Annotated in this window: 58 protein-coding genes (2 of these 58 only partly in view); 42 read left to right on the top strand and 16 right to left on the bottom strand. The window is 65.8% G+C overall.

Annotation, left to right across the window (positions count from 1 at the left end):
• The 15 genes from rpsN to rplQ form a co-directional block, all read left to right on the top strand.
• On the top strand, positions 1–178 hold the 3' portion of the coding sequence (gene rpsN, locus AruCF_RS28465) for a 30S ribosomal protein S14 (RefSeq protein ID WP_006227037.1). It extends 128 nt beyond the left edge of the window; only the last 178 of its 306 coding nucleotides appear in the window; its start codon lies beyond the left edge, outside the window; its stop codon occupies positions 176–178.
• Between the two features lie 10 nt (positions 179–188).
• Positions 189–584: a 30S ribosomal protein S8 gene (rpsH, locus tag AruCF_RS28460; RefSeq protein WP_006216525.1), complete on the top strand. Its 396-nt coding sequence runs from the start codon at positions 189–191 to the stop codon at positions 582–584.
• 12 nt (positions 585–596) lie between these two features.
• Complete coding sequence (gene rplF / locus AruCF_RS28455; RefSeq protein ID WP_049077235.1) at positions 597–1,130, top strand: 50S ribosomal protein L6; 534 nt, start codon at positions 597–599, stop codon at positions 1,128–1,130.
• A gap of 21 nt (positions 1,131–1,151) precedes the next feature.
• Positions 1,152–1,517, top strand: coding sequence for a 50S ribosomal protein L18 (gene rplR, locus AruCF_RS28450; protein WP_006389627.1), 366 nt, complete (start codon positions 1,152–1,154; stop codon positions 1,515–1,517).
• Positions 1,518–1,532: 15 nt separating this feature from the next.
• Positions 1,533–2,054: a 30S ribosomal protein S5 gene (gene rpsE / locus AruCF_RS28445; protein ID WP_006389628.1), complete on the top strand. Its 522-nt coding sequence runs from the start codon at positions 1,533–1,535 to the stop codon at positions 2,052–2,054.
• A 3-nt stretch (positions 2,055–2,057) separates the two neighbouring features.
• A complete protein-coding gene (gene rpmD, locus AruCF_RS28440; protein ID WP_006216520.1) occupies positions 2,058–2,243 on the top strand; it encodes a 50S ribosomal protein L30 in 186 nt (61 codons plus the stop codon).
• A gap of 9 nt (positions 2,244–2,252) precedes the next feature.
• Complete coding sequence (rplO, locus tag AruCF_RS28435; protein WP_020925824.1) at positions 2,253–2,693, top strand: 50S ribosomal protein L15; 441 nt, start codon at positions 2,253–2,255, stop codon at positions 2,691–2,693.
• Between the two features lie 14 nt (positions 2,694–2,707).
• On the top strand, positions 2,708–4,033 hold the full coding sequence (gene secY, locus AruCF_RS28430) for a preprotein translocase subunit SecY (RefSeq protein WP_006389630.1): 1,326 nt from the start codon (positions 2,708–2,710) through the stop codon (positions 4,031–4,033).
• Positions 4,034–4,040: 7 nt separating this feature from the next.
• The gene (gene infA / locus AruCF_RS28425) at positions 4,041–4,259 is read left to right on the top strand and encodes a translation initiation factor IF-1 (RefSeq protein WP_003806927.1); all 219 of its coding nucleotides are present in this window, start codon (positions 4,041–4,043) and stop codon (positions 4,257–4,259) included.
• Between the two features lie 34 nt (positions 4,260–4,293).
• Positions 4,294–4,407, top strand: coding sequence for a 50S ribosomal protein L36 (rpmJ, locus tag AruCF_RS28420; protein ID WP_003806928.1), 114 nt, complete (start codon positions 4,294–4,296; stop codon positions 4,405–4,407).
• A 43-nt stretch (positions 4,408–4,450) separates the two neighbouring features.
• On the top strand, positions 4,451–4,816 hold the full coding sequence (gene rpsM, locus AruCF_RS28415; protein WP_006389632.1) for a 30S ribosomal protein S13: 366 nt from the start codon (positions 4,451–4,453) through the stop codon (positions 4,814–4,816).
• 15 nt (positions 4,817–4,831) lie between these two features.
• On the top strand, positions 4,832–5,233 hold the full coding sequence (gene rpsK, locus AruCF_RS28410) for a 30S ribosomal protein S11 (RefSeq protein ID WP_006216516.1): 402 nt from the start codon (positions 4,832–4,834) through the stop codon (positions 5,231–5,233).
• An 11-nt stretch (positions 5,234–5,244) separates the two neighbouring features.
• Positions 5,245–5,868 carry a 30S ribosomal protein S4 gene (rpsD, locus tag AruCF_RS28405; protein ID WP_006389633.1) on the top strand — a complete coding sequence of 208 codons (624 nt, stop codon included), beginning with the start codon at positions 5,245–5,247 and terminating at the stop codon, positions 5,866–5,868.
• 213 nt (positions 5,869–6,081) lie between these two features.
• The gene (locus tag AruCF_RS28400) at positions 6,082–7,068 is read left to right on the top strand and encodes a DNA-directed RNA polymerase subunit alpha (protein ID WP_006216514.1); all 987 of its coding nucleotides are present in this window, start codon (positions 6,082–6,084) and stop codon (positions 7,066–7,068) included.
• 187 nt (positions 7,069–7,255) lie between these two features.
• A complete protein-coding gene (gene rplQ / locus AruCF_RS28395; protein WP_006389635.1) occupies positions 7,256–7,648 on the top strand; it encodes a 50S ribosomal protein L17 in 393 nt (130 codons plus the stop codon).
• A gap of 101 nt (positions 7,649–7,749) precedes the next feature.
• Here the strand turns inward: rplQ and AruCF_RS28390 are convergent, their stop codons facing one another.
• Complete coding sequence (locus AruCF_RS28390; RefSeq protein ID WP_049077232.1) at positions 7,750–8,187, bottom strand: HIT family protein; 438 nt, start codon at positions 8,185–8,187, stop codon at positions 7,750–7,752.
• Between the two features lie 119 nt (positions 8,188–8,306).
• Between AruCF_RS28390 and cutA the strand changes: the two genes are divergently transcribed.
• The 3 genes from cutA (at position 8,307) to AruCF_RS28375 (ending at position 11,523) form a co-directional block, all read left to right on the top strand.
• The gene (gene cutA, locus AruCF_RS28385; protein WP_049077230.1) at positions 8,307–8,654 is read left to right on the top strand and encodes a divalent-cation tolerance protein CutA; all 348 of its coding nucleotides are present in this window, start codon (positions 8,307–8,309) and stop codon (positions 8,652–8,654) included.
• Between the two features lie 32 nt (positions 8,655–8,686).
• Positions 8,687–10,528: a protein-disulfide reductase DsbD gene (gene dsbD / locus AruCF_RS28380; protein WP_049077228.1), complete on the top strand. Its 1,842-nt coding sequence runs from the start codon at positions 8,687–8,689 to the stop codon at positions 10,526–10,528.
• Positions 10,529–10,659: 131 nt separating this feature from the next.
• Positions 10,660–11,523, top strand: a complete 864-nt coding sequence (locus tag AruCF_RS28375; protein WP_049077226.1) for a DMT family transporter — start codon at positions 10,660–10,662, stop codon at positions 11,521–11,523.
• A 126-nt stretch (positions 11,524–11,649) separates the two neighbouring features.
• On the opposite strand, the gene hemB is transcribed toward AruCF_RS28375, so the two are convergent.
• A complete protein-coding gene (gene hemB, locus AruCF_RS28370; protein WP_049077224.1) occupies positions 11,650–12,666 on the bottom strand; it encodes a porphobilinogen synthase in 1,017 nt (338 codons plus the stop codon).
• A complete protein-coding gene (yihA, locus tag AruCF_RS28365) occupies positions 12,663–13,286 on the bottom strand; it encodes a ribosome biogenesis GTP-binding protein YihA/YsxC (protein ID WP_049077223.1) in 624 nt (207 codons plus the stop codon). Before yihA ends, hemB begins: the two co-directional genes overlap by 4 nt.
• Positions 13,287–13,541: 255 nt before the next feature.
• Here yihA and AruCF_RS28360 point away from each other — a divergent pair, with 255 nt between their 5' ends.
• The 3 genes from AruCF_RS28360 (at position 13,542) to ccsB (ending at position 17,794) form a co-directional block, all read left to right on the top strand.
• Positions 13,542–14,243: a c-type cytochrome gene (locus tag AruCF_RS28360; RefSeq protein WP_144419245.1), complete on the top strand. Its 702-nt coding sequence runs from the start codon at positions 13,542–13,544 to the stop codon at positions 14,241–14,243.
• Positions 14,244–14,360: 117 nt separating this feature from the next.
• On the top strand, positions 14,361–16,439 hold the full coding sequence (locus tag AruCF_RS28355; RefSeq protein ID WP_049077220.1) for a cytochrome c biogenesis protein ResB: 2,079 nt from the start codon (positions 14,361–14,363) through the stop codon (positions 16,437–16,439).
• A gap of 8 nt (positions 16,440–16,447) precedes the next feature.
• Complete coding sequence (gene ccsB, locus AruCF_RS28350; RefSeq protein WP_049077218.1) at positions 16,448–17,794, top strand: c-type cytochrome biogenesis protein CcsB; 1,347 nt, start codon at positions 16,448–16,450, stop codon at positions 17,792–17,794.
• Positions 17,795–17,859: 65 nt separating this feature from the next.
• On the opposite strand, the gene lysA is transcribed toward ccsB, so the two are convergent.
• Positions 17,860–19,152, bottom strand: a complete 1,293-nt coding sequence (lysA, locus tag AruCF_RS28345; protein WP_049077216.1) for a diaminopimelate decarboxylase — start codon at positions 19,150–19,152, stop codon at positions 17,860–17,862.
• On the bottom strand, positions 19,149–19,316 hold the full coding sequence (gene lptM / locus AruCF_RS28340; RefSeq protein WP_049078207.1) for an LPS translocon maturation chaperone LptM: 168 nt from the start codon (positions 19,314–19,316) through the stop codon (positions 19,149–19,151). The genes lysA and lptM overlap by 4 nt, the downstream gene beginning before the upstream one ends.
• A gap of 55 nt (positions 19,317–19,371) precedes the next feature.
• Here lptM and cyaY point away from each other — a divergent pair, with 55 nt between their 5' ends.
• Entirely contained in the window at positions 19,372–19,701 is a 330-nt protein-coding gene (gene cyaY, locus AruCF_RS28335; RefSeq protein ID WP_049077214.1) for an iron donor protein CyaY, read from the top strand.
• Positions 19,702–19,749: 48 nt separating this feature from the next.
• Here the strand turns inward: cyaY and AruCF_RS28330 are convergent, their stop codons facing one another.
• Positions 19,750–22,197, bottom strand: a complete 2,448-nt coding sequence (locus tag AruCF_RS28330) for a penicillin-binding protein 1A (protein WP_049077212.1) — start codon at positions 22,195–22,197, stop codon at positions 19,750–19,752.
• Between the two features lie 259 nt (positions 22,198–22,456).
• Here AruCF_RS28330 and AruCF_RS28325 point away from each other — a divergent pair, with 259 nt between their 5' ends.
• The 3 genes from AruCF_RS28325 to AruCF_RS28315 are packed head-to-tail and all read left to right on the top strand — an operon-like array spanning position 22,457 to position 25,181.
• On the top strand, positions 22,457–22,954 hold the full coding sequence (locus tag AruCF_RS28325) for a shikimate kinase (RefSeq protein ID WP_225856743.1): 498 nt from the start codon (positions 22,457–22,459) through the stop codon (positions 22,952–22,954).
• A complete protein-coding gene (gene aroB, locus AruCF_RS28320) occupies positions 22,951–24,027 on the top strand; it encodes a 3-dehydroquinate synthase (RefSeq protein WP_049077209.1) in 1,077 nt (358 codons plus the stop codon). Before AruCF_RS28325 ends, aroB begins: the two co-directional genes overlap by 4 nt.
• A 26-nt stretch (positions 24,028–24,053) precedes the next feature.
• Complete coding sequence (locus AruCF_RS28315) at positions 24,054–25,181, top strand: deoxyguanosinetriphosphate triphosphohydrolase (protein WP_049078205.1); 1,128 nt, start codon at positions 24,054–24,056, stop codon at positions 25,179–25,181.
• Positions 25,182–25,266: 85 nt separating this feature from the next.
• Here the strand turns inward: AruCF_RS28315 and AruCF_RS28310 are convergent, their stop codons facing one another.
• Both AruCF_RS28310 and uvrA read right to left on the bottom strand, forming a co-directional pair.
• On the bottom strand, positions 25,267–25,929 hold the full coding sequence (locus AruCF_RS28310; protein ID WP_049077207.1) for a glutathione S-transferase family protein: 663 nt from the start codon (positions 25,927–25,929) through the stop codon (positions 25,267–25,269).
• A gap of 42 nt (positions 25,930–25,971) precedes the next feature.
• Positions 25,972–28,827, bottom strand: coding sequence for an excinuclease ABC subunit UvrA (gene uvrA, locus AruCF_RS28305; protein ID WP_372363483.1), 2,856 nt, complete (start codon positions 28,825–28,827; stop codon positions 25,972–25,974).
• Positions 28,828–28,960: 133 nt separating this feature from the next.
• On the opposite strand from uvrA, the gene AruCF_RS28300 reads away from it, so the two are divergent.
• The 6 genes from AruCF_RS28300 to AruCF_RS28275 all read left to right on the top strand — a co-directional run bounded on the left by AruCF_RS28300 (position 28,961) and on the right by AruCF_RS28275 (position 33,865).
• Positions 28,961–30,145 carry an MFS transporter gene (locus AruCF_RS28300; RefSeq protein ID WP_049077204.1) on the top strand — a complete coding sequence of 395 codons (1,185 nt, stop codon included), beginning with the start codon at positions 28,961–28,963 and terminating at the stop codon, positions 30,143–30,145.
• Positions 30,146–30,427: 282 nt separating this feature from the next.
• Positions 30,428–30,949 carry a single-stranded DNA-binding protein gene (gene ssb / locus AruCF_RS28295; RefSeq protein ID WP_026382027.1) on the top strand — a complete coding sequence of 174 codons (522 nt, stop codon included), beginning with the start codon at positions 30,428–30,430 and terminating at the stop codon, positions 30,947–30,949.
• 528 nt (positions 30,950–31,477) lie between these two features.
• Entirely contained in the window at positions 31,478–32,206 is a 729-nt protein-coding gene (locus AruCF_RS28290) for a class I SAM-dependent methyltransferase (protein WP_049077203.1), read from the top strand.
• Positions 32,207–32,454: 248 nt separating this feature from the next.
• On the top strand, positions 32,455–32,760 hold the full coding sequence (locus AruCF_RS28285) for a DUF4148 domain-containing protein (RefSeq protein ID WP_049077201.1): 306 nt from the start codon (positions 32,455–32,457) through the stop codon (positions 32,758–32,760).
• A 77-nt stretch (positions 32,761–32,837) separates the two neighbouring features.
• Complete coding sequence (locus AruCF_RS28280; protein WP_049077199.1) at positions 32,838–33,143, top strand: DUF4148 domain-containing protein; 306 nt, start codon at positions 32,838–32,840, stop codon at positions 33,141–33,143.
• 131 nt (positions 33,144–33,274) lie between these two features.
• The gene (locus AruCF_RS28275; protein WP_049077196.1) at positions 33,275–33,865 is read left to right on the top strand and encodes a TetR/AcrR family transcriptional regulator; all 591 of its coding nucleotides are present in this window, start codon (positions 33,275–33,277) and stop codon (positions 33,863–33,865) included.
• Positions 33,866–33,996: 131 nt separating this feature from the next.
• Here the strand turns inward: AruCF_RS28275 and AruCF_RS28270 are convergent, their stop codons facing one another.
• From AruCF_RS28270 to AruCF_RS28260, 3 genes are all read right to left on the bottom strand, one after another.
• Positions 33,997–34,854: a cysteine hydrolase family protein gene (locus tag AruCF_RS28270; protein ID WP_063569769.1), complete on the bottom strand. Its 858-nt coding sequence runs from the start codon at positions 34,852–34,854 to the stop codon at positions 33,997–33,999.
• Positions 34,855–35,163: 309 nt separating this feature from the next.
• Positions 35,164–35,781 carry a TetR/AcrR family transcriptional regulator gene (locus AruCF_RS28265; protein ID WP_049078203.1) on the bottom strand — a complete coding sequence of 206 codons (618 nt, stop codon included), beginning with the start codon at positions 35,779–35,781 and terminating at the stop codon, positions 35,164–35,166.
• 123 nt (positions 35,782–35,904) lie between these two features.
• Positions 35,905–38,079 carry a malate synthase G gene (locus AruCF_RS28260; protein WP_049077192.1) on the bottom strand — a complete coding sequence of 725 codons (2,175 nt, stop codon included), beginning with the start codon at positions 38,077–38,079 and terminating at the stop codon, positions 35,905–35,907.
• Between the two features lie 236 nt (positions 38,080–38,315).
• On the opposite strand from AruCF_RS28260, the gene glcC reads away from it, so the two are divergent.
• Positions 38,316–39,074, top strand: a complete 759-nt coding sequence (glcC, locus tag AruCF_RS28255; protein ID WP_049077184.1) for a transcriptional regulator GlcC — start codon at positions 38,316–38,318, stop codon at positions 39,072–39,074.
• 2 nt (positions 39,075–39,076) lie between these two features.
• On the opposite strand, the gene AruCF_RS28250 is transcribed toward glcC, so the two are convergent.
• The 5 genes from AruCF_RS28250 to AruCF_RS28230 form a co-directional block, all read right to left on the bottom strand.
• Positions 39,077–40,195 carry a saccharopine dehydrogenase family protein gene (locus AruCF_RS28250; protein WP_049077182.1) on the bottom strand — a complete coding sequence of 373 codons (1,119 nt, stop codon included), beginning with the start codon at positions 40,193–40,195 and terminating at the stop codon, positions 39,077–39,079.
• 207 nt (positions 40,196–40,402) lie between these two features.
• On the bottom strand, positions 40,403–40,798 hold the full coding sequence (locus AruCF_RS28245; protein ID WP_080977534.1) for a DUF4148 domain-containing protein: 396 nt from the start codon (positions 40,796–40,798) through the stop codon (positions 40,403–40,405).
• Positions 40,799–41,191: 393 nt separating this feature from the next.
• On the bottom strand, positions 41,192–41,602 hold the full coding sequence (locus tag AruCF_RS28240) for a DUF1090 domain-containing protein (RefSeq protein WP_049077177.1): 411 nt from the start codon (positions 41,600–41,602) through the stop codon (positions 41,192–41,194).
• 71 nt (positions 41,603–41,673) lie between these two features.
• Positions 41,674–42,600: a 4-hydroxybenzoate octaprenyltransferase gene (gene ubiA / locus AruCF_RS28235; protein WP_049077174.1), complete on the bottom strand. Its 927-nt coding sequence runs from the start codon at positions 42,598–42,600 to the stop codon at positions 41,674–41,676.
• 100 nt (positions 42,601–42,700) lie between these two features.
• The gene (locus AruCF_RS28230) at positions 42,701–43,903 is read right to left on the bottom strand and encodes an aminotransferase-like domain-containing protein (protein WP_049077171.1); all 1,203 of its coding nucleotides are present in this window, start codon (positions 43,901–43,903) and stop codon (positions 42,701–42,703) included.
• A gap of 167 nt (positions 43,904–44,070) precedes the next feature.
• On the opposite strand from AruCF_RS28230, the gene AruCF_RS28225 reads away from it, so the two are divergent.
• From AruCF_RS28225 to aspS, 10 genes are all read left to right on the top strand, one after another.
• Positions 44,071–44,556, top strand: a complete 486-nt coding sequence (locus tag AruCF_RS28225; RefSeq protein WP_049077169.1) for a GAF domain-containing protein — start codon at positions 44,071–44,073, stop codon at positions 44,554–44,556.
• A gap of 308 nt (positions 44,557–44,864) precedes the next feature.
• A complete protein-coding gene (dapA, locus tag AruCF_RS28220) occupies positions 44,865–45,758 on the top strand; it encodes a 4-hydroxy-tetrahydrodipicolinate synthase (RefSeq protein ID WP_049077167.1) in 894 nt (297 codons plus the stop codon).
• Between the two features lie 124 nt (positions 45,759–45,882).
• Positions 45,883–46,659, top strand: a complete 777-nt coding sequence (locus tag AruCF_RS28215) for a sterol desaturase family protein (RefSeq protein ID WP_024070755.1) — start codon at positions 45,883–45,885, stop codon at positions 46,657–46,659.
• Complete coding sequence (locus AruCF_RS28210; RefSeq protein WP_059272856.1) at positions 46,643–47,551, top strand: fatty acid desaturase; 909 nt, start codon at positions 46,643–46,645, stop codon at positions 47,549–47,551. Before AruCF_RS28215 ends, AruCF_RS28210 begins: the two co-directional genes overlap by 17 nt.
• 35 nt (positions 47,552–47,586) lie before the next feature.
• Positions 47,587–49,518 carry a StlD/DarB family beta-ketosynthase gene (locus tag AruCF_RS28205; protein ID WP_049077162.1) on the top strand — a complete coding sequence of 644 codons (1,932 nt, stop codon included), beginning with the start codon at positions 47,587–47,589 and terminating at the stop codon, positions 49,516–49,518.
• A complete protein-coding gene (locus AruCF_RS28200; RefSeq protein ID WP_049077159.1) occupies positions 49,515–50,411 on the top strand; it encodes a DUF6999 family protein in 897 nt (298 codons plus the stop codon). The genes AruCF_RS28205 and AruCF_RS28200 overlap by 4 nt, the downstream gene beginning before the upstream one ends.
• Before the next feature lie 127 nt (positions 50,412–50,538).
• A complete protein-coding gene (locus AruCF_RS28195; protein WP_049077157.1) occupies positions 50,539–51,822 on the top strand; it encodes a putative Na+/H+ antiporter in 1,284 nt (427 codons plus the stop codon).
• A 257-nt stretch (positions 51,823–52,079) separates the two neighbouring features.
• On the top strand, positions 52,080–52,397 hold the full coding sequence (locus AruCF_RS28190) for an FmdB family zinc ribbon protein (RefSeq protein ID WP_049077155.1): 318 nt from the start codon (positions 52,080–52,082) through the stop codon (positions 52,395–52,397).
• A 17-nt stretch (positions 52,398–52,414) separates the two neighbouring features.
• Positions 52,415–53,077, top strand: a complete 663-nt coding sequence (locus AruCF_RS28185) for a DUF502 domain-containing protein (RefSeq protein WP_049077153.1) — start codon at positions 52,415–52,417, stop codon at positions 53,075–53,077.
• 40 nt (positions 53,078–53,117) lie between these two features.
• A protein-coding gene (gene aspS, locus AruCF_RS28180) for an aspartate--tRNA ligase (RefSeq protein ID WP_049077151.1) crosses the window boundary here: on the top strand, positions 53,118–54,854 show its 5' portion. The gene runs 51 nt beyond the window's last position; 1,737 of the gene's 1,788 nt are visible here — the first part of the coding sequence; the start codon lies at positions 53,118–53,120; its stop codon lies off the right edge, out of view.

Here is a 54,854-nt window from a genome sequence, read left to right as displayed (position 1 = left end):
AGCTCGGCTCAAGCTGCAACAGCTGCCGCGCAATGCCAACCCGACGCGTCAACGTAACCGTTGCGTGGTCACCGGTCGTCCGCGCGGTGTGTTCCGCAAGTTCGGCCTGACGCGCCACAAACTGCGTGAAATGGCGATGAAGGGTGAAATCCCCGGCATCACCAAGGCCAGCTGGTAGGAGAAAGAATATGAGCATGAGCGATCCCATCGCCGATATGCTGACCCGCATTCGCAATGCGCAGCAAGTGGACAAAGTTACGGTGAGCATGCCCTCCTCGAAGCTGAAGGCGGCCATTGCCGCCGTGCTGAAGGACGAAGGCTACATCGACAGCTTTGAAATCAAGGGCACCCAGGCCAAGCCTGAGCTCGAGATCACCCTGAAGTACTACGCTGGCCGTCCGGTTATCGAGCGCATCGAACGCGTTTCGCGCCCTGGTCTGCGTATCTACAAGGGCCGTACCAGCATTCCTCAGGTCATGAACGGCCTGGGCGTGGCTATCGTGTCGACCTCGCGCGGCGTCATGACCGACCGTAAGGCTCGCGCCAACGGCGTCGGCGGCGAAGTGCTGTGCTACGTGGCCTAAGGAGAAATTCGAATGTCACGTATCGCTAAGTATCCGGTCGACCTGCCCAAGGGTGTCGAAGCCGACATCAAGCAGGATCAGATCACCGTCAAGGGCCCGCTGGGTTCCCTGACCCAAGCCCTGACTGGCGACGTTACGGTTCAGTTGGACAACGGCAAGCTGACGTTTGTCGCCGCCAACGAAACCCGTCACGCCAACGCCATGTCGGGTACCGTGCGCGCGCTGGTGGCCAACATGGTCAACGGCGTGAGCAAGGGATTCGAGCGCAAGCTGAATCTGGTTGGCGTGGGTTACCGCGCCTCGATTCAAGGCGACGCCGTTAAGCTGCAGCTCGGTTTCTCGCACGACGTTTTGCACAAGTTGCCGGCCGGTATCAAGGCCGAATGCCCCACCCAGACGGAAATCGTCATCAAGGGCTCCAACAAGCAAGTCGTCGGTCAGGTGGCCGCTGAAATCCGCGCGTACCGCGAACCCGAACCCTACAAGGGCAAGGGCGTGCGTTACTCGGACGAACGCGTCGTCATCAAAGAAACCAAGAAGAAATAACGGCGCACGCAAGGACGAATCATGGACAAAAAAGTTTCCCGTTTGCGTCGTGCGGTTCCGACCCGCCGGAAGATCAACGAGCTGCGCGTTCATCGCCTCTCGGTTTTCCGCTCGAACCAGCACATCTACGCCAATATCATTTCGCCGGAAGGCGATCGCGTTCTGGTCAGCGCCTCGACGGTGGAAGCCGAAGTGCGCGCCCAGCTGGCTGGCCAGACCGGCCAAGGTGGCAACAAGGCCGCCGCTTCGCTGGTTGGCAAGCGCGTGGCTGAAAAGGCCAAGGCTGCCGGTATCGAACTGGTCGCTTTCGATCGCTCGGGCTTTCGTTACCATGGCCGCGTGAAAGCGCTGGCCGATGCCGCGCGTGAAGCCGGCCTGAAGTTCTAAGCGAGGATCTGTCAAATGGCTAAAGTACAAGGCAAGAACGCCGCGGAAAAAGAGAACGATGACGGCCTCCGCGAAAAGATGATCGCGGTCAACCGCGTGAGCAAAGTGGTCAAGGGTGGTCGCACCATGAGCTTTGCCGCGCTGACCGTGGTTGGCGATGGCGATGGCCGCGTCGGCATGGGCAAGGGCAAGGCGCGTGAAGTGCCGGTGTCGGTTCAGAAGGCTATGGAACAGGCCCGTCGCGGCATGTTCAAGGTGGCCCTGAAGAACGGCACGCTGCACCACACCGTGGTCGGCAAGCATGGCGCCGCCACCGTGCTGATTTCGCCCGCTGCTGAAGGTACCGGCGTCATCGCCGGCGGCCCGATGCGCGCTATTTTCGAAGTGATGGGTGTGCGTAATGTGGTTGCCAAGAGCCTGGGCTCGAGCAACCCCTACAACATGGTTCGCGCCACGTTGAATGGCCTGCGCGCCTCCCTGACCCCGGCGGATGTTGCTGCCAAGCGCGGCAAGACCGTCGAAGAGATCCTGGGGTAAATCATGGCTCAGAAGCAGATCAAAGTGACCCTCGTGCGCTCCGTGATCGGTACCAAGCAATCGCACCGTGACACGGTTCGCGGTCTGGGCTTGGGCCGTATCAACAGCAGCCGCGTGCTGGTCGATACGCCCGAGGTGCGTGGGATGATCCGTAAGGTGGATTATCTCGTTTCCGTCTCGGAAGCCTAAGGAATCACCATGTCGGATATGCAACTTAATACGCTGAAGCCCGCCGAGGGCAGCAAGCACGCCAAGCGCCGCGTCGGCCGTGGCATCGGTTCGGGTCTGGGTAAGACCGCCGGCCGTGGTCACAAGGGTCAGAAGTCGCGCTCGGGCGGTTTCCATAAGGTTGGCTTCGAAGGCGGTCAAATGCCGCTGCAGCGTCGCCTGCCCAAGCGTGGTTTCACCCCGCTCGGTCAGCACCTGTACGCCGAAGTCCGTCTGTCGGACCTGCAAGCCGTGCCCGTCGACGAAATCGACGTGCAAGTGCTGAAGGCGGCTGGCGTGATTGGCCAGGCGGTTCGTTACGCCAAGGTCATCAAGTCGGGTGAACTCTCGCGCAAGGTCGTGCTCAAGGGCATTACCGCGACGGCTGGCGCTCGCGCCGCCATCGAAGCCGCGGGCGGCTCGCTTGCTTGATCACGAGGTGACGAGTGGCTAACGCGCAGGCATTGGGTAAAACCGGAACGCGGTACGGCGACCTCAAGCGCCGCCTCGTGTTCCTGGTGCTCGCCCTGGTGGTTTACCGTTTGGGTACACACATCCCCGTTCCGGGTATCAACCCGGACGCGCTGGCGGACTTGTTCCGTCAGAACCAGGGCGGGATCCTGGGCCTGTTCAACATGTTCTCGGGCGGGGCGCTCTCGCGCTTCTCGATTTTTGCCCTGGGGATCATGCCGTACATTTCGGCATCCATCATCATGCAGTTGATGTCGGTGGTGGTGCCGTCGCTGGAAGCGCTCAAGAAAGAGGGCGAGGCCGGTCGTCGGAAGATTACCCAATACACCCGCTACGGCACGGTCGTGCTGGCGCTGGTGCAGGCAGTGGGCATTTCGGTTGCGCTTGAGTCCCAGCAGGGACTTGTGATCGATCCGGGCATGCTGTTTCGCTTCACGACCGTCGTGACCCTGGTCACCGGCACCATGTTCGTCATGTGGCTGGGTGAGCAGATCACGGAACGCGGTCTCGGCAACGGGATTTCCATCCTGATCTTCGCAGGTATCGTTGCGGGCCTGCCCGCGGCGCTGGCTGCACTGTTGGACCTGGTCCGCACCAACGCGATGTCCGTGCTGTCGGCACTGTTCATCGTGGCCCTGGTGGTGCTGGTTACCGCTTTTGTGGTGTTCGTGGAACGCGGACAGCGCAAGATCACGGTGAACTACGCCAAGCGTCAGGTCGGCAACAAGGTCTACGGTGGTCAAAGCTCGCACCTGCCGCTGAAGCTGAACATGGCCGGGGTGATTCCGCCGATCTTCGCGTCGTCGATCATCCTGTTCCCGGCCACGATCACGAGCTGGTTCTCCAGCAGTGAGAACATGCGCTGGCTTAGCGACCTGGCTGCGGCCCTGTCGCCTCGTCAACCGCTCTACATCACGCTGTATTCGGTCGCGATTATTTTCTTCTGCTTTTTCTACACGGCTCTGGTGTTCAACAGCCGCGAAACGGCGGACAACCTGAAGAAGAGTGGTGCGTTTGTTCCGGGCATCCGTCCGGGCGAACAGACGGCCCGCTACATCGACAAGATCCTGATGCGTCTGACGCTCGCAGGTGCCATCTACATCACGTTGGTATGCCTGTTGCCGGAATTCCTGGTGATGCGGTGGAACGTCCCCTTCTACTTCGGTGGTACGTCTCTGTTGATTATTGTGGTGGTGACGATGGATTTCATGGCGCAGGTCCAGGCCTACATGATGTCTCACCAGTACGACTCGTTGCTCAAGAAGGCTAACTTCAAGGGCGCGGGTTTGCCGATGCGGTAAGCAAAAGATGTCCAAGGACGACGTCATTCAGATGCAAGGCGAGGTTCTTGAGAACCTCCCGAACGCGACATTTCGCGTCAAGCTCGAAAACGGCCACGTGGTGTTGGGCCATATTTCCGGCAAGATGCGTATGCATTACATCCGGATCCTGCCGGGTGACAAGGTCACAGTGGAGCTCACGCCCTATGACCTGACGCGAGCCAGGATTGTTTTCCGCTCCAAGTGAGCGAAACCGGATTACGGAAAATTAGGAGTCAACCATGAAAGTAATGGCATCGGTTAAGCGGATCTGCCGCAACTGCAAAGTTATCAAACGTCACGGCGTGGTGCGCGTTATCTGCACCGACCCGCGTCACAAGCAGCGTCAAGGCTAACTCGGGTTAGCGACTACGCAACGGATTTATTCAAGGAACAGTCATGGCCCGTATTGCTGGCATTAACATTCCGCCGCATCAGCACGCCGAGATCGGCCTGACCGCCATTTTTGGCATCGGTCGTACGCGCGCTCGCAAGATCTGCGAAGCGGCTAACGTCCCGTTTGACAAAAAGGTCAAGGATCTGAGCGACGCTGAACTGGAACGCGTCCGCGAACACGTTGGTGTGTTCACGGTCGAAGGTGACCTGCGTCGTGAAGTGCAGCTCTCGATCAAGCGTTTGATCGACCTGGGAACCTACCGCGGCATGCGCCACAAGCGCGGCCTGCCCGTGCGCGGCCAGCGCACTCGCACCAACGCCCGCACCCGCAAGGGCCCGCGTCGTGCTGCTGCGTCCCTGAAGAAATAATCGAGGAACTGGATTATGGCGAAAGCTTCCACCAGCGGCGCTTCGCGCGTGCGCAAAAAGGTCAAGAAGAACGTCTCGGACGGCATCGCGCACGTTCACGCTTCGTTCAACAACACCATCATCACCATCACCGACCGTCAGGGCAACGCTTTGTCGTGGGCCACGTCGGGCGGTGCTGGCTTCAAGGGTTCGCGTAAGTCGACCCCGTTCGCCGCGCAGGTCGCCGCTGAAACGGCCGGCCGTGTCGCGCTGGAATACGGCATCAAGACGCTGGAAGTGCGTATCAAGGGCCCCGGCCCCGGCCGTGAATCGTCGGTCCGCGCCCTGAACGCGCTGGGCATCAAGATCTCGTCCATCGCCGACATCACGCCCGTTCCGCACAACGGCTGCCGTCCGCCGAAGCGTCGTCGTATCTAAAGGGAATCCACATGGCACGTTATATTGGACCCAAATGCAAGCTCTCGCGCCGCGAGGGTACTGACCTGTTCCTGAAGAGCGCCCGCCGCTCGCTGGATTCCAAGTGCAAGCTGGATTCCAAGCCTGGCCAACACGGCCGCACTTCGGGTGCCCGCACTTCCGACTACGGCCTGCAGCTGCGCGAAAAGCAAAAGCTCAAGCGCATGTACGGCGTGCTGGAAAAGCAATTCCGCAAGTACTTCGCTGAAGCCGAGCGTCGCCGTGGCAACACCGGCGAAACGCTGATCCAGCTGCTGGAATCGCGCCTGGACAACGTCGTCTACCGCATGGGCTTCGGCTCGACCCGCGCCGAAGCTCGCCAGCTGGTGAGCCACCGCGCCATCGAACTGAACGGCCACACCGCCGACATCGCTTCGATGCTGGTCAAGGCTGGCGACGTCATCTCGATCCGCGAAAAGGCCAAGAAGCAAGGCCGTATCAAGGAATCGCTCGACCTGGCCACCAGCATCGGCATCCCCCAGTGGGTGGAAGTCGACACGACCAAACTGACCGGCACGTTCAAGTCGGCTCCCGATCGCGCTGACGTCGCTCGCGACATCAACGAATCGATGGTCGTCGAACTGTACTCGCGTTAATCACGCCTGCCGGCGCCTCCTTCGCAAGGTGCTGGCACGCTGGTTTCGCGACCGGTTTGCAAGTCTCGCAGCAGCCCGCTTTCCGCCTTTTGGCGGGGCGGGCTTTGCGGTAAGTATCGGGCGGCTTTTTGCGCTGCCCGCGTTTCACGTTTCAACCTGTCCATCAGCCTTATCGGTGTAACGAGCCGAGGGTATTGAAAAGGAACACAGTACATGTCCACTCAAGGTTTCCTGAAGCCGCGCTCCATTGAAGTCGAACCGGTCGGCACTCACCATGCCAAGATCGTGATGGAGCCGTTCGAGCGCGGCTACGGCCATACGCTGGGCAACGCCCTGCGCCGCATCCTGCTGTCTTCGATGACCGGCTACGCGCCGACCGAAGTCCAGATGACGGGCGTGGTGCACGAATACTCGACCATCCCGGGCGTTCGCGAAGATGTCGTCGACATCCTGCTGAACCTGAAGGGCGTGGTCTTCAAGCTGCACAACCGTGACGAAGTCACCCTGGTCCTGCGCAAGACCGGCGCCGGCACCGTGCTGGCCAGCGACATCGAGCTGCCGCACGACGTCGAGATCATCAACCCCGGCCACGCCATCTGCAACCTGACGGACGCGGGCAAGCTGGAAATGCAGATCAAGGTCGAGAAGGGCCGCGGCTACGTGCCGGGCAACGTGCGCGCGCTGTCGGAAGACCGCACCCACACCATCGGCCGCATCGTCCTGGACGCCTCGTTCAGCCCGGTCCGCCGCGTCAGCTACGCGGTTGAAAGCGCCCGCGTGGAACAGCGCACCGACCTGGACAAGCTGGTCCTGGACATCGAAACCAACGGCGTCATCTCGCCCGAGGAAGCGGTGCGCCAGTCGGCTCGCATCCTGATGGACCAGATCTCGGTCTTCGCCGCCCTGGAAGGCGCCGGCGATTCGTACGAAGCCCCGGTCCGCGGCACGCCGCAGATCGACCCGGTGCTGCTGCGTCCGGTCGACGACCTGGAGCTGACGGTGCGTTCGGCCAACTGCCTGAAGGCCGAAAACATCTACTACATCGGCGACCTGATCCAGCGCACCGAGAACGAACTGCTCAAGACCCCGAACCTGGGTCGCAAGTCGCTCAACGAGATCAAGGAAGTCCTGGCCGCACGCGGCCTGACGCTGGGCATGAAGCTCGAAAACTGGCCCCCGCTGGGCCTGGAGCGTCCGTAAGTCTTGCAGGGTGGCGCCCCTCTCGCGGGGGCGTTTCCCGCGGCGCCCGGCTTCACCGCCGGGCGGTTTGCGAAACCGTCGTAAAATGCACCGTTTTCCACCGGACCGCGGCCTGATCGCAGGTTGATAGAAGAGCCGGATAACCCGATGGCGGAAACGCCTTCATTAGATTCAAAGGATACTTATCATGCGTCACGGTAATGGCTTGCGTAAGCTCAACCGCACCAGCAGTCACCGTCTTGCCATGTTCCGCAACATGGCCGTTTCGTTGATCACCCACGAAGCCATCAAGACCACGCTGCCCAAGGCGAAAGAACTGCGCCGCGTCATCGAACCCCTGATCACGCTGGGTAAAGAACCCACCCTCGCGAACAAGCGTCTGGCTTTTGCCCGTCTGCGCGATCGCGACGCCGTGGTGAAGCTGTTCGCCGAAATCGGCCCGCGCTACGCGGCCCGCAACGGCGGCTACACCCGCGTGCTGAAGATGGGTTTCCGTCAAGGCGACAACGCGCCCATGGCTTTCATGGAGCTGGTCGACCGTCCGGAAGTCGATGAGGCCGCTGAGGACAGCGCCGAATAAGTTTCGGTGTCTAGATAAGCGACAAGGGCGGGTCTTCGGACCCGCCCTTGTTTTTTGCGCGGCGCTTGCGGGCCGTCCAGGCGGCGCAGGCGCGCCGCACGCTATGAGGCGTACAGTTCCCCTCGCAATTGCGCGGCGGTGGCCGCCAGGGCCTCCTGGGGCGCCTGCGGCGGCATGCGGAAGGTCAGGTCCTGCTGCTCGATGTACTGGGTCGAGGTGACGTCCTGTGGATGATGCATCGGGATCACGTGCGCATGGGTATGCGCGACGTGGATGCCGGTAAAGGCGAAGCCGACGCGGTCCACGCCGTACAGCCGCTTCATGTGGCGGCCGAGCTTCTGCCCCAGGTTGACGATATGGCCGGCCAGGTCGGCGGGCATGTCCTCGTAGTAGGGATAGTGCTGCTTGGGGATGATGAGCGTGTGGCCGGGGCGCACCGGCTGGATGTCCAGGAAGGCCATCAGGCGGTCGTCTTCGTGGATGATGTGGGCCGGGATCTCGTGGCGGGCGATGCGGCAGAACAGGCAGTTATCGGACATGCTTGCCTCGGAGGGAATGGGTGCGCGGTGGCCGCGGGTCTGACTGTCGGCGGGCGTGGGCGGCGATACCGATAAAATACCCCGAGTTACATCCCACACGGGTATTCCCAGGAGGCTCCATGTTGCGCGATGACGACGTCGTGCTGGTCATCAGCAATGCGCCGGACCTGTTGCTGGCCAAGCGCATCGCCCACGTGCTGGTCGAGGATGGCCTGGCCGCCTGCGTGAACCTTGGGGCGCCGGGGCTGTCCATCTACCAGTGGCAAGGCGAGGTGGAAGGGGCCGAGGAAATCCCCATCCACATCAAGACCACCTACGCGCGCCACCCGGCCGTGGTCCAGGCCCTGGCGCAGATGCATCCCTACGACGTGCCCGAAATCATCGTGCTGCCGGTCATCGGCGGCGCGGCGCCCTATCTTGACTGGGTGCGCCAGCAGACGGCCATCGAGCAGAACAAGAGAGACTGATGTTGCAACCCGCGGTCCGAACCGGCGCACCGATGCGTGCCTTTTTTCCCAAGCTGCTGGCGCTGCTGGCCATGGCCATGCTGTGGCTGGCCTGGCACGCGCCGGCGCGCGCCGAGGCCGAGTTCCTCGAACCCGAAAAGGCCTTCGTCTTCAGCGCGGCGATGGCCACGCCGGATACCGTCGAGTTGCGCTTCCGGGTGGCGCCGGGCTATTACATGTACCGCGAGCGCTTCGGCATCAGCATCAGTCCGCTGGGCGCGGCCACGCTGGGCGAGCCGGTCTACCCCAAGGGCGACGTCAAATACGACCCGACCTTCGAGAAGGACATGGAGGTCTATCACCAGGACGTGCTGATCCGCGTGCCGGTGACGCCAGGCGGCCAGCCGTTCACGCTGACGCTGACCGGCCAGGGCTGCGCCGATGCCGGCCTGTGCTATCCGCCGATGGATAGCAGCGTGAAGCTGACGCCGGTGGCGGGCGGCTACGCGCTGGCGGGCGGCGGCGGCGCCTCGGCCGCGCCGGCGGCTTCGGGCGGCGGCCTGAGCGCGCTGGTGAACGCGGGCGACACCGGCCTGGCCGATGCCCTGGGCGGACTGGGCTGGATCAAGACGGCCGGCGTGTTCCTGGTGCTGGGCCTGCTGCTGGCGTTCACGCCCTGCGTGCTGCCCATGATTCCCATCCTGTCCTCGATCGTGCTGGGCGGCGCCAGCCAGGAACGTCCGACGCGCAGCCGCGGCCTGGCGCTGGCAGCGACCTACGTGCTGGGCATGTCGGTGGTCTATACCGCGCTGGGCGTGGCCGCCGGCTTGAGCGGCGCGGGCCTGGCCGCGTGGCTGCAGACGCCGTGGATCCTGACGCTGTTCGCGATCCTGCTGGCGGTGCTGGCGCTGGCGATGTTCGATGCCTTCACCTTCCAGATGCCGTCCGGCATCCAGGCGCGGCTGGCCGAGCGGTCGTCGCGCATTCCAGGCGGCCGTTACACCGGCGCGTTGCTGATGGGCGCGCTGTCGGCGCTGATCGTCGGGCCGTGCGTGGCCGCACCGCTGGCCGGCGCATTGTTGTACATCTCGCAGACTGGCGACGTGGTGTTGGGGGGCTCGGCCCTGTTCGCGATGGCGTGGGGCATGGGCGTGCCGCTGCTGATCGTCGGCGCCTCGTCGGGCGCGCTGCTGCCCAAGGCCGGGCCGTGGATGGATGGTGTCAAGCGGCTGTTCGGCATGCTGCTGCTGGCGACGGCTTGGTGGATGCTGATTCCGGTGGTGCCGACCTGGGTGCAGATGACGGGCTGGGCCTTCCTGGCGATCGTCGGCGCGGTGATGCTGCGCGCGTTCGACGCGTTGCCGGCGGGCGCCGGCTCGGCGCGCATGTTCGGCAAGGGCATCGGCCTGCTGCTGGCCCTGGCCGCCGCCGCGTGGCTGATTGGCGCGGCCAGCGGCGGCCGCGACGTGCTGCAGCCGCTGTCGCATTTTGCCTCCGGCGGCCCGGCGGCCTCGGGCGCCGCCGCGCATGCTGGCGAGCTGCAGTTCAAGCGCGTGCGCAACAACGCCGAGCTGGACGCGCTGCTGGCCGCGAGCACGCAGCCGGTGATGCTGGACTTCTACGCCGACTGGTGCGTGTCGTGCCGCGAGATGGAGCGCTTCACCTTCACCGATCCGGGCGTGGCGCAACGCATGGCCGGCATGTTGCTGGTGCAGGCCGACGTGACCGCCAACAATGCCGACGATCGGGCGTTGCTCAAGCGTTTCCGCCTGTTCGGCCCGCCGGGGATCATGTTCTTCGAACCCGGCGGCAAGGAATTGCCGGACGCGCGCGTGGTGGGCTTCCAGGACGCCAAGCGCTTCACCGAGTCGCTGGACCGCGTGCTATTGCGTTGAGCGGCGGCCGGCCGCTACCATGAGGGTTCGCGCCGCGTGGGCGGCGCCTCCAACCCCTCAGGCCGGCGCCCGTGACGTCTCCGACAGTCGATGCAAGCCAGGACCGCACCGGTCTGATCTATCTGCAATTGATGTTCGTGATGGCCACCTGGGGCCTGAACATCGTCTCCATCAAGTATCTGACGCAGCACATGGATATCCGCGCCCTGGCGGCCTTGCGGATCGCCGTGGCGTTCGTCGCCGTCACCCTCATCGTCAAGGCGCGGCGCGGCCGCATTCCGAAGCTGGGACGCGTGGAACTGGCCTGGGTGGCGCTGGCGGGCTTCCTGGTGGTGTATGCGCACCAGACCGCGCTGGTGTACGGGCTGCAGTTCTCGTCGGCCGCCAACGGCACGCTGCTGATGGCCACCAGCCCCTTGCTGTCGGCGCTGCTGGCGGCCCTGTTCTATCGCGAGCGGCTGACATGGCTGCGCATCGCCGGCGCCTTGCTGGGCCTGGCCGGCGTGGCGATGGTGGTGGTGGGCAGCGGCGCGCAGATTGGCCTGACCGGCTGGGGCGACGCCATCGTGTTCCTGGCAGTGGCGGTGTTCGTGTTCGGCGGGCTGGTGATCCAGCGCATCTCGCGCACGCTCGATCCGCTGGCGATGCTCTGGTACATGTACCTGGCCGGCGGCCTGATGCTGATGGTGCACGCGGCGATGACGCCATCGTCGTATGACGCGGACAACTGGAGCATGACGTGGTGGCCGTGGCTGGTGCTGCTGTTCTCGGCGGTGATCGCCTCGGGTGTCAGCAACATCCTGTGGAACGCGGGCATCGCCCGGTTGGGCATCAGCCGCGCGGCGCTGTTCGTGAACTGGCTGCCGATCTTCGGCCTGCTGTTCGCCGCGCTGTTCCTGGACGAGCACGTCACGCTGGTGCACGTGGCGGGGCTGGCCTGCATTCTCAGTGGTACCTGGCTGGGCCTGCGCCGCGGCGCGCCGGCGTCGCGTTGAAACCGCGGCGGGCCGCGAGGGCCCGCCGGTAGTTGGCGTTGCATGGGCGCGTTTCGTGTGCGCGTTTCATGCCGAGGCGCGCGGATGACGAGCGGGACAGGGCCGAGCAGGCCCCGCCAGCCGGGATCAGCGCTGCTGCTTGAGCAGCCGCGCCGCTTCGATCGCGAAGTACGTCAGGATGCCGTCGGCGCCGGCGCGCTTGAACGCCAGCAGCGCTTCCATCATGACCTTGTCGTGGTCCAGCCAGCCATTGGCGGAAGCCGCCTTGATCATCGCGTATTCACCGCTCACCTGGTAGGCGAAGGTCGGCACGCGGAAGGTGTCCTTGACGCGGCGCAGCACGTCCAGGTACGGCATGCCGGGCTTGACCATGACCATGTCGGCGCCTTCCTGCAGGTCGGCCGCGACTTCGCGCAGCGCTTCGTCCAGGTTGCCCGGGTCCATCTGGTAGGCCATCTTGTTGGACTTGCCCAGATTGGTGGCCGAGCCCACGGCGTCGCGGAACGGGCCGTAGAAGGCGCTGGCGTACTTGGCCGAGTACGCCATGATCTGGGTGTGGATGTAGCCGTTGGCCTCCAGTGCGCGACGCACGGCGCCGATGCGGCCGTCCATCATGTCGCTGGGGGCGACCATGTCGACGCCGGCCGCGGCCTGCGTCAACGCCTGCTTGACGAGGATCTCGACGGTCGGCTCGTTCACGACGTAGCCGTTTTCATCAATGACGCCGTCCTGGCCGTGGCTGGTGTAAGGGTCCAGCGCCACGTCGCACAGCACGCCCAGGTCGGGAAATTGCTTCTTCAGCTCGCGCACCACGCGCGGGATCAGTCCGTCGGGGTTGGTGGCTTCGATGCCGTCGGGGGTCTTGAGCGCCGGGTCGATGGCGGGAAACAGCGACAGCACCGGGATGCCCAGCGCCACGCATTCCTCGGCCACCGGCAGCAACGTATCCAGCGAATAGCGCACCACGCCCGGCAGCGACGGCACGGCCTGTTTCAGCCCGCTGCCCTCGGCCACGAAGACCGGATAGATCAGGTCGTTGACGGTGAGGGCGTTCTCGCGCACCAGGCGGCGCGTGTAGTCGTCGCGGCGCAGGCGGCGGGGGCGGGAAACCGGGAAGTCGGGGGTGATGATCTGCGGGTTCATGGTACGACCTTGGGAGAAATCCAGTTTTCTATGTGCGCGCCAGCTTCTTCCAGGCCGATGCGCTCCGGCGCCGAGAAGGGGATGGTGTGCAGGGCGCCGATGTCCGCCAGGTCTTTGCGCACCGAGAACACGGTGCGCACGCGCTGGCCGTAGGGCAGCTTGTCGGCTTTGGTGAGCAGCGCCAGCACCGGGCGTCCGGTGGGGGCGATGAAATTGGCCAGGCGGCGGTCCAGTTCGGTGACGCCGCGGCGGATGTCGATGAGCAGCACGATGCCGGCCAGCGATTCGCGGTCGCGCAAATAACCGCCCAGGATGTCGGCCCACTTTTCCTTTTCGTCGCGGGCCACGGAGGCATAGCCGTAGCCGGGCAGGTCGACCAGATAGCCGATGTGGCCTTCGGGGTTCAACGGGTCGGGCAGGCCGAACATGTTGATCAGGCGCGTGCGGCCCGGCGTCTTGCTGGAGAAGGCGAGACGGCGCTGGTTGCACAGCACGTTGATGGCCGTGGACTTGCCGGCGTTGGAGCGGCCGACGAAGCAAACCTCGGGCGCGTCAGGAGGCGGCAACTGGTCGAGGCGAGCGGCCGACGTGAGAAAAGAGGCGCGATGTAGGAGGGACACGGGTGGCTTTGGATACGGTTGGTTTCGAGCCCTATTGTATAATCCGGCGTTTGCAACAGTGGTCCCCGTGCGCGGAGCCGTCTCTTTTGCTTACCGTTGAGGGCATTTCGTACCCGCCGGTCATCCGGCTTCGCAGGTACACCCGCCTTTGACGCGCAGGCAAATGGGCAAATCAGGTTCGATACGGTTTTCCAGATGTGCGGGCAGGCGTGGGCGCCTTTTTGCGCCTTGATCGATGTGATCGTCGAGGTCTTCATGAAGCGTGTGCTGTCCCGGATGTTGGTTGCGAGCGGGCTGTTGCTCGGCGCCTCCGCCTTTTCTACTACTAGCTTCGCCGCTGACGGCGCCGCGGGCCCGGCCAAGCCGGATGCCGCCAAGGGCGGGCAGCTGTTTGACCAGGGCGATGCCTCGCGCGGCATCATCGCCTGTGCGTCCTGTCATGGCGCGGCGGGTAACAGCACCATCCCGGTGAACCCCAACCTGGCCGCGCAACCCCACGAATACCTGGTCAAGCAGTTGACCGACTTCCAGGTCAAGCAGGGCGCCAAGCTGCCGGTGCGCAATGGCCCCGGCGGCAATCCGACCCCCATGACCGCCATGGCGCAGAACCTGACGCCGGCAGACATGCAGAACATTGCGCTGTATCTGGCGCAGCAGCCGCTGAAAGAACCCGCCACGGCCGGCCAGGAGAAGTTGGTTGACCTGGGTCAAAAGATCTGGCGCGGCGGTTTGCCCGAGCGCAATGTTCCGGCCTGTGCCGCATGCCATTCTGCCAATGGCGCGGGCATTCCGGGCCAGTACCCCCGCCTGTCGGGCCAGTTCCCCATGTACATCGAAGAGCAGCTCAAGCTGTTCCGCAGCGGCGATCGCGCCAACGACGTGATGCACGCCGTGGCCGACCGGATGTCGGATGCCGACATCAAGGCCGTGGCGGACTACGCGGCTGGCCTGCGGTAGCCGTACGCCGGCACGCGCGCGGCTGGTCCGCGTTCACGCAACCTGGCATGGCGGAACCTGATTCCGTCATGCGCTGTCTACGAGGGGGGTAGCCGATCGCGCGGCCCCCCTTTTTTCATGAATTCGACTCAGACACACTCCCGTCCCTCCCTGCGCAGCCTGCCCCGCGATCTATTTGAATTGCTAGGCTCGATGCGTTTCGCCGTCAGCCTGCTGATGTTCATCTGCGTGGCGAGCCTGGTGGGGACGGTTCTGCAGCAAAACCGCTCGTCCAACAACTACATCGACCAGTTCGGGCCGTTCTGGTTCGAGGTGTTCGACAAGTTCTCGATCTGGCACGTCTACAACAGCTGGTGGTTCCTGCTGATCATGGCGTTCCTGGTCATCTCGACGTCCGTCTGCCTGATCCGCAACGCGCCCAAGATGCTGCGCGACGCGCGTTCGTTCCGCGAGCACGTGCGCGGCGGCAGCCTGCGGGCCTTTCCGCACCGGGTCGAGACCGAGGCGCCCACCGACGTGCCGCGCACCGCGGCCGGCCTGACCGCGCTGCTCAAGCGCATGGGCTACGCGGTGCGCGAGCGCCAGGACAGCACGGGCGTGCTGCTGGCGGCCAAGAAGGGCAGCGCCAACCGGCTGGGTTACGTGTTCGCCCACGCCGCCATGGTCATCATCTGTATCGGCGGCCTGCTCGACAGCGAGCTGCCGGTGCGCCTGCAGGTGATGTTCGGCGGCAAGAAGCCGATCGTCGAGAACATGCTGATTTCCGAGGTGCCGGAGAGCGGCAGGCTGTCGGTCAACAATCCGAGTTTCCGCGCCAGCGTGCTGGTGCCGGAGAATGGCCAGGCCAGCACGGCGGTGGTGATGGTGGGGGATGGCGCCCTGGTGCAGCCGATGCCTTTCACCCTCAAGTTGAAGAAATTCGTCGTCGATTACTACTCGACGGGCATGCCCAGCCGCTTCGCCAGCGAAGTGGAGGTGACGGATCCGGATACGGGCAAGAGTTTCGATTCCACCATCGAGGTCAATGAACCGCTGCGCTTCAAGGGCATGACGGTCTACCAGTCCAGCTTCGATGACGGCGGCAGCACGGTGGTGCTCAAGGGTTATCCGCTGGTGGGTACGGCCAACACCACGTTCACAGTCGATGGTACCGTGGGCAAGACTGCGGAAGTAAGCGCTAACACTGCGCGTGGCCCGCGCAGCATGGGCGTGGAGATCACGGCCCTGCGCCCGATCAACGTCGAGGACCTGACCCGCGGCGAGCCCAAGGGGGGCAACCAGAGCTTCGCTGAGCACGTGGCTTCGGTGGCCGGCAGCGCGGCGGGCAAGAAGAACGAAAACCTGCGCAATGTGGGCCCCAGCGTCGAATACAAGCTGATCGACGACGCCGGCCAGGCGCATGAATTCCAGAATTACATGCTGCCGGTCCAGCTGGACGGCGCCAGCGTGTTCCTGGCCGGCGTGCGCAACAACGCCTCGGAGCCGTTCCGCTACCTGCGGATCCCGGCGGACGATGAGGGTTCGGTGGCCGAATTCATGCGCTTGCGCGCCGCGCTCGCCGACCCGACGGCGCGCCAGGAGGCGGCGCGCCGCTTCGCGGAGCGCAACAGCCCGAGCGGCGCCGATCGCCAGCCGCTGCAGACGGCCGCCGAGCGCGCCCTGGAAACCTACGCCGGCGGCGGCCTGCAGGCCGTGGCGGCGTTCCTGCAGGCCAACACGCCGGCGACCGACCTGGAGCGCGCGGCGGACGTGGTGATCCGGCTGATCGGCGCCAGCATGAACGAGCTGCGCGCGGTCGAGCGCGAACGCGCCGGCCTGCCGCCCGTGGCCACCGAGGGGCCCGAGGCCGAGCGCGCGGCGCTGTGGTCGCGCCTGTCGGTCGCGGCGCTGTCCGACCTGACCGTCTACCCGGCGCCGGTATTCTTCTCCCTGGCCGATTTCAACCACGTGCAGGCCAGCGTGTTCCAGGTCAGCCGCACGCCGGGCAAGAATACGGTCTACCTGGGCAGCCTGCTGCTGGTGCTGGGCGTGTTCTCGATGTTCTATATTCGGGATCGTCGTGTCTGGATCTGGATCAAGCCGCAGGAAGGCGGCAGCGGCATCCTGGCGGCGATGACTTCGCAGAAGCGTACACTCGACTTCAACCAGGAGTTCGATCGCTTCAAGCAGGCGCTGCTGCGCCAGAAAGGGTCTTAAGGTTTCCTATGTCCACGACGACCACCACGCATTCCCCCACGCCCGACAACCTCTGGCAGGACAGCCTGTCCGAGACCGGTGACAGCCGCGCGCAGCGTGGCCGGCCGGACTGGACTGACATCGTGTTCTTCCTGCTGCTGGCGGTGGGCGCCGGTTTCGCCCTGACGCGCTTCAGCGGCGCCATGGACTACTACGAGAAGATCATCCTGTGCGGCACCGTGCCGGTGCTGGCCTGGATGGGCTGGCTGTGGCGGCCCCTGCGCCGCCTGATGCTGGCCTGTGCGATCGCGGCCGGCCTGGCGCTGATGCTCTACGGCAACGATCTGGCGCGGGCCGAGCAGGTGTTCTTCCTGAAATACCTGTTCTCGTCGCAATCGGCCATCCTGTGGATGAGCGCGCTGTTCGCGCTGGCCATGGTCTGTTACTGGATCGGCTTCTTCAGCCCGACCGCGGCCTGGCTGGGCACGGCCCTGACCTGGGGCGCGGTGTTCGCGGGCGTCACCGGCCTGCTGGTGCGCTGGCGCGAGGGCCATCTGATGGGCCCCGACCTGGGCCACATCCCGGTCAGCAACCTGTACGAAGTGTTCGTGCTGTTCGCGCTGATCACGGCGTTGTTCTATCTTTACTACGAACGCAAGTACGCCACGCGCGCGCTGGGCGGCTTCGTGCTGCTGGTGGTGACCTCGGCGGTGGTGTTCCTGCTGTGGTATTCGTTCACGCGCGACGCCGGGCAGATCCAGCCGCTGGTGCCGGCGCTCAAGAGCTGGTGGATGAAGCTGCACGTGCCGGCCAACTTCATCGGCTACGGCACCTTCTCGCTGGCGGCGATGGTCGGCTTTGCCTACCTGGTCAAGCAGCACGGCCAGACCTCGTCGTGGCTCAAGCTGGCGCCGCTGTTCGTGCTGGGCGTGCTGCTGTGCGCCGAGCCGATGGTGTTCCGCACCGACGGCCTGTCGGCCACCTGGATGCTGTATTTCGGCATCGGCGCCGTGATCGTCGGCGCCATCCTGCTGGGCCGGCGCCGCATCGCCGCCGCGCTGCCGCCGCTGGAGGTGCTGGACGACATCATGTACCGCGCCATCGCCATCGGCTTCGCCTTCTTCACCGTGGCGACCATCCTGGGCGCGCTGTGGGCTGCGGACGCCTGGGGCGCGTACTGGCAGTGGGACCCCAAGGAAACCTGGGCGCTGATCGTCTGGCTGAACTACGCAGCCTGGCTGCACATGCGTTTGATCAAGGGCCTGCGCGGCACGATGGCGGCCTATTGGGCGCTGACGGGTCTGCTGATCACCGGCTTCGCCTTCCTGGGCGTGAACATGTTCCTGTCGGGGCTGCATTCCTACGGGCAGCTGTAATTCCAGCCCTCATGGCTAAAGGCCCCGTCTCGACGGGGCCTTTTTTCATGCGTGGCAGGAGAGGTTCAGGGCAGCGTCGATTCGCCGCGCAGCAGGTCGTCCAGCGTTTCGCGCTGGCGCACCACGTGATAGTGGTCGCCGTCGACCATGACCTCGGCCGCGCGCGGGCGGGTGTTGTAGTTGCCGGCCATGGTCATGCCGTAGGCGCCGGCTGATTCCAGCGCCAGCACGTCGCCTTGCTCGATGACCAGCGCGCGCTGGCGCGCGAGCCAGTCGGCGCTTTCGCAGACCGGGCCGACGACGTCATAGTCGAGCGCATCGCCGGCGCGCGGCAGCAATGGCCGCAAGCCGTGCCAGGCATCGTACAGCGCCGGCCGCAGCAGGTCGTTCATGGCGGCGTCGACGATGGCGAAATTGCGCGCCTCGCCGTGCTTGAGGTATTGGACGGTGGTCAGCAGCAGGCCGGCGTTGCCCACCAGCGAGCGGCCGGGCTCCAGCACCAGGCGCAAATGGCCCTGGCCGCGCGCCTGCAGACGCTGGAACACGCCGTCCAGCAACGCCTTGGGCGAGGGCGGTATTTCATCGCTGTAGCGGATGCCCAGGCCGCCGCCCAGGTCCAGGTGCGACAGGCGGATGCCGATGCCTTCCAGGTCGGCGACCAGATCGAGCAGCTTTTCCAGCGCATCAAAATAGGGACTGATGTCGGTCAGCTGCGATCCGATATGGCAGTCCAGGCCGGTGACTTCCAGGCCGGGTAGCAGCCGGGCGCTGCGATAGGCGTCCAGCGCCGCCCCGATGGGGATGCCGAACTTGTTTTCCTTGAGGCCGGTGGAAATGTAGGGGTGGGTCTGTGCGTCGACGTCCGGGTTGACCCGCAGCGCCACCCTGGCGCGCCGGCCGGCTTCCTGGGCTACGTCGGACAGCCGCTGCAGCTCGGCTTCGGATTCGACGTTGAAGCACATGACGCCGGCATGCAGGGCCGCGCGCATTTCCCAGGCCTGCTTGCCGACGCCGGAGAAAACGATGCGGGCGGGGTCGGCGCCGACGGCCAGGGCGCGCTTGAGTTCGCCACCAGAGACGATATCGAAGCCGGCGCCGAGGCGGGCGAATTCCTTCAGGACGGCCAGGTTGGAGTTGGCCTTCATGCCGTAGCAGACCAGCACGGGCCGCTGGCCGACAGCGCTGTGGTAGGTGTTCCAGGCGGCTCGCAGCGCCGCGCGGGAGTAGACGTAGAGCGGCGTTCCCAGTTGCTCGGCCAGATGGTCCAGCGGCACGTCTTCGGCGTACAGCACGTTGTTGCGGTACTGGAAGAACGGGCGCCCGGCCAGGTCGGGCGGAACCGGGAACGCGGCGGTCATGGCAGCGAGGGCGCGGACGGTATCTGCGGCACCTGGGGCGTGGTCTGGCCCTGCCCGGCGGGTGGCGGCTTGCCGTCGGGCGTGGGCATGTACAAAGGACCCTTGTAGCCGCAGGCCGCAACCATGCCGGTCGCCACGAGCGTGGCTACAATGCGAAGAGACATGCGGCTGAATGCCAATTGGAACACTGGGAACTCCGTAATTCTTGCAGGCTCGATTATGACCGAATCCGAATTTCTTGCGTTGATCGACCAGGTGCTGAACAGCATCGAAAGCCAGGCCGATGACTGGGCGGCTTCGCTCGACGTCGACGTCGAAACCAGCCGCAGCGGCAATGTGCTGACGATGGTGTTCGAGGACAATACCCACGTGGTGGTGAACAGCCAGGCCGCCATGCAGGAACTGTGGGTGGCCGCGCGCAGCGGCGGCTTCCACTATCGCTACGACGGCCAACACTGGAACGATACCCGAGGCGGCCCGAATCTGCCCGATGCGCTATCGCAGATCTGTTCGGCCGCGGCCGGCGTGCCCGTCACGATCCGACTGTAGCGTTCAACAAAAAAAAGCCGGCGAAATCGCCGGCTTTTTTCATTCCGTTCAGAACGGGATCTTCTGCGACCAGGGCTGGGCACTCTGCGTGCCCACGCCAGGCGCGACCTTGATGCGGTTGTCCTCGCCGCTGTCGCTGTTCAGGCCGTTCAGGAACTCGCCCAGGGTATCCGCCTGCGGCAGGCCCAGGCGGGCCACCGCCTGGCCGGGCGGGAATTCCGAGAAGTAGTACTCGCCATTCTCGACGATGATGCCGTCGGGACGGGGGCGCGGCTTTTCTTCCGGCACGCCCTTGAGCACGTCCTGCATGTAGTCGACCCAGATCGGCATGGCCACGCCGCCGCCGGTTTCGCGCGAACCCAGCGACTTGGGCTGGTCGAAGCCGAGCCAGGCGGTGGCCACCAGCGACGGCGTGTAGCCCGAGAACCAGGCGTCCACGGATTCGTTGGTGGTGCCGGTCTTGCCGGCGATGTCGTTGCGCTTGAGCAGCACGCGGGCGCGGGCGGCGGTGCCGTAGGTGGCCACGCCGCGCAGCACGTCGTCCATGATCCAGGCGGTGCGCGGGTCGATGGCGCGGGCCGCGGCGTCGCCGGCCACGGTGGGCTTGGCCTGCATCACGATCTTGCCGCTGCTGTCGGTGACGCGGTCGATCAGGTAGGGCGTGACGCGATAGCCGCCGTTGGCGAACACCGAGAACGCGCCGGCCAGTTGCAGCGGGGTCACCGAGCCGGCGCCCAGCGCCAGCGGCAGCACCGCGGGCTGGCGCGCCTTGTCGAAACCGAAGCGGGTCAGGTAGTCCTGCGCGTACTGCGGACCGATGGCCTGCAGGATGCGGATCGAGACCATGTTCTTGGACTTGTACAGGCCCTGGCGCAGCGTCAGCATGGGCTCGTACTGGTTGCCGTAGTTCTTCGGGTTCCAGGCCTTGGAGCCGGTCTGCGCCGCGGTCAGCTCGAACGGCTGGTCGGAGATCTGCGTGGCCGGCGTCAGGCCGCGCTCAAGCGACGCGGCGTAGATGAACGGCTTGATGTTCGAGCCGGGCTGGCGCCAGGCCTGCGTCACGCGGTTGAAGTTGCCGCGGTAGAAGTCGAAGCCGCCGACCATGGCGCGGATCGCGCCGTCCTGCGGCGACAGTGCCACGAACGCCGCCTGCACCGACGGCAGGTTGATGATTTCCCAGTTGTCGCCCAGCTTGCGGATGTAGACCACCGAGCCGCGCTTGATGCGCTGCTCGGGCTTGGCCTTGTCGTTGAGCGCGCGCGCCACCACGCCCAGCACCTTCTTGTCGGTGACGGTGATGATCTCGCGCGAGCTGCGCGCCAGCTTCACTTCGGTGGGGCTGGCCGACAGCACCAGCGCGGTCAGCAGGTCGCCGCTGTCGCTGAACTTGTCGAACACGCCGTCCAGGAATTCGTCCAGGGCCTGCGGGTTGTTTTCGGTGCCCGGGGGCAGGTCGAGCTGTTCCTCGGGGCCGGGGTAGGGCGCGCGGCGGGTGTATTCCAGCACGCCTTCGCGCACGGCGCGGTAGGCCGCTTCCTGGTCCTTGGACTGGACCGTGGTGTAGATGTTGATGCCGCGCGAATAGACGTTGTCCTGGTACACGTTGAACAGCAGTTGGCGCGCCAGTTCGGCCACGTATTCGCCATGGATGCTGTAGCCGCCGGCCGGCGTGCCTTCGGCCGACTTCATGACGATCTGCTGCGCCATCGCCGTCTTGTATTCAGGCTCGGTCAGGTAGCCGAGCGACAGCATGCGGCCCAGCACGTAGCGCTGGCGCAGCTCGGCGCGGGGGCGGTTGGAGATCGGGTTGAAGCGCGACGGGGCCTTGGGGATGCCCGCCAGCATGGCGGCTTCGGCCGGGGTTACTTCGGATAGCGGCTTGCCGAAATAGGTGCGCGAGGCGGCGGCGAAGCCGTAGGCGCGGTGACCCAGGTAGATCTGGTTCATGTAGAGCTCGAGGATCTGGTCCTTGGTGAGCTCCGATTCGATCTTGAACGTCAGCAGCAGTTCGTAGAACTTGCGCGAGTACGTCTTTTCCGACGACAGGTAGAAGTTACGCGCCACCTGCATGGTGATCGTGCTGGCCCCCTGCGTCTTGGACATGTTGATCAGGTTGGTCAGGCCGGCGCGCACCACGCCGGTCCAGTCGATCCCGCCGTGCTGGTAAAAGCGGTCGTCTTCGGCCGCCAGCACCGCGGACTTCATCACGTCCGGGATTTCATTGAAGCGCAGCACGTTGCGGCGTTCTTCGCCGAATTCGCCGATGAGCACCTTGTCCGCCGTGTAGACGCGCAGCGGCACCCGCGGGCGGTAGTCCGTCATGGCGTTCAGGTCCGGCAGGTTGGGCCAGGCCAGCGCCAGCGCCATGCCCGCCAGCAGCACGCCGCACAGGAACAGGCCGGCAAAGAAAATGCCGGTCTTGACGAAAAAACGCAATATCGGGGAACCGTTATTGGCGGGCTTGTCTTTTTTGGAGGAATTCTGCGGCTTGCTCATCGCGGCGATTTTACGGGTATCTCCGGTCCCGCCTCAGTGTGGCGGATCGGTTTCTGTAACAAGATAGTTCAGTGTGGTGCGCGGGCAACTTGGCGGCAGATGTGATAATGCCGTCATGAACTTTTCCGCTCATTCATGTCCGGAGGCTGACCCGGACCCGGCGCCCTCCGGCGAGGCGCCCGAAAACCCGCCTTGCGCCTCGGAGTGCCTGGGCAAGACCGTGTCGTTGCCGCACGACCTGCCCATCTTCCTGGTGGGGATGATGGGGGCGGGCAAGACGACCATCGGCCGTGGCCTGGCGCGTGCCCTGGGGCGCGATTTTATCGATCTGGACCATGAGCTCGAGGCGCGTTGCGGCGTACGGGTGCCGGTAATCTTTGAAATCGAGGGTGAGGCCGGTTTCCGTCGCCGGGAATCCGCCGCCCTGGAAGAGTGTACCCAACGGCGCAACATAATTCTCGCCACCGGTGGCGGCGCCATCCTGGCCGCCGAGAACCGGTTGCGCCTGCGCGAGCGGGGCATCGTGGTCTATTTGAGGGCCAGCGTGGACGAATTGTTCCGCCGCACCTGCCGCGACCGCAACCGGCCGCTGCTGGCCACCGCCGATCCGCGCGGCACGCTGCGCGACCTCATGACCCTGCGCGAGCCCCTCTACAAGGAAGTCGCCGACCTGGTGGTGGAAACCGGCTCCATGCCCATCCACACCCTGGTCAAGGCGCTCCTGCCGCAATTACAAGCCTTCGAGAAGCAGATATGAACGTTGTTGAGGTCGACACCCCGGGCGGACAGTACCCCATCCGCATCGCGCCGGGGCGCCTGGATGCCCTGGACGAAAGCATCCCCGCCGACGCCACCGCCATCGCGGTGGTGACCAACCCGACCGTGGCGGCGCTGTATGGCGAGCGCGCCGAAGCCGCCCTGGCGCGCACCGGCAAGCGGGTGCTGCGCATCGAGCTGCCCGACGGCGAGTCGTACAAGGACTGGCAATCGCTGAACCTGATCTTCGACGCGCTGCTGGGCAATCGCCTGGACCGCCGCTGCGTGCTGGTGGCCCTGGGCGGCGGCGTGATTGGCGACATGACCGGCTTTGCCGCCGCGGTGTACATGCGCGGGGTGCGTTTCGTGCAGGTGCCCACGACCCTGCTGGCCCAGGTCGATTCGTCGGTCGGCGGCAAGACGGCCGTGAACCATCCGCTCGGCAAGAACATGATCGGCGCGTTCTACCAGCCGCTGGCGGTCGAGATCGACACCGCCGTGCTGGCCACGCTGCCGGCGCGCGAAGTGTCGGCCGGCCTGGCCGAAGTCATCAAGTACGGCCTGATCCTGGATCCGGAATTCTGGACCTGGTGCGAACAGAATGCGCGGAAATTGCGCAGCCTGGACCCGCAGGCCATCGCCTACGCCATCCGCCGCTCGTGCGAGCTGAAGGCGCAGGTGGTGGGCAAGGACGAACGCGAATCCGGCCTGCGCGCCATCCTGAACCTGGGCCACACCTTCGGCCACGCCATCGAAGCGGGCCTGGGCTATGGCGCCTGGCTGCACGGCGAGGCGGTCGGCTGCGGCATGGTGCAGGCGGCGGAACTGTCGGCCGACGTGGCCGGCTTCCCCCGCGCCGACGTGGCCCGCGTGCGCGCCCTGGTCGAAGCCATCGGCTGTCCCGTGGTCGCGCCCGACCTGGGAGCCGATCGCTGGCTCGACCTGATGCAGGTCGACAAGAAGACCGAGGGCGGCGAGATCCGCTACGTGCTCATGACCCGCATCGGCGAAGCGATGATGCGGGCGGCGCCGGCCGATGCCGTGCGCGCCGTACTGGCCCGAACCACTCAATAAAGATCGCTGGAGAGACGGTGTCGCAGATGAAAGAACTGGCTTCCTATGCATCCGACCCGTCCCGATCGCGCGGCCGGGCCTATGCCGAACCCGCGCCGGAAAACCGCACGGAATTCCAGCGCGATCGCGACCGCATCATCCATTCCGGCGCGTTCCGGCGGCTGGAGTACAAGACCCAGGTCTTCGTGAACCACGAAGGCGATCTGTTCCGCACGCGCCTGACGCACAGCCTGGAAGTGGCGCAGATCGCGCGGACCCTGGCGCGCAGCCTGGGGCTGTCGGAAGACCTGACCGAAGCCATTTCGCTGGCGCACGACCTGGGCCACACGCCGTTCGGTCACGCCGGCCAGGACGAACTCAATGCCTGCATGCGCGAGCTGGCGCCCGAGGCCGGCGGCTTCGAGCACAACCTGCAGAGCCTGCGGGTGGTCGATGAGCTCGAAGAGCGCTATGCCGATTTCAACGGCCTGAACCTGTGCTTCGAGACCCGCGAGGGCATCCTCAAGCATTGCTCGGCGGCCCATGCGCGGCAGCTGGGCGCAGTGGGCGAACGCTTCCTGGACCGCACTCAGCCGTCGCTGGAGGCGCAGATCGCCAACCTGGCCGACGAAGTGGCCTACAACAACCACGACATTGATGACGGCCTGCGCTCGGGACTGATCACACTGGAGCAATTGCAGGGCGTGTCCATCTTCCAGCGTCATCATGCCGAGGTGCTGGCGCGTTACCCCGATCTGGCGTCGCGCCGCGCGGTGGCCGAGACCATCCGCCGCATGATAAATACGCTGATCGGCGACCTGACGCGCACGTCGCTGGCGCGCATCCGCGAGGCGGCGCCAGCCTGCGCCGACGACGTGCGCCGCGCGCCGCCGCTGGCTGGATTCTCGGACGACATTCGGCGCGAAGCCGACGAACTCAAGAAGTTCCTGTTCGACAATCTGTACCGACACTACCGCGTGTTGCGCATGACCACCAAGGCGCGGCGCATCGTGCGCGAACTGTTCGCGGCGTTCCTGGGTGATCCGCGTCTGTTGCCGCCGGACTATCGGCGCGCCGCCTTCAACGACCAGGCCCGCGCCATCGCCGACTACATCGCCGGCATGACCGACCGCTACGCCATCCGCGAGCACCGGCGCCTGTTCGACATGAGCTAGGAGCCGGCGCCAGGCGGCGTCCAGGCTGGCGTGTCCTGGGCGGCACCCGCGCCGGGTTCAGGTGGCGAGACGCGGCCCTGCGGCGTCAACGATGCTTGCGGTAGGGTTCGTCGGCTTCGACGAAGGTGGCTTCGGCGCGCGCGTCGCGCATCCATTCCTGCATCGCCGGCAGCGCCAGCACGGCGTCCATGTAGTCGCGCACCGGGCCGGCCGCGGCGATGCCGTAGGTGACGAAGCGCGACACCACGGGGGCGAAGAACGCATCGGCGATCGAGAAGGCGCCGAACAGGAACGGGCCGCCCTGGCCGAATTCCGCGCGCGTGTCCTGCCAGATGGCGTGCATGCGCGAAATCTCCTGGCGCGCGGCCTCGGGGATGTCGATGCCGGGCAGGTGCGCCTCGATGTTCATCGGCAGCGCCTGGCGCAGCGCGCCGAAACCGCTGTGCATCTGCGCCGCCAGCGAACGGGCGCGGGCCCGGGCGCGGGCGTCCTGCGGCCACAGGCGGGCCTCGGGATGCTGTTCAGCCACGTATTCGCAGATCGCCAGCGAGTCCCAGACCGCCAGGTCGCCATCCAGCAGCACCGGCACCAGTCCGGCCGGCGTGAGCGTTTCCAGATGGCGGGCGAATGCCTCGGTGAACAGGCCCAGCTTCTGTTCGGTGAAGGCGACGCCGGTGGCGCGCAGCGCGAGCCAGGGCCGCAGCGACCACGACGAGTAGTTCTTGTTGCCGATGATCAAGGTGTACATGCCGATTCCCCTTGGTGACAGGCCCTGATTGCGCCGCGCCGTTCAGCCGCCGGGCGTGCGGCGCAGCAGTTTGCCGAGATAGTGTCCGGTGTGGCTTTCCGGGGCGGCCGCCACGTCTTCCGGCGTGCCTTGCGCCACCACCCGGCCGCCGCCGTCGCCGCCTTCCGGGCCCATGTCGACGAGCCAGTCCGCGGTCTTGATGACGTCCAGGTTGTGCTCGATGATGAGCACGGTGTTGCCGCTGTCCACCAGTTGGTTGAGCACCTGCAGCAGCAGTTCGATGTCGCGGAAATGCAGGCCGGTGGTGGGTTCGTCCAGGATGTACAGCGTGCGGCCGGTGCTGCGGCGCGACAGTTCCTGCGACAGCTTCACGCGCTGCGCTTCACCGCCCGACAGCGTGGTGGCGCTCTGGCCCAGCCGGATGTACGACAGGCCGACGTCGATCAGCGTGTGCAGCTTGCGCGCGATCGCCGGCACCGATTCGAAATACTCCAGCGCCTGCTCGACCGTCAGGTCCAGCACTTCGCTGATGTTGCGGCCACGGTAGCGGATCTCGAGCGTTTCGCGGTTGTAGCGCTTGCCGTGGCACACGTCGCAGGGCACGTACATGTCGGGCAGGAAGTGCATCTCGACCTTGACCACGCCGTCGCCCTGGCAGGCCTCGCAGCGCCCGCCCTTGACGTTGAAGCTGAAGCGCCCGGGATCGTAGCCGCGGGTGCGGGCCTCGGGCACGCCCGCGAACAGTTCGCGGATCGGCGTGAACAGGCCGGTGTAGGTGGCCGGGTTGCTGCGCGGCGTGCGGCCGATCGGGCTCTGGTCGACGCTGATGATCTTGTCGAAGTTCTCCAGGCCCTGCATTGCGACGTAGGGCGCCGGCTCGCTCTGCGCATGATGCAGTTGGCGCGACACCGCCACCGCCAGGGTGTCGTTGACCAGGGTCGATTTGCCCGAGCCGGACACGCCGGTGACGCAGATCAGGCGGCCGGCGGGCAGGCGCAGATCGACGTTCTTGAGGTTGTTGCCGCTGGCGCCCGTGAGCGTCAACCAGGGCAGGTCCTCGGTGACCGGCCGGCGCTTGGGAATGGCGATGGCGCGCTGGCCGCTCAGGTACTGGCCAGTGAGCGAATTCGGGTCGCGCTGCACGGTCTCGGGATCGCCTTGCGAAACCACCTCGCCGCCATGCTCGCCCGCGCCCGGCCCCATGTCCACGACCCAGTCGGCCATGCGGATCATGTCTTCGTCGTGCTCGACCACGATGACGCTGTTGCCCAGGTCGCGCAGATGCTGCAGCGTGCCGATGAGGCGATCGTTGTCGCGCTGGTGCAGGCCGATGGAGGGCTCGTCCAGCACGTACATCACGCCGGTCAGGCCTGAGCCGATCTGGCTGGCCAGGCGGATGCGCTGGGCCTCGCCGCCGGAGATGGTGTCGGCGCTTCGGTCCAGCGACAGATAGTTCAGCCCGACGTTGTTCAGAAAGCTCAGGCGCGCCTCGATCTCGCGCACGATGCGCTGCGCGATCTCTTGCTTGGCGCCGGTCAGGGTCAGGTCGCGGAACCACGCCAGGCAGGTCGACAGCGGCATCGCTTCGACTTCATAGATGGCCTGGCCATGGCGTTCGCCGCCGCGCGGGTCCTGGCCGATCAACACGTTGCGCGCTTCCGGCCGCAGGCGCGAGCCGCCGCAGTCGGGGCAGGTCTTGATGTTGCGGTACTTGCCCAGCTCCTCGCGCACGGTGGCCGAATCGGTCTCGCGCCAACGGCGTTCGAGGTTCGGGATCACGCCTTCGAAGGTGTGGCGCTTGACGGTGCTGCGGCCCTTTTCGTTCAGGTACAGGAACGAGATTTCCTCGTCGCCCGAGCCATACAGCACTTTGTCGCGCAGCGCTTCGGGCAAGTCCTCGAAGGGCGCCTCGATATCGAATTCGTAGTGCGCCGCCAGGCTGGTCAGCAGCGAGTGGGTGAACGCGTTGCGGCGGTCCCAGCCGCGGATGGCGCCGGCCGCCAGGCTCAGCTCGGGGAAGGCGACCACGCGCTTGGGATCGAAGAAACCGACCTGGCCGATGCCGTCGCAGCTGGGGCAGGCGCCCATCGGGTTGTTGAAGCTGAACAGGCGCGGTTCCAGTTCCGGCAGGCTGTGGCTGCAGACCGGGCAGGCGTAGCGGCTGGAGAACACCTGTTCGCGGCTGCCGTCCATGTCCAGCGCCAGCGCGCGGCCGTCGGCCAGCTGCAGCGCGGTCTCGAAGCTCTCGGCCAGGCGCTGCTTGCTCTCGGGCTTGATGCGCAGGCGGTCGATGACCACGTCGATGTCGTGCTTCTCGGTTTTCTTCAGCGGCGCCATGCCGTCGAGTTCCACCATCTGGCCGTCCACGCGCAGGCGCACGTAGCCCTGCGCTTGCAGGCTGGCGCATTCGTCCTCGAAGCTGCCCTTCTTGCCGCGCGCGATGGGAGCCAGCACCGCCAGGCGGGTGTCGGCCGGCCAGGACAGCACCGCGTCCACCATCTGGCTGACGCTCTGCGCCTGCAACGGCAGGCCGTGGTCCGGGCAATAGGGCGTGCCGACCCGCGCGTACAAGAGGCGCAGGTAGTCGTGGATTTCGGTGATGGTGCCGACCGTGGAGCGCGGGTTGTGGCCCGCCGCCTTCTGTTCGATCGAGATGGCCGGCGACAGGCCCTCGATCAGATCGACGTCGGGCTTGTCCATCAACTGCAGGAACTGGCGGGCGTAGGCGGACAGGCTTTCGACGTAGCGCCGCTGCCCCTCCGCGTAGAGCGTATCGAATGCCAGCGAGGACTTGCCCGAGCCGGACAGGCCCGTGACCACCACCAGCTTGTGGCGCGGCAGATCCAGCGAGACGTTCTTGAGATTGTGGGTGCGGGCACCCCGAATGCGTATGGTCACGTCTATCGGGCTCTTTTAAGCGGTTGCAAAGGCCAACTTGGTACTATAGCGCGCCGAGTCCTCAGGCCATAGATCAGACCGCAAGCGCATGACATCCGCGCGCGAACGGCCCTCGTCACCGTTGAAAATTCGCATGCCGGCAGACACGAAACTGAAATTGACGCCTTCCGAGCGCCGCGCCAGCGTGGCGCTGGCCGGTTTGTTCGCCGCGCGGATGCTGGGGTTGTTCCTGTTGCTGCCGGTGTTCGCCGTGGCCGCCCGTGGCCTGCCCGGGGGCGACGACCCCGCCCGGGTCGGGCTGGCGCTGGGCATGTACGGTTTGACCCAGGCGTTCATGCAGATTCCGTTCGGGCTGGCGTCGGACCGTTGGGGGCGCCGGCCCGTGGTGCTGTTCGGCCTGCTGCTGTTCGTGGCGGGCAGCGTGGTCTGTGCGCAGGCCGATGATGTGTTCTGGATCACCATCGGCCGCGCCATCCAGGGCGCGGGCGCGATTTCGGCCGCCGTGACCGCCTGGCTGGCCGACGCCACTCGCGACGAGGTGCGCACCCGCGCCATGGCCATGGTGGGCGGCTCGATCGGCCTGTCGTTCGCCGCGTCGCTGGTGCTGTCGCCCGTGCTGGTGGGCTGGTGGGGCCTGTCGGGCCTGTTCTGGACCATTGCCTGCCTGGGCGTGATCTGCCTGGCGGTGGCGCGCTGGGTGGTGCCGGTGGTGCCGCGCACGCAGGCCCGCAGCATGCAGGCCGCCAGTCCGCGCCAGGTTCTTACCCACACCGATCTGTTGCGGCTCAATTTTGGCGTGTTCGTGCTGCACATGATCCAGGTGTCGCTGTTCGTGGTGGTGCCAGCGCTGCTGGCCAAGGCCGGCGGCCTGGACGCGCGTGAGCTCTGGAAGGTCTACCTGCCTGTGATCCTGGTGTCGTTCGTGTTGATGGTGCCAGTGGTGTTCGTGGCCGAAAAGCGCCGCGCCCACCGCGGTGCGCTGCGCGCCGCCGTGGCCGGGCTGGTGCTGGTGTGCGCGCTGCTGCCGGCGGCCAGCCATGGCTTCTACCCCCTGGCGGCGGCCCTGACCGGTTTCTTCGTGGCCTTCAACGTACTGGAGGCGCTGCAGCCCTCGCTGGTGTCGCGCGTGGCGCCGCAGGCCTACAAGGGCCTGGCGCTGGGCTTCTACAACACCGCCCAGGCCGCTGGCCTGTTCACGGGCGGCGCGCTGGGCGGCTGGGCCGCTTCGCATTCCGGCGCCGGCGCCGTGTTCATCGGCGCCGCGGTGCTGGCCGCCGTCTGGCTGGCCGTGACCTGGGCGCTCAAGCCGCTGGCCTAGGCGGCTGCCGTTGGCGAAAGTCGCGGATCGCGCCGCCAACGGTGTCCAACAGCGGTGAAATCGTTTCCCCGGGTGGACGGCTTTGTCACCAATCGGGTTTGGCGCGGCGGGCGCTTTTCGTCGATAATAGAAGGCAAATTAGGGCTTCACCGGCGTCGCCGGTCATCGCTGCGATGACCGGCGAGTTTCATGAAGCCGGTCTTCAACATCGCTATTTATGTTGTTGCCGGCGCGCTCGCGGCAACGCGTGGCACAGGCTGTCAACAACAGAGGGACAACGGCATGGCATCGGTTAACAAAGTCATTCTCGTGGGCAACCTGGGTCGCGACCCGGAAGTCCGCTACAGCCCCGACGGGGCCGCAATCTGCAACATGTCCATCGCCACCACCTCCACCTGGAAGGACAAGGCCTCGGGCGAACGCCGCGAAGAAACCGAATGGCACCGCGTGGTCATGTACAACCGCCTGGCCGAAATCGCCGGCGAATACCTGAAGAAGGGCCGCTCGGTCTACATCGAAGGCCGCCTGAAGACCCGCAAGTGGCAAGACAAGGACACCGGCGCTGACCGTTACAGCACCGAAATCGTCGCCGACCAGATGCAGATGCTGGGTGGCCGCGAAGACGGCGGCGGCGGTGGCGGCAGCTACGGTGGCGGCGGCGGTTACGACGACGCCCCGGCGCGCCAGCCGCAGCAGCGCGCCCCGGCCCAGCGTCCGGCGCCGCAACAGCGTCCCGCGCCCCAGGCCGCGCCCGCGGGCGGCGGCGCCAACCTGGCCGATATGGACGACGATATTCCGTTCTGATTTCCGCCTTCCCGGCGGTCGATCGACAAAGCCCGGCAAGCCTTGCGCTTGCCGGGCTTTGTGTCGTTTGGGCGTCTCGCTGCGCCCGTGTGTCTATGGAAACCGCGGTCTTCCCCCTGAATCCCGGACAGCTGTCCACAGGCTGTGCACAGCATTTCAACAGCTTTCCCACCGATTTTCCGGCCTTTTCCACAGCTTTTGCACAAGGGGTGCAAAGGCGGGATTGGCGCTGTTATCGAGGCTGCCCCGTCTTTCCACTTGGCGGAATATCGTCCGCCAACTTCGTGATCGGCGGTGGCCCGCAAGCCGCCTTGGTCCGCATCGGTGCGGGGCGGTCCCTATCCACAGGCTGCCCACAGCATTTACACAGCTTATCCAGCGTTATTGGAGGGTTTTCCACAGCTTTTCAACAGGGGGCGGGGCGGGTTGTCGGGTTCGCGCTAGGATTGTCGCTGTCCGTCATCAGCCGTCGATCATCCGTGCGCCACATGCCGTGACCGCGCCGATCGGTCCCGCGAGGAAATCCCCATGACTCAGAACATCTACGACACGCCCGAATTCTTCGAGGGCTACAGCCGCCTGGCCCGCTCGGTGCATGGCCTGGACGGCGCGCCGGAATGGCCGGCGCTGCGGGCACTGGTGGCGGACGTGAGGGGGCGCGACGTGGTCGACCTGGGTTGCGGCTTCGGCTGGTTCTGCCGCTGGGCCGATGAACAGGGAGCGGCCAGCATCCTGGGGCTGGACGTGTCCGCCAACATGCTGGCGCGGGCACGCGCCACGACCATCAGCGCCACCATCCGCTATGAACATTCAGACCTGGAGCGGTTGCAGCTGCCCGCGCAAAGCGTCGACCTTGCCTACAGCTCGCTGACCCTGCATTACCTGGAGCGCCTGCCTGCCTTGGTCGCGACCGTGCACCGGGCGCTCAGGCCCGGAGGGCGCTTCGTGTTTTCCTGCGAGCATCCCATCTACACCGCGCCGGCGCGCCCCGGGTTCATCGAGGATAGCGAAGGGCAACGAATCTGGCCGTTGAACCAATACGCGTTGCGTGGCGAACGGCGCACGGATTGGCTCGCCGAAGGCGTGATCAAGCAGCACCGCACGGTGGCGGACTATGTGAACCTGCTGATCGGCGCCGGGTTCACGCTCACGCACTTGGACGAATGGGCGCCCGACGCGGCCCAGCTGGCCGCGCAACCGGCGCTGGCGCAGGAGCGGGATCGGCCCATGATGCTGCTGGTGGCGGCCAACCGGTAGGGGAGAACGCCCTGGCGGGAGGGAATAGGAGGACGTCGAATGCAGTGAAATAATATGTTGCACAAAACCTGCTTGCGCTATCTATCTAGTAGTAGGTAAGATTCATCCATCGACGCAGCACCCAGACAGCAACGCGGCGTCGCCCAAACCAGAAATACAGTAGCACCCCTTTTTATTTGCCGTGTTATCTACCTATAAGTAGATAGTTTAGACGAAACAACCTAGCCATCGCTATTTGGAGATCCCTCATGAAGACCCTCGTATCCGCCCTGATCCTGTCCGCTTCCTTCATCGGCGCCGCCCAAGCCGGCGAACTGGACTATCCGCCCGCCCAGGACACCCACAGCACCGTGACGCGCGCCCAAGTGCAGCAAGAACTCGCCGCGGCCCGCGCCAACGGTGAACTGGCCACGACCGAAGAAGGCTACGCCGCCACCGCGTTTGCCAGCGCTGGCGACAAGAGCCGCGCCCAGGTCAAGCAGGAACTGGCCGCCGCTCGCGCCCAAGGCCTGACCGAAAGCGGCGAACTGGACTACCCGCCCGTCCAAGGCTGATTTTTTTGACCTCGAATCTATCTATGGATAGATAGCACTTCCTGAATCGCATTGCCGATCCTTACTGGAGATCAACCATGAAGACCCTCGTATCCGCCCTGATCCTGACCGCCTCGTTCCTCGGTGCCGCCCATGCCGGCGAACTGGACTATCCGCCCGCCGTCGACACCCACAGCACGGTGACCCGCGCGCAGGTGCAGCAAGAACTGGCGGCCGCTCGCGCCAACGGTGAACTGGCCAGCGGCGAAGAAGGCTACGCAGCTACCGCTTACGCCAGCGCCGGCGACAAGAGCCGCGCCCAGGTCAAGCAGGAATTGGCCGCCGCCCGCGCCCAGGGCCTGACCGAAAGCGGTGAACTGGACTATCCGCCCGTGCAAGGCTGAGTCCGATGTCGGCCACTGCGAACCCCGGGGGGCGGGAACATTCCCGGCCGGGGTTCGCACGGTTGCATCGGAGCCCCGCATAGGGAATACCGCCGATGACGTACCGACCTATTAGTAGGTAATATTCAGCCATGGACACTCCGACCCCCAACACCACCCGCGACCAGCTGCTGGCCCACGCCGAGAAGCTGATCCGTACCCGCGGCTGCAACGGCTTCAGCTATCGAGATCTGGCCGAGCATGTGGGCGTGAAGACGTCCAGCATCCATTACTACTTTCCAGGCAAGGACGACCTGTTGTACGAGGCCGTCGAGGCCTACAGCGCCCGCGCCCTGGCGTCCGTGCGCAGCATCGACACCGCGCAGCCGGCACATGCCCAGCTCGACGCGTATCTGTCGATGATGGAGTCCAAGGCCTGTGGCCACGGTGAGTTGTGCCTGGGTGGCATGCTGGCCGCCGAAATGATGAGCCTGCCCGACCGCGTGCGCGGCGCCTTGCAGGGATTTTTCCGGGCGCACGAAGCCTGGCTGGCTCGCGTGCTGGCGCAAGGCGCCGAGGAAGGCACGCTGAAGTTTTCGGGCTCCGCCGAAGCGGCCGGCCGGGCGGTGTTCGCCACGGTGCAGGGCTGCATGCTGGTGTCGCGCCTGTTCCAGGCGCCGCCGGCCTTGTGCGAGGCGATCAGCGCCCTCTACGTCCAATGCCAGGACAAGCCCGCCGCCTGAGGCTTTCCGTCTTTCCTCCGCCACGGCCGCAACGCGCAAGCTTGCGGCCGTTGTGTTTACGGATCCGCGCCGACGCTGTCGTGTTGTGCGCCGCCAGTCGCGGACGTCGGGAAGTCCGGCCGCCCGTAGCGTCAGGCCGTCAGTGCGCGCGCCATGTCCGTGCTGCTGCGTGCCTGCATGCCCAGGTCGCGCATGCGTTGCAGGAAACCCGCCTGGGCTTCGCCAAAACCCGTGACCGGGCTGATGCAGTCCGTCAGCAGGACCACGCGTGACAGATTGCCTCCCGGCAGGTATTCGGCAATGTGCTCGACGGTGGCCTTGACGCAATGGCTGCCAGCCTCGCCGGCAACGATGATGAGATCGGCGCGGTCGAGCGAATCGAGCAGCCGGCGGTTGAGCTGGCTGCGCGGGTCATCGGCGTCGGGCACTTCAGCCATCAGTGCGCTGTAGTGCTCCGTCCACGGGTTGGCGCCCTTGGGCACCTTGCGCACGATGAACTGGCGTTCGTCTTCCCAACGGGCATAGGCCGCGCGCACATCCGCGTGGACGTTGTGGCCCCAGCTGCCGATCTCGCAATGCACCGGCCATACCATCAGGGTGTAGCGGCCGCGCGCCTCCAGCTCCTCCAGGTAGGTCAACGTGCGCAGCAGGTCGTCGGCGTGGCGCGGCTGGAAGGCGCCCGAGCGTACCTGGCTGGCGGTGATGGGGGTGAAAGGGGCGACCGCGCGACCGTCGCCGGTGCGCCAAAAGGTGGGATGGGCGATATCCAGCCGGTGGTGTGAATCCAGCGTGACGGTAATGGCCGACAAGGCGGGCGCGGTGGCGTCGATGAAGCGCGCCAGCCGCTGCATATCGGCATGCGCGCCGGGGACCGGCAGCGCGGGGGCCATGGCCTGGCCGCTCAGGGGATCGACAGGCAGATAGCTGGCGGGCAGGTCACAGAAATCATTCTGCGGATCGATGATCAGGAGATGAGCGGAACGCGACATGGAGGCACAGGCGGGGAGTGAGTATGCAATATAGACCGGGAGGCGCGCTGCGCGCGAGCGTCCGCGCGTCTGCGGCCCTGGCCGGCCCCCGCGGCCAACGTGTCTCAGAACAGTACCAAGTGGCGGGGCAGATCGGGCAACTGGCGCAGCAGCGCACGCCATGAGAGCCACGCTCGCGCCATGCCCGCCACCGCTACTGCCGCCGCGCTGAGATAGAAAACCATGATCCGCTCCATGCCGCGTAAATCGCACGATCGTGCGAAATTGATTGAAAACCATGCCGGCTGGCGCCGGCTTCCGGGGTAACGACTACTCGATGTACTTGAAACTGCGATACGTGGAAATCAGGCGTTCATAAGCGGCGCGGACCCGCTCGCGGGCCTTGGGGTCGCGCAGGAAGCGGGCGTCATGCATCAGCCCGATCATGAGACTGTAGACCTCGAACACCAGTTGCTCGGGATCGGTGTCCGGCCGCAAGTGGCCTTCGTCGAGCGCCTGCCGCACCGTGCGCACCATGACCCCGCGCCAGCGCCGCAGGTTGTTTTCCAGGATTTCGCGCAAGGGGGATTCGACGTCGTCGAATTCGAACGCGCCGGCGATATAGATGCAGCCGGTCAGTAGTTCGACGTTGCAGGCGCGTTCGATCCACAGGCTCATCAGCGCATTCAGGCGCGGCAACCCCCGTGGCTGCGACATGGCGGGGGTGAAGACGGCGGCCACGAAACGGCGTTCGTATTCGTCCAGCACGGCCTGCTGCAAGGCTTCGCGCGACCCTACGCGCGAAAATACGCCGCTCTTGCTGATGTCCAGTCGCTTGGCCACCTGGCCGAGCGACAGGCTTTCGAGGCCCTGGGCGGCGGCCATGTCCAGCGCCGCGTCCACGATGGCCGCGAACGTCAGTTCGCTTTTTTCAGTCTTGGCAGTCATGCGCTGCAATTTAGCACGACTGTGCGAAAAATGGTTCGGCCATTCCTGAAGCCGGCAAAAAAACGGACAGCCTGGGCTGTCCGGAATGTGAGGCGTGCCGCCGTAGCCGGCGGCCTCTGGCAATCAGGCCTGGGCGGCCTTGAATTCCAGGCGGAACTTGTGCAGCAGCGGTTCGGTGTAGCCATTGGGCTGGGTCAGGCCTTCGAACACCAGGGCGCAGGCGGCCTTGAACGCCAGCGAACGGTCGAAGTTGCCGGCCATCGGCAGGTAGTGGGGATCGCCGGCGTTCTGGCCGTCGACTACCTTGGCCATGCGCTTGAAGGTCTCCATGACCTGGTCGTTGTTGGTCACGCCGTGGCGCAGCCAGTTGGCGATGTGCTGGCTGGAAATGCGCAGCGTGGCGCGGTCTTCCATGAGGCCGACGTTATGGATGTCCGGCACCTTGGAGCAGCCCACGCCCTGGTCGATCCAGCGGACCACGTAGCCCAGGATGCCCTGCACGTTGTTGTCCAGCTCCTGCTGGATATCGGCGGCGGACCACTTGGAACGGTCGCCCACCGGCACCGTCAGCAGGCCGGCCAGCAGTTCGTCGCGCACGCTGTCGAGCTTGGTGCGTTCGAGTTCCTGCTGGACCGCCTGCACGTCCACCTGGTGGTAGTGCAGCGCGTGCAGCGTCGCGGCAGTGGGCGAGGGCACCCAGGCCGTATTGGCGCCGGCCTTGGGGTGCGCGATTTTCTGCTCGAGCATGGCGGCCATCAGGTCGGGCATGGCCCACATGCCCTTGCCGATCTGGGCGCGGCCGCGCAGGCCTGCGTCCAGGCCGACCAGCACGTTGTTGCGCTCATAGGCGGTGATCCAGGCGGTGGACTTCATGTCGCCCTTGCGCAGCATCGGACCGGCCTCCATGCTGGAGTGCATTTCGTCGCCGGTGCGATCGAGAAAGCCCGTGTTGATGAACGCCACGCGCGCCGCCGCGGCCGCGATGCAGGCCTTGAGGTTGATGCTGGTGCGGCGCTCCTCGTCCATGATGCCCATTTTCAGGGTGTGGCGCGGCAGGGCCAGGAGGTCTTCAACGCGGTCGAACAGCTCGCTGGCGAAGGCGGCTTCGGCGGGGCCGTGCATCTTGGGCTTGACGATGTAGACAGAGCCGGTGCGCGAATTGAGCTTGCGCTCACGGTCGTGCAGCGCCGCCAGGCTGGTGACCACGGCGTCGAGGATGCCTTCCGGGATCTCCTGGCCGTCGCGGTCGAGCACGGCCGGGTTGGTCATGAGGTGGCCAACGTTGCGCACGAACATCAGCGAGCGGCCATGCAGCGTCAGCGCCGAGCCGTCCGGACGCGTGTACTGGCGGTCGGGATTGAGCCTGCGGGTGAAGGTCTTGCCGCCCTTGGTGACGTCCTCGGTCAGGTCGCCCTTCATCAGGCCGAGCCAGTTGCGGTAGATGTGAACCTTGTCGTCCGCGTCGACCGCGGCAACCGAGTCCTCGCAATCCATGATGGTGGTCAGCGCGGCCTCGATCAACACGTCCTTGACCCCGGCGGCATCCGTGGCGCCAATGGCGTGGGCGCGATCGACCTGGATCTCGAAATGCAGGCCATTGTTCTTGAGCAGGACGGCGCTGGGTGCCGCGGCGTCGCCCTGGTAGCCAAGGAACTGGGCCGGCGTCTTGAGCGTGGTGGCGCCGTTGGCAAGCGCCACCTTGAGCTGTCCGTTCTCGACCGAGTAGCCGTGGGCGTCGGCGTGAGACCCCTGTGCCAGCGGCGCCGCGCCATCCAGGAAGGCGCGGGCGCGGGCGATGACGGCGCGGCCGCGTTCCGGGTTGTAGCCGGCGCCGTTGTCGCCGGGCGTGGCGGGAATCGCGTCGGTGCCGTACAGCGCGTCGTACAGGCTGCCCCAGCGCGCGTTGGCGGCATTCAGGGCGTAGCGGGAGTTGGACACCGGCACCACCAGTTGCGGCCCGGCCTGGTGCGAGATTTCGGTGTCGACGTTGTCGGTGGTGGCGCGCACGCTGGCCGGCTGCGGCAGCAGGTAGCCGATGCTTTCCAGGAACTGGCGATAGGCGGCCGGGTCGGCGATGGGGCCGGGGTGGGCGCGATGCCAGCGGTCGAGCTCAGCCTGCAGGCGATCGCGTTCGGCCAACAGCGCGCGATTCTTGGGCGCCAGGTCGTGTACCAGGGCCGCGAACCCTTTCCAGAACGCGTCGGCGTCCAGGCCGGAGCCGGGCAGCGCCTCTTGTTCGATGAACTGGCTGAGATTGGCCGCCACTTGCAGGCCGTGGTGCTGGATGCGTTGAGTCATGCGGGTCTCTGACGATTGGAGGTCTGGGCGGCGCGCGCGCCGGGCGAATCTGTCCGTACATCATCGTTCGCGTGCGCCGCAAAGTCCATATCAAAACCCGCTGGTCATACCAGTTTGTTCGCGGACTGCTGGGCAAACATGGTTTTTTTATGGTTTTATATCAGCTACTTACGAAGGTGGAATCTGGCAGGCTGCTTGGTATGCGTGCTTGGTCATACCACTGGCGCGGAGAGCCCATGCACGCGGAAACTGAAGCAAAACCCCGCCAGGTGGCGGATGAAGTAGCGGAGCGCATCGAACGCCTGATCCTGGACGGTGTCCTGAAGGCCGGCCAGGCGCTGCCGTCGGAACGGCGGCTGACCGAGAAGCTGGGCGTGTCGCGTACCGCGTTGCGCGAAGGCCTGAAGCTGCTGCGCGCCCGGGAAATCATCCACACCTCGCAAGGCAAGGGCTCGTTCGTGGCCCGTATCTCGAAGGTGGATGCCGGTCCGCTGATGCACCTGTTCAATTCGCAGCCGCGCACGCTGTACGACCTGCTGGAAGTGCGCTCGCTGCTGGAAGCGGATTCGGCGCGGCTGGCGGCCTTGCGCGGCACCGAGGCCGACTTCATCATGATCCGCCGTCGTTACGACGAGATGGTGAACGCCCAGGCCGCCGACACCGCCACGCACGCGCACCTGGATCATGCCTTCCACCTGGCCATCTGCGAGGCTTCGCACAACCCGGTGCTGGTGCACACGCTGCAGTCGCTCAATGACCTGATGCTTGGTTCCGTGTTCGCCTGTGTCAACAATCTGTACCACCGCGAACCCGAGAAGCGCCAGATCGACAAGCAGCATGCGCGGCTGTTCAACGCCGTTATCGGCCGCCAGCCGGAGCAGGCGCGCCGCGCCGCGGCCGACCATGTCGACAGCGTGCGGCAGAACCTGGCCGAGATCGAGCAGGAAGAGCAGCGCCTGGTGCGGGCGACGCTGCGCCTGGAGGGCTGGACTTAGCGTTAGCGGTCTTCGGTCATGGCGTTGGCCAGCGCCAGCGGCTTGCCGGCGTAGACGCGGCCGAAGCGGTTGCCCAGCAGGGCTTCCAGCGCGATCTGTTCCTGGCCCACGAAACCGCGCTGCGGCAACGCGCCCTGTGCCACCAGATCCAGCGCCGCGCAGATGCCGGCCGCCGTCGACAACTGGATCGCGCTGAGGCGATGGCCGTCGACATCGGCGCCGAACACGCGGATCGGATACGACTCTTCTTCCAGCCGGCCGTGGCGATGGCCCGAGGCCTGCGCCTGGATGACGATCACGTCCTGCTCGGTGGTGGGAATGGCGGTTTCGAAGATGTCCTTGAGCAGATCGCGGCGGTCACGCAGGCGCAGGTCATTGAGCAGCAGCTTCATCAGGTTGCAGTGGCCCGGATAGCGTACCGACTTGTAGTCGACATTGCGGGCGCGGCCCAGCAGGGTCGCGGGCAGCGTGCCCAGGCCGCCCGAGGTGTTGAAGGCCTCGTACTCGACCCCATCCAGCGCGAAGGTCTCGTAGCCTTCGAGCGCCGGCACGCTGGTCAACTGGCCGTCAACGATGGCCTCGCACGGATTGCAGTATTCGTTGATCAACCCTTCCGTGCTCCAGGTCAGGTTGTAGCGCAGGCTGTTGGAGGGGTAGCGCGGCAGTGCGCCCACGCGCATGCGCAGGTCCAGCAAGGTGTCAAAGCGTCGCGCCAGCGCGTTGCCGACGATACCGATGAAACCTGGCGCCAGGCCGCATTGCGGCATCAGGACGGCGCGGGCATCGCCGGCCAGGGCCTGGATGGCGTGCGTGCTGGCGACATCCTCGGTCAGGTCGAAATAGTGCACACCGGCCTGCGCGCACAGTTGCGCGACGGCGATGGCGCGATGAAACGGCAAGGCGTTGACGACCGCATAGCGGCCCTCGATGCAGCGGGCCAGCGACGCATCGTCACTGATCTGGCGCGTGTCGCAACCCAGTTCCGCGACAACACTTAGGCGCGCCGGGTCCTGGTCGGCGACCAGGACCGAATAGTCGCCGCTGCGCTCAAGCATCAAGGCAATGGCGAAACCGATTTTTCCGGCGCCCAGGAGGAGGACGGGCTTGGGGGAGGGGGACATGGTGCGGCTCCTGCATAGAGGGGGATGGGTTGGCCTCATCCTATGCGTGGGCGCTGTCGATTTGTAGATACCAAAGCGTCGTAACGGTTATATCTAACGTCGTTATGACTTAATTGAATGCCGAAACGTCAAAAAGAAAAGCCCTCCGGGTGAGGCCGGAGGGCTTTTGGGGGGCGATTGCCAGGGCCTGGAAGCCAGGCCATGCAATCAGCTGCCCATGGGGGGGTAGTCCATGTTGCCGAAGGTGACCAGGCCTTCCGCCTTGGCTTGGGCCAGTTCGGTCTGGACCTGGCTGCGGCTCAGCGACGTGGTGCTGGCGGCGTGGGCGACGGGCGGGTAGTCCATGTTGCCGAAGGTGACTTCACCGGCGTTCTTGGCCTGGGCAAGCTGTTCTTGCACTTGCTGCGAGGTCAGGCTGGACTTCTGGGCGATGGCGGCGGGGTAGCCTTCTTCGCCGAAGGTGTACTGGCCGGAAACCTTGGCTTGTTGCAGTTCGGCCTGGACCTGGGCGCGCGTCGGGCCTTGGTCGGCTTCAGCGGCTTGGGCGCCAGCGGCGGCCAGAACGGACATGGACAGCATCAAAGCGGTAGCAAGGGTTTTCATAGCAGACCTCCATATGTCTTGAGCTTGGGATCCGATCCTCTGGCCTGATTGCCGGGGGTCGCTTGCTGTGTCCCGATGAGTTGCATTCTCGGCCCAAATAACCTCGGGATAAACCCTTATTCCCTGAAAACATCTTTCCAAAATGAATACTAATCACGATGGAACTTACCAAATGGCACCATAGGTGGCGATATTTCCATTTGATGACGCAATAGGTAGTGGTCGCAGGAGAGATCGGGCGGGGAGGGGCGAGGGCTGGACCCGCGATGGGGCGCACGCCGCAGAGCCAGGCGTGCCGGAACAGGCAAGGACGGGGGAGATTCCGCAGCGCAAGCGAGGGGGAGAGCGCGCCACCCCGGGACGATGCCCCGGGGGCGGATCAAGGGGGAAAGATCAGCGGTTCAGGTCGGCCAGCGCGGCGTCGTATTCGGCACGGGCTTCATCCAGCTTGCGCTGGGCCTTGACGATCTTTTCCTGCTTGCCCTTGGCGCGTGCGGCCTTTAGCTCGTCTTCACGCTTGGCCACCTTGGCCTGCTTGTCGCGCACATGGGCTTCGCGTTCGGCTTCCAGGCGACCGTCGGTGCAATGTGCCCTGGTTTCTGCCAGCGCTCTTTGCAGGCCTGCCACGCGATGCGAGTTGTTGTGAGCGCGTGCGTAGTCGAGCTCACGTTCGAGGTGGCAAATCTTGGCGGCGCAGCCGCGTTGCACCGAGCATTCGGCGTGGTCGTAGGCGTATGCCGGCAGCAGGCCGGACAATGCGCTGGCCGCGGTGGCGGCCAGCAAGGTTTTGGTCAAAGCGGACATGCGGGTCTCCGTAAAACACGTCTCGGAGCGGGCATCATCCCTTAAGCGGGGGGCGTCCGCAATGCGCCGGATCAGCCGATCAGGGTGCCCGCGAGCGCCGCCGCGACCAGAATCGCACCCAGCCAGAGGTTGGCGCGGAACAGCATGAAGTTGCGATCCGGACGCTGGATATCGAACACTTTCAACTGCCACGCCAGGTGCACGGCGATCGCCGCCATGCCGACGTAATAGGCCCACGACATGCCGATGGCAAAGCCGCCCCAGGCCCACAAAATCACGGTGCCGAGATAGAAGCCGCCGATCCATAATTTGCCCTGGTCGCCGAAGCGCATGGCCGTGGAATGCAGGCCCAGGCTGCGGTCATCGCGCACATCGACGTAGGCATAGATGCTGTCGTAACCCACCTGCCACAGCACTGCGCCAAACCACATCGCGATGGCCGCCAGGGGCACATGGTTCTGCGTATCCGACCACGCCATCAGCATGCCCCAGTTGAAGCAGATGCCCAGCACCACCTGCGGCCAGTAGGTCACGCGCTTGCACAGCGGATAGATGAAAACGAACGGCAGAACGGCCACGGCGAGCCAGCGACTCATGCCATTCAGGAAGAACAAAAGCGACCCACAGACCACCAATTGGCCCAGCAAAAACCAGACCGCATTACGCATGCTGAGCTGCCCGCTGGTCAGCGGACGGAAGCGCGTGCGTTCGACGTGCTTGTCAAAGTTGCGATCGCACATGTCGTTGACGGTGCAGCCGATGCCGCGCATCAGCAGCGCGCCCAGCGAGAACACCACCAGGCGTTGCAGGTCGGGCAGGCCGCCGGCAGCCTGGACCAGCGCGGCGATACAGGGCAGCAGCGTCAGCCAGGTGCCGATGGGGCGGTCGAGCCGGCACAGGCGGGCGTAGGGCCGCCACGATTTGGGCAGCCAACGTTCGACCCAGTCGGTGAAAACAATGTCGCTGAGGTCGACGGGAGAGGATTGCGGAGCGCTCACTGTCACGGCGAAAGAAAAGGGAGGAAAGCCGACAGCATAAAACAACGGCCGGGCAATGCGCCCGGCCGTGCGACCGTCAAGCCTGGTCAGGACCCGGTTTTCAGGCCGTGTATTCCTTGAGCAGCTTGCCCAGGATGGCGATGCCGGTGCGGATCTTGTCTTCCGGCACCGTGGCGAAGCTCAGGCGCAGCGTGTTGGCGCGGCCGGCGCCGCTGTAGAACGGCGCGCCCGGCACGAACGCGACGTTCTGGGCGATGGCCTTTTCCAGCAGCTTGGTGCTGTCGATATGCTCGGGCAGCGTCACCCAGATGAACATGCCGCCTTCGGGCTTGGTCCAGCTGACGGTGGCGGGAAATTCGCGCGCGATGGCGTCCAGCATGCAGCTGCCCTGGGCGCGGTAGATCTCGCGCACGTTGGGCAGGTGCTCTTCGAGGAAGCCGTCCTTGACGATTTCGTACACGGCCATCTGGGTCAGCGTGGGCGTGTGCAGGTCGGTGGCCTGCTTGGCCTGCACCAGCTTGTTGATCAGCGGACGGGCGGCGGCGATGTAGCCCAGGCGCAGGCCGGGGGCCAGCACCTTGGAGAACGTGCCCAGGCGCACGACGTTGGCGCCGTATTCGGCGGCCAGGGCGATCAGGCCCGGCTGCGGTTCGCCGGCGTAGCGCAGTTCACCGTAGGGATCGTCCTCGATGATGGTCAGGCCGAGCTCGGCGGCGCGCTTGACCAGCGCGATGCGGCGTTCCAGGCTGAGGGTGCGGCCGGTGGGGTTCTGGAAGTTGGGCAGCGCGTACAGGAAGCGGGCGCCGGCGGCCAGCTCGGGGGTGATGGCCTCGGGAATCAGGCCGCCGTCATCGGTGGGCACCGGCACGTACTTGGGCTGGTACAGGCTGAACGATTGCAGGGCGCCCAGGTAGCTGGGGTCTTCGACCAGCACCTTGCTGTCCTTGTCGACCAGCACCTTGCCCAGCAGGTCCAGCGCCTGCTGCGAGCCGGACACGATCAGAACCTGGTCGGCGGCGACGTTGGCGCCGGCGCGGTTCAGGTCGTCGGCGACCCATTGGCGCAGCGGCGCGTAGCCTTCGGTGGGGCCGTATTGCAAGGCCGCGCGGCCATTGGTGGACAGTACCTTGTCGAATGCCGCACGCACCACTTCCACCGGGAAGCCGCCGGGCGCCGGCAGGCCGCCTGCGAACGAAATGACTTCGGGGCGCTCGGTGACCTTGAGGATCTCGCGGATCGCGGAGCTGGTGAGTTGCAGGGCGCGTTCGGAAAAGGCGAACGTCGGTTCGAGAGGCTTGTCCATGGTTTGCTTCTTAATCAAGAAGGGAGTGACGGGGTGATGACAACGGCGCGGTAAAGACGTTACTGCGTAAACTATTGTCCCACAGCGTGGCAAGGCGGCCCCTTTATCGTGGGCAGCCCCTAAAATCACTTGCATCGATAATCGCCTGTACAGTTACATTTAGATATATGTTTGAAGCCGCCCCGATCACCGCCGACTCCAAGGCCGCGCTGTACGCCGAACTGGCCAAGCAGGCCCGCGCCCTGCTGGACGGCGAGCACGACCGCATCGCCAATGCCGCCAACCTGAGCGCGCTGGCCTACCAGGCGCTGCCCGACCTGAACTGGGTCGGGTTCTATCTGTTCGACGGCACCGAGCTGGTGCTGGGCCCGTTCCAGGGCAAGCCGGCCTGCGTGCGCATTCCGCTCAATCGCGGCGTGTGCGGCGCGGCCGCCAGCCAGCGCCAGACGCAGCTGGTGCCGGACGTGCACGCGTTCCCCGGCCACATCGCCTGCGACGCGGCCTCGCGTTCCGAGATCGTGGTGCCGCTGGTGCACCAGGGCGAGTTGATCGGCGTGTGGGACGTGGACAGCCCGGTGCCGGACCGCTTCGACGAAGACGATCGCCAGGGCATGGAAGCGCTGTGCGCGATCTTCCTGGCCAGCCTGCGTTGACAGCGTGGCGGCGGCCCGGTAGATTTGCGCATCGGTCGCCCGCGGCCGGTTTCAACCCTTTATTCCATTCATGATTCCTCAGGCCATCCAGTCCGCTTTCCTGTTCCGCGCCCTCGGCGTGGCGACGGTTTGCGCCGGCCTGAAATCCAAAAAACAGCCGCTCATCTGACCGGAGCATGCTGTTCCGTCAGATGGGCGACGGAACAGCGGCCTCACGGCGGCGCCACGGCGCCTTCGCGCGCACCCCCTGGTATCCCGAGCACTTCTGTACGGCCCAACCACGGTCCGCTTACACCGAAGGAGTGTTCATGCAAACTCATCAATCCCCGTTCCAAGGCGTCTGGATTCCCCTGGTGACGCCGTTTTCCGGCGGCGCCGTCGATGGCGGGGCCTTGCGCCGGCTGGTGCGCCATTTCAAGGCCGCGGGCGTCGACGGCCTGGTCGTCTGCGGCAGCACGGGCGAAGCCGCGGCGCTCGATGACGCCGAGCAACTGGCGGTGCTGGACGCCGTGCTGAACGAGGCCGGCGCCATGCCGGTGGTGATGGGCCTGGCGGGCAATCACCAGGGGCACGTGCTGCAGCGGCTGGCCGCGTTCGGCACCCGGCCGCTGGCCGGCATCCTGGCGCCGGCGCCTTACTACGTGCGCCCGGGCCAGGACGGCGCGGCCGCTTATTTCCGCAGCCTGGCCGATGCCTCGCGCTTTCCCCTGGTGCTGTACGACATTCCCTATCGCACAGGCACAACGCTGGAGACCGCGACATTGCTGTCGCTGGCCGCGCATCCGAACATCGCCGCGATCAAGGACTGTGGCGGTTCGCTCGACAAGACCCTGGCCCTGATCGCCGACGGCAACATGAACGTGCTGGCGGGCGAGGACCTGCAATCGCTGTCGCTGCTGTGCCTGGGCGGCAGCGGCCTGATCGCGGCGGCGGCGCACATCCGGCCCGACCTGTTCGTGGCCATGTACCAGGCGGTGCGGGCGCAGCAACTGGATCTGGCCCGCAAGCTGTTCCAGGCGCTGGCGCCGGTGATTCAACTGGCGTTCGCCGAACCCAATCCGGGGCCGGTCAAGGCGCAACTGGGGCGCCAGGGCCTGTTGAGCGCGGAGCTGCGCGAGCCGATGCCGGCCGCGAGCGCGGCCCTGGCTCGTCGCATGGATGCGGCGGTAGCAGGCTTGAACCGGCAGTTTCCCTGCCAATAGGCGCAACTTCGGCCTGAGAGTGGCAGCTTTGTGGCGTCCGGATTCATTTGGTAATAAATGTCTCACCGCGCGGCTGACGGATTGCTTATGATGCGGCCATTCTCCGGGGTGAAACAAAACGTTCATGGCCCAAGCTTTTGTCGCGTTGTCCGCCTGGCAGGTCATGCTGGCGGGCCTGCTGTTCTTCGGCGGCATCTACCTGCTGTTCGGCGCGGCCACCTGGCTGCTGACCCAGCGCATCCTGCCGGCGCTGGGCATCGGCCGGCCGCTCGATCCGCGGCCGCTGGCGCCGGGCCAGTTGCGCCGTGAATTCACGCAGTCGGGCGTGTCGATTCTGCTGTTCGGCACTGGCATGATCTTTCCGTGGGGCCTGCTGCAGCTGGGCTGGGCGCACCTGGATCCGGATGCCAGCTGGCAGAAAATCACGCTGGAGATCCTGGCCCTGGTGGCCTGGAACGACGTGCATTTCTGGATCAACCACCGGCTGCTGCACACCAAGCTGCTGCGCCGTTTCCACCTGCCGCACCACCGTTCGGTGGTGACGACGCCGTTCTCGACCTACAGCTTCCATCCGATCGAAGCGCTGATGCTGGGCAACGTGATCATGCTGCCGATGGTGCTGCATGATTTCAGCTTCTGGTCGCTGGCGTCGGTGCCGCTGTTCAGCCTGTTCTTCAACTGCATCGGCCACGCCAACTACGACTTCTTTCCCAACGTGTCGTATGCGCACTGGTTTGCGGCGAGCCGCCGGCATCACCTGCACCACGCCTGCTACAACGGCAATTTTGGTTTCCAGTTCACGTTCATGGACCGCCTGTTCCGCACCCGGCTGAAGGCCGAGGCGGCCGCGCCCCAGCTGGAAGCTTTCCGGCAGCGAGAATCGCTTGGCGGACGGGCTTAGCAAGACGCGCCGGCTGCCCGCGCTGCGCAACCGGCGCGATTGGCAGAGCCTGGCCTACCTGGCCGCGCTGCCCGCCCTGGCGGCGTGGCAGTGGCTGCACGGCTTCTGGTGGCCGCTGTACGCGTTGATGCTGTTCCTGACGCTGGGCATCGGCGTGATCCATCACAACCACACGCACATCCGCATGTGGCATGGCCGCTGGGCCAATCGCGCCACCGATTTCTGGATCACGCTGCTGCAGGGGCATCCCACTTTCGTGTTCTATCCGGCGCACGTGGCCAACCACCACCGCTACAAGCATGGCGCGCGCGACGTGGCACGCACCTATCGCTTTGGCGGCGACACCAATCACCTGTGGGGCTACCTGATCCATCCGGTGCAGGCCGTGTGGGTGCTGTATCCGCTGTTTTTCGCCTGGCTGGGACGGCTGCGCCGGCACTGGCCGGGCGCGTGGCGCTACTGCATGTGCCAGTACGGCGCCTGGCTGGGGCTGTGGGGCGGCCTGCTGGCTATCAATCCGGTCAAGGCGCTGGTGTTCGTCATCATCCCGCAACTGCACGGCCTGCACTGGCTGCTGGCCACCAACTACCTGCAACATGCGCACGCCGATGGCGGACCGCGCGCCGTCGCCGGCCTGAACTACGCCCGCAACTTCGAAGGACTGGTCAATCCGCTGCTGTTCAACATCGGCCTGCACACCGCGCACCACGAGAATCCGCGCGCGCACTGGTCCGAACTGACCCGGTTGCACCGCGACCACTACCGGGCCCGCGTGACGCCCGCGCTGAACGAGGGCGGCCTGACGCCCTACATGTTCCGCGTGTTCGTGCTGGGCACCTTCCTGCCGCGCTTTCGCAGCCGCTCGTGCATGGCGCCCGAGCACGTGCGCTAGCGCCGCCACTCCATACCTGCCACTAGAGACCCGCCATGCCTATCGCGTTCAATCGTGTCTACCTGGAAAGCGCCGGCTATTTCATGCCGGGCGAACCCGTGTCCAACGAGGCCATGGACAGCTACATCGCGCCGCTGAACCGCATGTCCAGCCGCATCAAGAGCCGCATTCTGGCCGAGAACGGCATCAAGCAGCGCTACTACGCGATCGATGCCGAGGGCGGCACCGTCTTCACCAACGCGCAGCTGGCCGCCAACGCCATCCGCGATTGCCTGCGGCGCAATGACGGCGACCTGGCGGATGTGTCGTTGCTGACCAGCGGCTCGTCCGGCGGCGATGCGCTGATGCCGGGCTTTGCCAACATGATCCAGGGCGAGCTGGCCGCGCATCCGATGGAGACGCTGTCGGTGCACGGCATCTGCGCGGCGGGCGTGTCGGCGATTCAGGTGGCGGCGCAGGGCGTCGAGATGGGCGGCCATGCCAGCGCGCTGGCGGTGGCGGCCGAGCTGCCGTCGCGCCTGTTCAAGCGGTCGCGCTTTGCCGCGCGCGGCTACGACGCCGACTTCGACGCGCATTTCCTGCGCTGGATGCTGTCCGATGGCGCCGGCGCGTTGCTGCTGGGACGCGGCGGCCGGCCGTTGCCGGGCGCGTCCAAGGGCGTGCGGCTGCGCCTGAAGTGGGTGCACCAGCGCTCGTTCTCGGGCGACTATCCGGTGTGCATGCAACTGGGCCTGTCGGCCGACCGCCAGAAGGGCCACCTGGACTATCCGTCGTGGAACGAGGCCGAGGCCGATGGCGCGCTGTCGCTGCGCCAGGACATCCGCCTGCTGCCGCATCTGTTCGACATTGGCATCCACGAGTACGCCAAGCTGGTGCGCGACGGTTGGCTGGATCCGGACCAGGTCGATCATTTCCTGTGCCACTACTCATCAGAGAAATTCATTCCGGTGGTCGAGGACCTGATGGAGAAGGCCGGCCTGGTGATCCCGCGCGAGCGCTGGTTCAGCAACCTGGCCTGGCGCGGCAACACCGGCGCGGCGTCGATCCTGATCATGCTGGCCGAGTTCCTGGAAACGCGCGAGATCAAGCCGGGCGAGCAGATCTTCTGCTACATCCCCGAGTCGGGCCGCTTCATGGCGGCCTACATGCTGCTGGAGGCCGAGGCCGCGCATGACGCCGCGCCGTCGGTGGCCGTGGGCGCCACGCCGGCCGCGGCCGGGCGCGAGGACGCCCACAGCGCCGATGCCGACGCCATCGCGCCGCCGCACGATCCGGACATGGCGCCGCAGGGCCTGGGCCAGTTGCTCACCGAACTGGCGGCGATCTGGCACGACTACCGCTCGCGCGTCTGGCGCACGCCGGTGGTGCGACGCCTGCGCAACCGCCGCTTCGAGACCGCCGACTACCTTAACTGGATGGAGAACTGGATCCCGCAGGTGCGCGAGGGCAGCAAGTGGATGCGCGAAGGCGCGGCCTCGCTGACCGAGCAATATCAGCCGCTGGCCGCGCTGATCGACATGCATGCGGGCGAGGAGCAGAACGATTTCCAGATCCTGTTCCAGGACTACCGCACGGCCGGTGGCGTCATCGACAACATCGACGCGCTGCGCCGCAATCCCGGCGGCGAGGCGCTCAACGCCTATCTGCACAGCCTGGCCGCTACGCGCGACCCGATCGGCCTCCTGGGCGCCATCTACATCATCGAGGGCACCGGCCAGCGCATCGTGCCGGCCCTGCTGCCGTTGCTCAAGGCCAGCCTGAAGCTGCCGCCGGATGCCTTCCGCTTCCTGGAATACCATGGCCACAACGACGAGAACCACCTGGCGCGCTGGCTGACGGCGGTGGAACTGGCGCTGGACTGTGACGAGGACGGCCGCGCCGAGCAGCGTATCGTCGACACCGCGCGCCGCACGGCCGCGCTGTACCTGATGCAGTTTCATCACGTGATGGAGGATGATGCCGCATGAACAAGGAACCGGAATTTCTGGCCAAGGGCCACGATCCCGCCGATCCGAGTCCGTGGCTGGCGCTGTACCTGGATCGCAGCACGCCGCTGCCGGACAAGGTCAAGAAGGCCTGGCTGACCGATTCGAGCTGCGGCTCGCGCCAGTACCTGCTGCCATTCCTGCGGCCGCTGGCGCGCGCCTGCATCATCCTGATCCAGGTCATCAAGACCTTCCTGCCGCGCCGCTGGTCGCATTCGCGGCTGCTGCATCGCATCCTGGCGTGGGGCCTGAAGCGCTTCGTCTCGCCAGAGGCCAACTGGCTGATCCTGCGGCATTTCCATCTGGGCGCGCAGATCCTGGCGTTCATCGCGGCCAACTCGCCGGTGCGTATCACCACCACGCCGCTCGAACCGATGGAGATCGACGATCTCAAGGACGAACTGTTCGTCAAGCACGACCTCAACCTGTTCAACTTCGTGATCCGGCTGAACCAGGCCTTGCGCGACGCGGGCGTGGAGATGCATGCGCCCGAGCGCGTGGACTTTTCGATGATCCGCGACCCGGATCTCAAGCTCGAGGACATGCCGCAGGGCAAGCTGAATTTCCTCGACCTGCAAAGCGCCATCGAGCTGTTCACGCCGCTCTACCAGCTGATGCTGACCGACAACGACTTCTGGCGCGCGGCCAATTCGCTGCAGCTGGATGAGACCATCGGCATCTACGCGGCCAAATTGCTGGGCGCGCCGCAGCATCTGATCCTGGTCAACAACAGTCATCCGCTGGTGCCCATGTCGACGCTGCGTGCCGGGTACCGGCTGGTGCTGCATGGGCTGTCGACCGAAATGCTGCACAGCCTGCTGATGGAGATGCGCGATGCGCAGCAGGGCGGCGAACCGCCCGCGCCGATCGCCTGAAAAGTGGTCGAATCCTAGCGTTGTCCCTGTAGGGCGGGTCGGGTTCGCTACGCTATAGTGCGACCCTTGTCCGCCGATTCGGGGTCGCGTGCGCGCGGCCCGGGTCTTCATTCCGGAAGCGCTTTCGATGCCCCAGCCCATAGAGATCATCGCCACCCTCCTGTTCGTCGTGGCGGTGTTGCACACCTTTTCCGTTCCCATGTTCGCCCGCCTGGCCCATCGCGGCGGGCCGCATGCCGGCTTCTGGCACCTGCTGGCCGAGGTCGAGGCGGTTTTCGGGGTGTGGGCGTTCGCCCTGATCGTGGCGATGGCGGCACTGTCGGGGCCGTCCGCGGCCATCGGCTACATGGACACCCGCAACTTCACCGAGCCGCTGTTCGTCTTCACCATCATGGTGGTGGCGGCCAGCCGGCCGATCCTGGAGCTGGTGGGGCTGCTGGTGCGCGCCACGGCGCGCGCGCTGCCGCTGCCGCGCGAGCTGGCGACGTTCTTCGTGGTGATGTCGCTGGTGCCGCTGGGCGGCTCGTTCATCACCGAGCCGGCGGCCATGACGCTGGCGGCGATCCTGCTGCGTGATGCCTATTTCCGCACCAGCGGCCGCGCCGGCTTCAAGTACCTGACGCTGGGCGTGCTGTTCGTCAACGTGTCGATCGGCGGCGTGCTGACCTCCTACGCGGCGCCGCCGGTGCTGATGGTGGCGTCCACCTTCGGCTGGGACTCGGCCTTCATGGCGCAGCATTTCGGCTGGCGCGCGGCGGTGGCGGTGTGCCTGAACGCGGGCCTGCTGACCTTCATCTGCCGCAAGGCGCTGCTGGAGCGCTCGGTGGGCACGGGCGGCGGGGTCGACGCCCCGGAAGGCAAGGACAACCGGCCGCCCGTGCCGGCGCTGGTGATGCTGATCCACCTGGTGTTCCTGGTGGCGGTGGTGTTGAGCGCGCACCACCCGGCGATCTTCCTCGGCCTGCTGATGATGTTCATCGGCTTTGCCGAGGCCTACAAGCGCCACCAGAACCGCCTGTTGATCAAGGAAGGGCTGATGGTGGGCTTCTTCCTGGCCGGCCTGGTGGTGCTGGGCGGCCTGCAGAAGTGGTGGCTGCAGGACCTGCTGGGCGGGCTGGAGCCGTTCGTGCTGTTCTGGGGCGCGACCGCGCTGACGGCCATTACCGACAACGCCGCGCTGACCTACCTGGGGTCGCTGGTGGAAGGCACCAGCGAAGCCTGGCGCTACATGCTGGTGGCGGGCGCGGTGACGGGGGGCGGTCTGACCGTGATCGCCAACGCGCCGAATCCGGCCGGTTTCGCCATCCTGAAGAACCATTTTCCGGACGGCAGTATCTCGTCCGGGCGGCTGTTTTTGTCCGCGCTGGGGCCGACGGCGGTGGCCGCCGTGATGTTCCTGTTGCCCGTCTGAGGGCGCGGGGCGAGCCCGTCGGCGGAGCCCCCGGGCCCCCCGCTGTGGGGACGCCACCGGCCTTTCACGAAAAACCGCTAAAATTCAAGACTTTCCCGTATTTTTCCGGCCGTGCCCGGCCGTTGTCCGGTCCAGCGCCAGTTCCGGCCCCGGGGCCTCCCTTTGGAGGACTCCTCGAGCCCCTGGTTTTGCGCAATGGGTTTGCAACGTCTGGCCGACGGTCACTGATACACCGGGCCCGCGCCTGGGAGCCCTCGATGCCCATCTACGCCTATAAGTGCAGCGCCTGCGGCCATGCCAAAGACGTCCTGCAGAAGATTTCCGACGCGCCGCTTTCGGTTTGCCCCGAGTGCGGCCAGAGCACGTTTTCCAAGCAAGTGACCGCGGCTGGCTTCCAGCTCAAGGGCTCGGGCTGGTACGTCACCGATTTCCGCGGCAACGGCAGCGGCGGCCAACAGGCCACTGGCGCCAGTGCCCCGTCGACGCCCGCTGAAAGCGCCGCGCCAGCGGCCAGCGCACCGGCGGCGCCGGCCGCTGCCCCCGCGCCCGCCGCGGGGCCGTCCACCGCCTCCTGAGTAACCGCGCGATGCGTATGCGCGTCATCAAGAAGTACTTCATCACCGGCCTGCTGATCTGGGTTCCCCTGGTCATCACGGTGTGGGTGCTGGGTCTGCTGGTCGCCACCCTCGAAGGGTTCGTGCCTGGCTTTCTGTCGTCCGAGTCGCTGTTCGGCGTCGACATTCCCGGCTTCCGCTTCGTCCTGGTCATCGTGGTGGTGCTGTTGACGGGCATTTTCGCGGCCAACCTGATCGGCCGCACCATGGTGGACCAGTGGGAAAACCTGCTGGGCCGCATTCCACTGGTGCGCTCGATCTACAACTCGGTCAAGCAGGTCAGCGACACCGTGCTGGCCCCGAATGGCCAGGCATTCCGCCGCGCGGTGCTGGTGCAGTATCCGCGCGCCGGCAGCTGGACCATCGCATTTGTCACCGGCACGCCTAGCGGCGAAGTGGCCGACCGGCTGCCCGGGGACCACATCAGCGTGTACGTGCCGACCACGCCGAATCCCACGTCCGGCTTCTTCCTGATGGTGCCCCGTGCCGACACGGTGGACCTGCAGATGAGCGTGGACGCGGCCTTGAAGTACATCGTTTCCATGGGCGTCGTCGCCCCGGGTCCGGCCGCGCCGGGCGCCCGGCCGGCGCCGCTCTCTCCGACGCCGGACGCGCAGCGCGCGCCGGGCGTCGACCTGTAACCCTTTACGCTACTACCAAGCACACAACGGAGTTATCCCGATGCGTACCTGCTACACCGGCCAGGTTTGCCGCGACCATCTCGGCCAGACCGTCACCCTGTATGGCTGGGTGAACCGCCGCCGCGACCACGGCGGGGTCATCTTCATCGACTTGCGCGACCGCGCGGGCCTGGCGCAGATCGTGTTCGATCCGGATAACGCCGCCTTCGCCACCGCCGAGCGCCTGCGCAACGAATTCTGCATCCGCGTCACCGGCCTGGTGCGCGAGCGTCCGGCGGGCACCGCCAATGCCGAGCTGGCCTCGGGCGAGATCGAAGTGCTGTGCAAGGAAGTCGAGATCCTGAACGCGTCGGTCACGCCGCCGTTCCAGCTGGACGACGACAACCTGTCGGAAACCACCCGCCTGACGCATCGCGTGCTGGACCTGCGCCGCCCGCAGATGCAGCGCAACCTGATGCTGCGCTACCGCGTCTCGATCGAAACCCGCAAGTTCCTGGACCAGCTGGGCTTCATCGACATCGAAACCCCGATGCTGGCCAAGAGCACGCCGGAAGGCGCGCGCGACTACCTGGTGCCCTCGCGCGTCAACGCCGGCCACTTCTTCGCGCTGCCGCAATCGCCGCAGCTGTTCAAGCAGATGCTGATGGTGTCGGGCTTTGACCGCTACTACCAGATCACCAAGTGCTTCCGCGACGAAGACCTGCGCGCCGACCGCCAGCCGGAATTCACCCAGATCGACTGCGAAACCTCGTTCCTGAACGAGCTCGAGATCCGCGAGATCTTCGAGAACATGATCCGCCACGTGTTCAAGGTGGTGCAGGGCGTCGACCTGGCCAACCCATTCCCCATCATGACCTGGACCGAAGCGATGCGTCGCTACGGCTCGGACAAGCCCGACCTGCGCGTGCAGCTCGAATTCACCGATATGACCGACGTCATGCGCGACGTGGACTTCAAGGTGTTCGCCGCCGCCGCCACGGCGCCCGGCAGCCGCGTGGTCGCCCTGCGCGTGCCCGGCGGCGCCGAGATGTCGCGCAGTGAGATCGACGCCTACACCCAGTTCGTCGGCATCTACGGCGCCAAGGGCCTGGCCTACATCAAGGTCAACGAAGTGGCCAAGGGCCGCGACGGCCTGCAATCGCCCATCGTCAAGAACCTGCATGACGCCGCCCTGGCCGAACTGGTCAAGCGCACCGGCGCGCAGGACGGCGACATCATCTTCTTCGGCGCCGACCGCGAGAAGGTCGTCAACGACGCCATCGGCGCGCTGCGCGTGAAGATCGGCCACAGCGAATTCGGCAAGAAGACCGGCCTGTTCACCGCGGGCTGGATGCCGCTGTGGGTGGTCGACTTCCCGATGTTCGAATACGACGAGGAAGACGGCCGCTACACCGCCGCCCATCACCCGTTCACCAGCCCCAAGGACGGCCACGAGGACTTCCTCGAGACCGATCCCAGCAAGGCGTTCGCCAAGGCCTACGACATGGTCCTGAACGGCTGGGAAATCGGCGGCGGCTCGGTCCGTATCCACCGCGAGGAAGTGCAGAGCAAGGTGTTCCGCGCGCTCAAGATCGGCGCCGAGGAAGCCCGCGAGAAGTTTGGCTACCTGCTGGACGCGCTGCAGTACGGCGCGCCTCCGCACGGCGGCATCGCCTTCGGCCTGGACCGCATCGTCACGATGATGACCGGCGCCGAATCGATCCGCGACGTGATCGCTTTCCCGAAGACCCAGCGCGCGCAGGATCTGCTGACCCAGGCGCCGTCGGAAGTCGACGAG

This window comes from Achromobacter ruhlandii (genome assembly GCF_002082135.1).
Lineage (GTDB): Bacteria > Pseudomonadota > Gammaproteobacteria > Burkholderiales > Burkholderiaceae_B > Achromobacter > Achromobacter ruhlandii.
This window is presented reverse-complemented; position numbering and strand designations above follow the sequence as displayed.

Coding starts and splice junctions, on each gene's coding strand:
- rpsH (WP_006216525.1), top strand. CDS start 189: ATGAGCATGAGCGATCCCATCGCCGATATGCTGACCCGCATTCGCAAT.
- rplF (WP_049077235.1), top strand. CDS start 597: ATGTCACGTATCGCTAAGTATCCGGTCGACCTGCCCAAGGGTGTCGAA.
- rplR (WP_006389627.1), top strand. CDS start 1,152: ATGGACAAAAAAGTTTCCCGTTTGCGTCGTGCGGTTCCGACCCGCCGG.
- rpsE (WP_006389628.1), top strand. CDS start 1,533: ATGGCTAAAGTACAAGGCAAGAACGCCGCGGAAAAAGAGAACGATGAC.
- rpmD (WP_006216520.1), top strand. CDS start 2,058: ATGGCTCAGAAGCAGATCAAAGTGACCCTCGTGCGCTCCGTGATCGGT.
- rplO (WP_020925824.1), top strand. CDS start 2,253: ATGTCGGATATGCAACTTAATACGCTGAAGCCCGCCGAGGGCAGCAAG.
- infA (WP_003806927.1), top strand. CDS start 4,041: ATGTCCAAGGACGACGTCATTCAGATGCAAGGCGAGGTTCTTGAGAAC.
- rpmJ (WP_003806928.1), top strand. CDS start 4,294: ATGAAAGTAATGGCATCGGTTAAGCGGATCTGCCGCAACTGCAAAGTT.
- rpsM (WP_006389632.1), top strand. CDS start 4,451: ATGGCCCGTATTGCTGGCATTAACATTCCGCCGCATCAGCACGCCGAG.
- rpsK (WP_006216516.1), top strand. CDS start 4,832: ATGGCGAAAGCTTCCACCAGCGGCGCTTCGCGCGTGCGCAAAAAGGTC.
- rpsD (WP_006389633.1), top strand. CDS start 5,245: ATGGCACGTTATATTGGACCCAAATGCAAGCTCTCGCGCCGCGAGGGT.
- AruCF_RS28400 (WP_006216514.1), top strand. CDS start 6,082: ATGTCCACTCAAGGTTTCCTGAAGCCGCGCTCCATTGAAGTCGAACCG.
- rplQ (WP_006389635.1), top strand. CDS start 7,256: ATGCGTCACGGTAATGGCTTGCGTAAGCTCAACCGCACCAGCAGTCAC.
- AruCF_RS28390 (WP_049077232.1), bottom strand. CDS start 8,187: ATGTCCGATAACTGCCTGTTCTGCCGCATCGCCCGCCACGAGATCCCG.
- cutA (WP_049077230.1), top strand. CDS start 8,307: ATGTTGCGCGATGACGACGTCGTGCTGGTCATCAGCAATGCGCCGGAC.
- dsbD (WP_049077228.1), top strand. CDS start 8,687: ATGCGTGCCTTTTTTCCCAAGCTGCTGGCGCTGCTGGCCATGGCCATG.
- AruCF_RS28375 (WP_049077226.1), top strand. CDS start 10,660: ATGTTCGTGATGGCCACCTGGGGCCTGAACATCGTCTCCATCAAGTAT.
- hemB (WP_049077224.1), bottom strand. CDS start 12,666: ATGAACCCGCAGATCATCACCCCCGACTTCCCGGTTTCCCGCCCCCGC.
- AruCF_RS28360 (WP_144419245.1), top strand. CDS start 13,542: ATGAAGCGTGTGCTGTCCCGGATGTTGGTTGCGAGCGGGCTGTTGCTC.
- AruCF_RS28355 (WP_049077220.1), top strand. CDS start 14,361: ATGAATTCGACTCAGACACACTCCCGTCCCTCCCTGCGCAGCCTGCCC.
- ccsB (WP_049077218.1), top strand. CDS start 16,448: ATGTCCACGACGACCACCACGCATTCCCCCACGCCCGACAACCTCTGG.
- lysA (WP_049077216.1), bottom strand. CDS start 19,152: ATGACCGCCGCGTTCCCGGTTCCGCCCGACCTGGCCGGGCGCCCGTTC.
- lptM (WP_049078207.1), bottom strand. CDS start 19,316: ATGTCTCTTCGCATTGTAGCCACGCTCGTGGCGACCGGCATGGTTGCG.
- cyaY (WP_049077214.1), top strand. CDS start 19,372: ATGACCGAATCCGAATTTCTTGCGTTGATCGACCAGGTGCTGAACAGC.
- AruCF_RS28330 (WP_049077212.1), bottom strand. CDS start 22,197: ATGAGCAAGCCGCAGAATTCCTCCAAAAAAGACAAGCCCGCCAATAAC.
- AruCF_RS28325 (WP_225856743.1), top strand. CDS start 22,457: ATGATGGGGGCGGGCAAGACGACCATCGGCCGTGGCCTGGCGCGTGCC.
- aroB (WP_049077209.1), top strand. CDS start 22,951: ATGAACGTTGTTGAGGTCGACACCCCGGGCGGACAGTACCCCATCCGC.
- AruCF_RS28315 (WP_049078205.1), top strand. CDS start 24,054: ATGAAAGAACTGGCTTCCTATGCATCCGACCCGTCCCGATCGCGCGGC.
- AruCF_RS28310 (WP_049077207.1), bottom strand. CDS start 25,929: ATGTACACCTTGATCATCGGCAACAAGAACTACTCGTCGTGGTCGCTG.
- AruCF_RS28300 (WP_049077204.1), top strand. CDS start 28,961: ATGCCGGCAGACACGAAACTGAAATTGACGCCTTCCGAGCGCCGCGCC.
- ssb (WP_026382027.1), top strand. CDS start 30,428: ATGGCATCGGTTAACAAAGTCATTCTCGTGGGCAACCTGGGTCGCGAC.
- AruCF_RS28290 (WP_049077203.1), top strand. CDS start 31,478: ATGACTCAGAACATCTACGACACGCCCGAATTCTTCGAGGGCTACAGC.
- AruCF_RS28285 (WP_049077201.1), top strand. CDS start 32,455: ATGAAGACCCTCGTATCCGCCCTGATCCTGTCCGCTTCCTTCATCGGC.
- AruCF_RS28280 (WP_049077199.1), top strand. CDS start 32,838: ATGAAGACCCTCGTATCCGCCCTGATCCTGACCGCCTCGTTCCTCGGT.
- AruCF_RS28275 (WP_049077196.1), top strand. CDS start 33,275: ATGGACACTCCGACCCCCAACACCACCCGCGACCAGCTGCTGGCCCAC.
- AruCF_RS28270 (WP_063569769.1), bottom strand. CDS start 34,854: ATGTCGCGTTCCGCTCATCTCCTGATCATCGATCCGCAGAATGATTTC.
- AruCF_RS28265 (WP_049078203.1), bottom strand. CDS start 35,781: ATGACTGCCAAGACTGAAAAAAGCGAACTGACGTTCGCGGCCATCGTG.
- AruCF_RS28260 (WP_049077192.1), bottom strand. CDS start 38,079: ATGACTCAACGCATCCAGCACCACGGCCTGCAAGTGGCGGCCAATCTC.
- glcC (WP_049077184.1), top strand. CDS start 38,316: ATGCACGCGGAAACTGAAGCAAAACCCCGCCAGGTGGCGGATGAAGTA.
- AruCF_RS28250 (WP_049077182.1), bottom strand. CDS start 40,195: ATGTCCCCCTCCCCCAAGCCCGTCCTCCTCCTGGGCGCCGGAAAAATC.
- AruCF_RS28245 (WP_080977534.1), bottom strand. CDS start 40,798: ATGAAAACCCTTGCTACCGCTTTGATGCTGTCCATGTCCGTTCTGGCC.
- AruCF_RS28240 (WP_049077177.1), bottom strand. CDS start 41,602: ATGTCCGCTTTGACCAAAACCTTGCTGGCCGCCACCGCGGCCAGCGCA.
- AruCF_RS28230 (WP_049077171.1), bottom strand. CDS start 43,903: ATGGACAAGCCTCTCGAACCGACGTTCGCCTTTTCCGAACGCGCCCTG.
- AruCF_RS28225 (WP_049077169.1), top strand. CDS start 44,071: ATGTTTGAAGCCGCCCCGATCACCGCCGACTCCAAGGCCGCGCTGTAC.
- dapA (WP_049077167.1), top strand. CDS start 44,865: ATGCAAACTCATCAATCCCCGTTCCAAGGCGTCTGGATTCCCCTGGTG.
- AruCF_RS28215 (WP_024070755.1), top strand. CDS start 45,883: ATGGCCCAAGCTTTTGTCGCGTTGTCCGCCTGGCAGGTCATGCTGGCG.
- AruCF_RS28205 (WP_049077162.1), top strand. CDS start 47,587: ATGCCTATCGCGTTCAATCGTGTCTACCTGGAAAGCGCCGGCTATTTC.
- AruCF_RS28200 (WP_049077159.1), top strand. CDS start 49,515: ATGAACAAGGAACCGGAATTTCTGGCCAAGGGCCACGATCCCGCCGAT.
- AruCF_RS28195 (WP_049077157.1), top strand. CDS start 50,539: ATGCCCCAGCCCATAGAGATCATCGCCACCCTCCTGTTCGTCGTGGCG.
- AruCF_RS28190 (WP_049077155.1), top strand. CDS start 52,080: ATGCCCATCTACGCCTATAAGTGCAGCGCCTGCGGCCATGCCAAAGAC.
- AruCF_RS28185 (WP_049077153.1), top strand. CDS start 52,415: ATGCGCGTCATCAAGAAGTACTTCATCACCGGCCTGCTGATCTGGGTT.